We start from the raw sequence: 57,671 nt of genomic DNA, 5'->3' as shown, positions 1-57,671 counted from the left end.
CGAGTACGGCGGGCTGGGTCTGGGCCTCTCGATCGTGCAGCACCTGGTGGAGCTGCACGGGGGGACTGTGGCGGCGGCCAGCGGAGGGAAGGACCAGGGGGCGAGCTTCACGGTGACGCTGCCGCTCGGGGCCAAGCACGCCGAGGCGCTGGCCGGAGGAGAGCCGCCGTCGATGCCGCAGCGCCGGCCGTCATGGCACCGCACCGGGGAGCTCTTGAGCTTGAAGGGGGTGCGGGTGCTGGTGGTGGACGACGAGGCGGATACGCGAGAGCTGCTCCTGCGGATACTGGCGGAGTGCCAGGCGGAGGTGCGGACGGCAGGTTCGGTCGTGGAGGCTCTGGCGGAGCTGGAGCGAGACCAGCCGACGGTCCTGGTGAGCGACATCGGAATGCCGCACGAGGGCGGGTATGAGCTGATCCGGAAGGTGCGGCAACTGCCGGAAGAGCGTGGGGGGAGCGTGCCGGCGCTCGCGTTGACCGCGTTTGCGCGCGCCGAGGACCGCGCGCGGGCGCTCATGGCCGGATACCAGATGCACCTGGCCAAGCCGGTGAAGCCGCCGGATCTGGTGGCGCACGTGGCGACCTTGGCCGGGCGAATTCATGGCGGGGCGAGGTGAGGATCAGTGTCACCTGCTCCGATCCGTTCGCCGCGCACGCTGGGCGCGGCGCGCTCCGAGATCGACTTCATGCCCGCACATTGTGGACTGGCTGCACCGCGTTGGAGAGCACGGCGGCGTCGGGGCGGATTTCCCTCGAACGGCCGCGCGGACCCGCTTGATGCAGCGCATAGAAGCGCTCTACAAGTAGTCCATGATCGGTATCCCCGGGTACACCCTGACAGGCCTCATTCACGAATCCGCTGCGTCAACCGTGTACCGAGGATACCGCAACGAGGACCGAGCCCCTGTCGCGGTCAAGCGCCTCAGGAACGAGCGCCCAGCTCCGGCCGAGGTCGCGAGGCTTCGCTACGAGTACGCCATCGCCAAGGAGCTCGCGCTGCCAGGCGTGGTTCACGTCCTGGGCATCGTGAAGATCGGGGCGAGCCTGGCGCTCATCATGGAAGACGCCGGGGGCTGCACGCTCCATGAGCTCATCAGCGCACGCTCCCTCAGCCTCAAAGACGCGCTCCGGGTCGCGATATCCATCGCGAGCACGTTCGAATCCATTCATCGGGGCGGGGCCGTTCACATGGACATCAAGCCGCAGAACCTCATCGTCGATACGTCCACGTGGAACGCCAAGATCATGGACTTCGGCAGCGCCACCCGGCTCTCCCAGGAGGCACAGCGACCGAGGAGCCCCGCCGCCTTCGAGGGCACCCTGGCGTATATGTCCCCGGAGCAGACCGGGCGGATGAACCGCGTTATCGACCTGCGCACGGACCTCTACTCCCTGGGGGTCACCCTGTACGAGATGGTGACGGGCAGGCTCCCTTTCCCGACGAAGGACCTCCTGGAGCTCGTGCACTGCCACATCGCCAGGCTCCCGGCGCCGCCGGCGCGGGTCTCGCCCGACCTACCGCGCTCCGTCTCTGACATCATCATGAAGCTCCTGGCGAAGAGCCCCGATGATCGGTACCAGGGCGCCTACGGGCTCCGGATGGATCTCGCCGAGTGCCTCACGCAGCTCGAGGCGGCGTCGGCGATCGAGCCGTTCGCGCTCGGGCGCCACGATTACGTGGACGCGCTCCGGATCCCGCAGAAGGCCTACGGCCGCGAGGCGGAGCTCGCGGTCCTCGAAGGCGCGTGGCGGCGCGTCAGCCAGGGCGCGAGCGAGCTGCTCCTCGTGTCCGGCCACGCCGGCATTGGCAAGTCGCTCCTCGTCGGCGAGATCCAGAAATCCATCGCGCAGGGCAAGGGGTACATCGTCACTGGCAAGTTCGACCAGATCAACCGGACCGTCCCCTATGCGGCCGTGGCGCATGTCTTCCGGGAGCTCGTCCGAGCCCTCTTGACCGAGCCCGCGGAGGCGCTCGCGCTATGGAAGGAGAGAATCGCGAACGCCGTCGGGCACAACGGTCAGCCTCTCGTCGACCTCATCCCCGAGCTCGAGCTCCTGCTCGGCCCCCAGCCCGGCGTGGAGCCGCTCGGACCGACCGAGGCGCAGGCCCGCTTCCACCTTGCGTTCCAGAAGTTCTGCAGCGCCATTCCCGCCCAGGAGCACCCCCTCGTCGTCTTCCTCGATGACCTGCAATGGGCGGATCCGGCCTCGCTCAAGCTCCTGGAGCAGCTCCTGACCGCATCGGAGATCAAGCATCTCCTCGTGATCGGCGCGTACCGCCACAACGAGGTCGACGAGAGCCACCTGTTTTCGATCACCCTGGCGGAGCTGCGCAAGGCCGGGGTTACTGTCGGCGAGATCGACCTCAAGCCGCTCGAGCTTCCCGTCGTGACGCGGCTCCTCGCAGACACCCTCTCGTGCGACCCCGGGCGGGCCGAGGCGCTCGCGCGTCATGTGATGAGCAAGACCCACGGCAACCCGTTCTTCATGAACCAGTTCATGAGGGCGCTGCACGCCGAGAAGCTCGTCTCCTTCGATCCGGGCCGGCGCGAGTGGACCTGGGATCTGCCGCGCATCCAGCAGATGAAGGTCACGGACAACGTCGTTGACTTCATGGCGGGCAGGCTCCTGGAGCTCGATGGACGTGCGCAGCGGACCCTCACGCTCGCCGCGTGCATCGGCTATCGCTTCGACCTGAAGATGCTCGCGAGGGTGGCCGACAGGCCACGTCGCGAGGTGGCAGGCGAGCTGTCCGCGGCGCTGCGCGAGGGGCTGATCCTCGCCGTCGGCGCGGACTCCAGGTTCTTCGATGCGGCCCTGAGCGGCGCGATGACCGGCGAGGCGGACGAGCCGGAGCTTGCGCTCGACGCCTCCTACCGGTTCTTGCACGACCGGGTCCAGCAAGCGGCCTACCGGCTCCTCGACGAGCCCCGCAAGCAGGAGATCCACCTCCAGATCGGGCGGCTCCTGCTCGCGGACAGCGATCCCGACGGCATGGAGGGTGAGGTCTTCGAGGTCGCGACCCACATGAACCTCGGCATGCCGCGGATCACCGATCCGGAAGAGCGCGTCGCGCTGGCGCGCCTGAACCTCGAGGCGGGCAGGCGGGCGAAGGCCGGCGCGGCGTACGAGGCGGCAGCGAGCTACTTCGAGGCCGGCACGAGCGCGCTCGGCCCGAAGCGCTGGGACGAGCAGCACGATCTCACCTTCGCGCTGACCACCGGGCTCGCGGAGTGTCTCTGCCTGACCGGCCAGTTCGACGCCGGCGAGCGGCTGTTCGACGCGCTCCTCGAACACGCGAGATCCCCGCTGGACGGCGCGCAGGTCCGCAACCTGCGCATGTCGTTCCACCTGATGCGCGGCAACCTCTCCGAGGTCGTGCGATGCGGCCTCGAGGCCCTCGCGCTGCTCGGGGTCGACATCCCCGCGGCGGCCGAGGAGCAGCGCGCGCTGCTCGGCAGAGAGCTCGAGGCGATGCAGGCCCACCTCGCGAGCCGCCCGATCTCCGCTCTCTTGGGGCTGCCCACCGTCGCCGATCCAGAGAAGCAGACGATCCACCGTCTCCTCGCCGACATGACCCAGCCCGCCTCCGCGCTCGGGCTGCCGGTCCTCGGGCCGCTCACGCTCATCATGCAGATCAACCGCGCGATGGAGTGCGGCAACTCGAGCACCTCCGCGTATGCGTACGTGCTCTATGCGGTGCTGTTGATCGACGGCGTCTTCGCGCCGAGGACCACGGAGGACCGGTACAAGGAAGCCTACGAGTTCGCCAAGGTCGGTATCGAGCTGAACGAGCGGATCCCCAACCCGCGCATCACGTGCATGCTCCTCACGACCTTCGGGGCCATCCTCCATTTCTTCGAGCCGCTCCGGGACACGATCAAGCTCCTGGCTCGCTCGCGGCAGGCCGGCCTGGAGTCGGGAGATCTGGCGTACTCGTCTTACTGCTGCATTCACATGATCTCGGCGAGCCTGAGCCTCGGCGACGATCTCGGCGCGGTGGCCGGAGAGATCGAGCAGGATCTCGCGCTCATGCGGAAGACGAACGACAAGCTCACGACGCTCATCCTCACGTGCGCAAGGCAGGTCGTCGCGAACCTCACGGGGAGCACCGCCGGGACGCACACCCTGAGCGACGGCACCTTCGACGAGGCCGCGTTCGCCAGCATGGTCTCGGTCCCGGAGCTCACCTATGTGGCCGCCTGGTACCACACGCAAAAGGTCCAGCTGGCCTATCTCCACGGCGACCACGGCGCCGCGCGCTCGCTCATGGCCGCCGCGGAGAAGATGACCGCGGGCTGCGTGAACAACTTCTGGGCGACCGAGCTCGTCTTCTATTCATGCCTGATCCTCGCCGCCTCGTGCGACGGCGCGCCGGCCTCCGAGAAGGAGCGGCTCGTGGCGGCGCTGTCGGCGCACCGGGAGAAGCTCGCCCGCTGGGCCGAGCTCTGCCCCCGGAGCTACGCGCACAAGCATCTCCTCGCCGAGGCGGAGATCGCGCGCATTTCGGGCGACGACCGGCACGCCGTGGCGTGTCTCTATGACAGGGCGATCGAGGGCGCCGAGGAGGCCGGGTTCACGCGCGACCAGGCGCTGGCGAGCGAGCTCGCCGGGAAGTTCCACCATGCGAACGGCCTCACCCGGAGCGCGCGCGCCCACATGACCGACGCCCACCACGGCTACATGCAGTGGGGAGCGACCGCCAAGGCGGACCGCCTGGCGGCCGAGGCGCCGCAGCTCGTGCAGAAGGTCGCGCTCACGTCGGCGCCGCCTGGCATGCTGGAGCACGCCCGGGCCGCGGTCCAGACCACCTCGACGACGAGGCTCAGCACCAGCGTGCTCGACGTCGAGGCGGTCATCCGGTCCGCTCAGGCCATCGCCGGCGAGGTCGTCCTCGAAAGCGTGGTCAGCCGGCTGCTCGACATCGCGATCCAGAACGCCGGCGCGAAGAAGGGGGTCCTCGTCCTGGAGCGCGATCACCAGCTGATGGTCGAGGCGTCCATCACCGTGGATCCGAGCGCGGTGAGGGTCGGTCTGCTGCTCCCCGTCGAGGGCAGCGCCGAGGTCCCCGCCTCGATCGTGCAGTACGTCGCGAGGACGATGCAGCCGGTGGTCCTCGCGGACGCGAGCCATGAGCCTCGCTTCGCCGCGGATGCGTACGTCGCCGCGCACAACCCGAGATCGATCCTTTGCCTGGCGATGGTGCACCAGGGGCGCACGAACGGCGTTCTCTATCTGGAGAACAACACGGCGACCAACGTGTTCACGCCGGCCCGACTGGAGCTCTCGAAGCTCCTCCTGGCGCAGGCGGCGACCGCGGTGGAGAACGCCGTGCTCTACGCGAACCTGCACAGGCGCACGGAGTCGCTGCGCCTGGCCGAGGAGCAGCTCAGGGTCGAGTTCTCGGCGCGGGAGCGGAGCGAGCACGCGCGCGCCGAGCTCCAGGAGGAGATCATCCGCGTGCAGAGCGCCCGCCTGGCGGAGCTCTCCACGCCCATCATCCCGATCACCGACCGGATCATGGTCATGCCGCTCATCGGGATGATGGACCGGCAGCGGGCGGAGCAGGTCCTGAGCACGGCGCTCCAGGGCGTCGAATCGAGCGGCGCCGAGGTCGTGATCATCGATATCACCGGCGTGAGGACGGTCGACGGCGACGTCGCGAGCACCCTGATCAACGCCGCCGTCGCCCTCCGGCTGCTCGGGGCGCAGGCGGTGATCACGGGCATCCGCCCGGACGTCGCCCAGACGCTCATTCGCCTGCAGATCGACCTCGGCGCGGTGGTCACGCAGGGGACGCTCCAGAGCGGCATCGCCTACGCCTTGCAGCGGGTGGGGACCCGCGGCGCGCCCCTCGGAGCGCGCGCGCGGTGAGGAGCGGCCGGGGGGCGTAGTACCCCGTCGCTCAAGGACGAATTTGGGGGGCCGAATCCGCGCGCGAGGAGCAGCCGAACCGGCTCGGTCGGCGTGGTAAGCTGCCCGCGATCCATCTCATGATCGGAACGACCATCGGCGGCCGCTACGAGATCGTTCGCCAGCTCGGGCAGGGCGGCATGGGCGCCGTGTACGAGGCGCGCCACACCGGGATGCGCCGCCGCGTCGCGCTGAAGCTGATCAGCGCCGACATCCGCAAGAACCCCGGCCTGCTCGCGCGCTTCGAGCTCGAGGCGCGGGCGGCGGGCGGGCTCGAGTCGCAGCACGTCGCCCACGTCCTGGACGTCGGGCGCGACGATGCGCAGGGCGTGCCGTTCATGGCGATGGAGTACCTCGCCGGCGAGGACGTCCAGGAGCTCATCCATCGCCTCGGGCCGCTGCCCGTCGAGCTCGCCCTGCGCATCGCGGCGCAGACGTGCCTCGGGCTGCAGAAGGCGCACGAGGCGCGCATCGTCCACCGCGACATCAAGTCGGCGAACCTGTTCCTCGCCGAGCGCGACGGGGGTGAGCGCGTGGCGAAGATCCTCGATTTCGGGATCGCCAAGGTGAAGATGGACGAGATGCCGGCGACGGAGGGAGGCATCACGCAGACCGGCGCGATCCTCGGCTCGCCGCTGTACATGTCGCCCGAGCAGGCGCGCGGGAGGAAGTCGATCGATCACCGCTCCGACCTGTGGTCGCTGGGCGTGGTGCTCTACCAGATGCTTGCGGGCCGAGTGCCGCACGCCGGCATCGATTCGCTTGGTGAGCTGATCATCATGATCTGCTCGGAGCCCGCGCCTTCCGTGCAGGACCCCGCACCGTGGGTCGAGGCCGAGGTCGCGCGCCTCGTGGCGAAGGCGCTCGAGATCGACCCGGCCGCCCGCTACCAGAGCGCCGAGGAGATGCTGCTGGACCTCAAGGCGCTGATCCAGGGCAGCCTGGTGATCGAGGAGGCGATGGTGGCGGCGCTGTCCAGCGAGGCGCGCGCCCGCGTCGCCGCCCGCGCGCACCCGCCGGCCGCCCCGCCCGCCGGCAGGGGATCGCTGCCGTCCCTCGAGCACGCCGCGCCGAGCATGACCGAGCCCGGCGTGAGCGCGCAGGAACGCCCCCGCGGCCGCCGCTGGCCGCTGCTGCTCGGGGGCGCGGGGATCCTGGTGGCGGTCGCGGGTGTGGGGCTCGGGCTGACACGCGCGCCGCCGGCCTCCGACGCGATCGCACCGGCGGCGAGCGCGGAGAGCGCCGCGGCTTCCCTGCCCGCGCCCGCGCCGGTGCCATCGAGCACGCCCGCTGCCAGCGGCGAGGCGCCCGCGGCGCTCGCGAGCGCCGAGGCACCGGCGGCGAGCGCCGGGGCTCAGGCGCCCACGACGAGGCCCGTGGCCGGCGCCAAGGCCACCGCGAAGCCGGTCGCCAGCGCCGTCAAGAGCGCGGCGCCCGCGCCCACCGCGAAGCCGATCGCCAGCGCTGTCAAGAGCGCGGCGCCCGCGCCCACCGCCGGTCCGGCGCCCTCGTCCGCGGCGACCGTGGGCGGGCGCATCATCCGCACGACTCTGCCCTAGGAGACGGTCAGAATACGCCGGAGAGCCCCACCGCCGCGCCGGCGGGCGAGGCACCGGCGTGAAAGCGCAGCGCCGCCGCGCCAGAGTGCGGGCGGGGCACGGTGGGGCGGGTGAGGTACAGATAGGTCGTGACCCCGGCCCCCACCAGCGCGGTCGCGAACAGCACGTCGGCCGTCACGTCCAGCGCCTCGCCGGCCGCCTTGACGCTCCGTGCGCTGTCCGGCTGGCGCCCGTCGTTGACCTTGTCGAACTCTGTCCGCTTCTCGAGGGCCAGGACGCCCGTCACCGCGCCGCCCGCGGCCAGCGCCAGGCTCGCTCCCGCGGTCACCAGCACCAGCACGGGCAACGGCCGGGTCTGCTCCATCCGGGGCGCCGGCGTCTCCTTGGGCGGCGGCGGCGCGGGCTTCTTCAGCTCGACGTCGTGCGCCTGCGAGGTCCCGGGCGGCGCGTCGATCTCCCATGTGGCCGGCTCGTATCCGGCGGCCTTCACGGTGAGCGCGTGGCGGCCGGAGCGCACGCCCAGCTCGATCGTCCCCTGAACGGGGCCGTAGGTGTTGCTCACGGGCGCGCCCTGCGCCGGCGTGCGCACGTCCACGAGCACGGCGCCGGCCACGTTCACGCGCAGCGACAGGCGCACGACGCCCGTCTTCAAGGTCTGTAGATCGCTGTTGATCTGGGCGCGCTCGTCCTTCTCCAGGTCCTTCACCTCGGCGAGGTACCTCTCGTAAGCGTCGATCGCCTCCTGGTCGCGCTCGAGCTTCATCGCGCAGAGCCCCAGGTTGCCGAGAATACGAGGAGAGGGCGAAGCCGTGTAGGCGGCCTTGAACTCCAGGTAAGCGTCCTCGTAGCGGGCGCCGCCCGGGTCTTGCAGCAGGTTCACGCCCGCCGCGAAGTGCGAGCGCGCCTCCTCGGAGATGGGCACGTCGGCGCGCGCCCGCGGCGCGAAGGTGGCGAGGAGCAGCGCGAGAGCGAGGCCGAGCAGGCGGGGTCGGGCGAAGGTCATGGGGCGCTATCTCGGCGGTCGCGGGGCCGCGTCATGGGGTCTGGTTGCGGCAGCAGATGCGGCGATGTCCGACCGGCTCGACCGAGCCGGAGGGCTCGCTCACCGAGCACGCGATGCCCTCGGCCGTGCCGAGCTCGGCCTGGAAGGAGAAATCGAAGTCGGGGCTGACCAGGAAGCCCGACAGCTCCGTGCAGGCGTTGCTGTCGACCAGCTTGGTCGCCCCGGCGGCCGGGCAGTCGTGCGCAGGATACAGGGTGTAACTGCCGGCCTTGCAATGCACCGCGGAGGTGTCGCAGGTGCAAGGAGAGCACTTGCGGTTGTCTTCCCCGCCCTCGTAGACAGAGAGGTCGAGGCCCGTCCACCCGGCCGGGCAGAGCGCGCCGCCCTCCTGGGCCATGCACACCGCCGGCTCGAAGCCCTTCGGGGCCTTCGGCGCGCACACCTGGGCCGCGCCGCAGCCCGCGCCGGCAGCGGCGCACACGCGCACCTCGTCGGCCCAGGTCTCCTTGGTCGCGAGCCCGCCCCCGCCGACCTCGCACACCCCGCTCTCCACCAGGGCCGAGCCCTTCGTGAGCCGGCACCCCTTGTAGCCTCCCGGGGGAGAGCCGGCGTTGGCGCACGCGGTGTCGGTCTCCTGGAATTCATTGTGTGCGAACCCCGGGAGGCAGGCGGTGCCCGTCGAGCAGGTCATCTGCGGCGCGTTGCACTTCGCGCCCACCAGCTCGCACTGGCACGCAGCGCACTCGGGGGCGGAGGGGCCGGCATGGTAGACGGCCGGCGGCTTGCCGCCGGGGCACGGCCCGGGGGCGGTCGCGGCCGGAGAACGCACCTTCTGGACGCGTAGCGCGCCCGACCATCCGCTCACCGGCGCGTCGACACACTCGAAGTCGAGCTGGCAATCCGGATCTTCGCAGTCGACGGCGCCGTCGCCGTCGGTATCGATGCCGTCGAGGCAGTCCTCGACTGGCGTGCTGCCTCCTGCCCCGGCGCCCCCGTTGCCGCCGCCGCTGCCGGCCGCGGCGGTGCTGCTCGCCGTCGTCGAGCTCGCGGTCTCGGACGGGCCGCATGCCCCGAGCCAGACGGCCAGCAACGCCGCGCTCACCGCAGGCTTCATTCGTCACCTTCGTTCGAGGACAGGCATCGACGTGCATCCCTCACTGCGCGAGCTCCCGGCAGCAGACCTTCGCCTTGCCGACCACCTCCACGGAGCCGGCGGCCTCGCTCTTCTCGCTGCACTGGAGCCCCTCGGGCGTGCCGAGCTCCGGCTTGGCCGAGATCTGGAAGCCGCCCTTCACCCCCAGGGCGAAGGTGTCCTTGCAGGTGTCGCCGGTGATCTCCTCCGTCGTCCCCTCGCCCGGCGGGGGCAGGCAGCCGGAGCCGACGTTGAGCGTGTAGCTGCCGCCGCTGCACGACACCGCGTCGACGCTGCACGAGCAGGCCGTGCAGGTGCGGTGGTCCTCGCCGCCGTTGTAGATGTCCAGGTCCCGATCGAGCCAGCCCGGCGGGCAGGACACCTCGCCCTCCAGGGTCACGCACACGACCTCCTGGAAGCTGGGAGGCGCCTTGTGGACACAGACCTTGTCGCCGGCGCACCCGCCGCCCGCGGCCGCGGCGCAGACCTGGACTTCCGTGCTCCAGGGAAGAACGCTGGTGAGCTCGCCGCCGCTGGCGGAGCATTGGCCCTTGCTCAGCACCTTTGGGGGGTCGCTCCCCAGCTTGAAGTTGCAAGGCGCCGTGTCCGGGGAGTCGAGGTCCACGCACGCCGTGTCCTCGCTCTCGGCCATGACCTGCCAGAGCCCCGCGGGGCTATCGCAGTCGGACTTGCTGAAGAGCAGCTTCGGCGCGGCGCACGCGGCGCCCGTCCACGTGCAGTCGCACGGCGTGCATTCGGCGGGGGACGGGCCGGCGTAGTAGGTCGCCGAGAGCTTGCCGTCGGGGCAGGGCAAAGGCTGCGGCGCTCGCCCGGCGTAGGCCGCGGTGGCCATGTACAGCGGGCCCTTCCACCCAATCGCTGGGGCCACGACGCACTCGTGATCGGGCTGGCAGTCGGCGTCGGCGCAGTCGATGTCGCCGTCGCTGTCGCCGTCGAGCCCATCGAGGCAGTCATCCTCGTGCGGGCCGCCGCCGCCCGTCCCACCGCCGCCCGTGTCTGGCGAGGTCTTCACCTCGCCGAAGGGGTTGACCAGGGAGCAGGCCGCGGCGCCGGGCGCGAGCGCCGCCGCCAGCCCGAGCGCGGCGGCGGCGCGCAGCCGCTCCCCGGGGATTCGCGGCAGGGATCGACGGACGAGCTTGGTCATCATGGCTGGGCTCCCCTGCTGCACCGCTGGCAAGACACACCGGGCGTGCTCGCCGGGGGCCGAGCTTCGCCCCGTGATCATGACGAATACCTGAGAAGGGTGGCCAGGTACAGCGCGGCCGGAGCAGGGCGCGCGGGCGCAGGCGCCTGCGCCTGGCATGGCGCGCGCGGAGCGAGCGCTCGCCATGGGAGAAGCCCACGATCCACGCGCAGGAATGGAGACTACAGAATGTCGATTCTGATGCTGAGCGAGGATCGCCGACCGTTCGCCGCCGGGGGCTCGGCGCGACGGCGGTGTCGGCTAGAGCGACAAACGGGTTGAACCCGCGTGAAAAGCGCAGAATTTCGAACCGCCAAGGACGCCAAGGACGCCAAGAAAAAAATCATTCTCTTCTCTCTTGGCGCCCTTGGCGTGCTTGGCGGTTCGAAATTCCGCTCGTTTCACGCGGGTTCAACCCGTTTGTCGCTCTAGCACCTGAGCTCCGGACGGTGATTGTCTGAGATCGTCGCTGAGCTCTGAAAGCGCCAGTCGGAGCGATGCGTTGCGCTCACCAACGTCTGCCGAACCATCCGTCGATTGGTCAACCGAATCCGCAGGACCAGGTCTGGCTGGATCGTCGCCTTCGAGATACCTGCTCAGTGCGACGGCGGGCCGCTCTCGGGCGCGCTCTCCGCGCTGAGCGGCCTGGCCCTCGACCTCCGGAGCGCCCGCGCCTCCAGCGGGTCGACGAACGCGGGCCTCACCATGCCCGCGATGCGCTGCTGGATCGCGCGGGCGACGTGCGCGACGTGGGGCGGATCCATCATCGTGAAATGGTTGCCAGGCACCACCTGGAGCGCAAACTCCCCTCGTGCGAGGTCCATCCAGGCATTGACGGCGCGCGCGTCGTCCGGGCTGACCTGCTCTCGCGCGCGCAGGAACAGGATGCTGGCGTCCGTCGGCTGCGGCTCGTAGCCCGAGAGGGCCTGCCACGTGCTCATGACCTCGGCGCGGAGCCGCGCGTCATCCTCCATGGCGGCCATGAAGCTGCGGTATCTCTGCGACGCGATCGCCTCGATCTTCGCGATCTCGTGGCCCAGGGCGCTCGCCGGAGAGCGGTCGCTCGCTCCCTGTACGCTGCCCGTGTCCAGCAGCAGCAGCAAAGGCACCTTGCGCCCCTGCGCGAGCAGCTGCTGCGCCATCTCGTACGCGACGACGCCGCCGGCCGAATGCCCGCCCAGGAGGTACGGACCCTCGGGTCGAACGCTCAGGATCTCCTCCACGTACCGGGCCGCGATCGCGGGAACGGACATGGCGCTCGCGAAGCCCGGTTCGTTCGGCTCCACCCCGGTGGGTTGAATCCCGTAGACGGGCAGCTCGCCGCCCAGGCGCTGCACCAGGGGGCGATAGAGGTGGACCGTGCCGCCGAGCGGCGGGATCAGGAACAGCGGTGTGGCGTCCGGCGCCCCCGCCTGCAGCGAGACGAGGAGCTGTCCGGCAGCGCGCCTGGCCGTGAGGACCGCGGCGCTTCCGCTCCGCTGCGTCATCGCGGGGCTCAGCGGCGCCTTCGAGCTCGGAGGCAGCGCTTCCCGGACGCGCTCGGTGAGCACTGCGACCGAGGGAGGTCCGGACGACGCCGGCGGACTCCAGATCTTCGGCGGTAGGGATCGCACCGTGGCCGGGCCCACGGTGCAGGTGGTGTCGAGCACGTGAGCGGTGCGCTCGAACGGGTACGTGGGGAGCGGCACGCGCCTCCGGCGCTCGTCCCGGGAGAACGCGGCCCAGTCCACGTCGACGCCGGCACACCAGAGCCGGCCCACCGCGGCGAGCAACGCCTCCAGGTCGCCGGCGCCCTCGCCCGGGCGCGCCAGGGTGGTCGCGACCCGTCGCTCCCCGTCCGGGTGCCGCGACGCCACGGCCGCCAGGGCGGAGCCGGGCCCGACCTCGAGGAGGGCGCGATCGGTCGAGGCGAGCAGCATGGCGATGCGATCGTCGGGGCAAGCCGATCCCGCGGCCTCCTCCGCGCGCCCGCACAGTACGACCGCGTCGTCGAGCGAGAGCGCGCCGCCGACGCACGCGGCGGCGATCTCGCCCACGCCGTGGCCGAACAGCGCGGCCGGGCGGATCCCCCACGACATCAGGAGCTGCGCCAGGGCGTACTCGGTCGAGAAGAGGGCGGCCGCGCGGAGGTGCGGGGATCCGAGCTCCGCGTCGCCGCGAGCGCGCCCCTGCGCCTCGGGGAATAGCCAGTCGCGGAGATCGACCGACAGCTCGTCACGGAAGCGGTCGGCGCACTGGTCGATGTTCTCGCGGTAAACGCGCTCGTTCAGGTAGAGCTCGCGCCCCATGCCGGCATGCTCCGCGCCCGCGCCGGGGAACATGAAGACGACCTCCGGCGGCCGCTTGCCGGCGACCTGCGTGAAGACGCGGGCGGGGTCGCGCCGATCGAGGCAGGCCGCTCCCGAGGCCGGATCCGCGCACACCACCGCGCGGCGGTGGGCGAAAGGCACCCTGCCGCGCTGCAGGGTGAACGCGACGTCGGCGAGCGAGCTCTCCGGCACGCGCCGCAGGTGCTCGGCCAGCCGATCGGTGCTCCGCTCGAGCGCGGCGCTTGTCCTCGCCGAGACGACGAGCAGCTGGCAGCGCCTGGACGGGCCGGACGGCGCCCTCTCCGGGGCCTCCTCGACCACGGCGTGCGCGTTCGTGCCGCCGATACCGAAGGCGCTCACCGCGGCGCGGCGCGGGGCTCCGCCGCGCTTCCACGCGCGCGGCGCGGCGTTGACGAAGAACGGGCTGCTCGCGAGATCGATCTCGGGGCTGGGGCGACGGAAATGGAGCGTCGCGGGGATGAGCTCGTGCTCCAGCGACAGCGCCGCCTTGATGAGTCCGGTCACCCCGGAGGCCGCGCGCAGGTGCCCGAGGTTGCTCTTCACCGAGCCGAGCGCGCAGAAGCCGACCTGGTCGGTCGCCTTCCGGAACACCCGCGACAGCGCGGCCACCTCGATCGAGTCGCCGAGCCGCGTGCCCACGGCGTGCGCCTCCACGTACGTGATGCTCTCCGGGCTCACGCCGGCAGCGGCGTGGGCCCGGGTGATGGTCTCGATCTGCCCCTCCAGGCTCGGCGCCGTGTAACCCACCTTGAGCGCGCCGTCGTTGGTGACGGCGGAGCCGCGGATCACGGCGTGGATCGTGTCGCCGTCGTCCAGCGCGTCCTTCAGCCGCTTGAGGACGACGAGGCCAACACCGTTGCTGGCCACGATGCCGCTCGGCTCGGCGTCGAAAGGCCTGCAGTGGCCGTCGGGCGACGTGACCGAGCCTTCCTCGTGGAGATAACCGATCCTCCGCGGCGAGAGGAGGCCGACTCCCCCCGCGAGGACCATGTCGCTCTCCCTGGTGAGGAGGCTCTGGCAGCCGAGGTGCACCGCGACGAGCGACGTCGAGCACGCCGTCATGACGCTCACGGCGGGCCCCCGGAGCCCCAGCTTGTAGGCCACGCGTGTGGTCAGGGAATCGGTGATGTTCCCGGTGTAGATCCGGTAGTGCTCCGAGTTCGGCGCGGCCGGAGGCGGCCCGACGCGCTCGATCCAGTAGCTCGGGGCGTCGCTCCCGGCGAACACGCCGATCGGCTTCGGGTAGGCGAGCGGGTTGTACCCGGCGCTCTCCATGGCCTCCCAGGCGCACTCGAGGAAGATCCGCTGCTGCGGGTCCATGAGCACGGCCTCCTGCGGGCTGTAGCCGAAGAACGCCGCGTCGAAGCACATGACGTCCTCGAGCAGGCCGGCCGCCGGGATGAACTTGGGCGACCAGATGAGCTCCGACTCCACGCCGAGCGCCTTCAGCTCGTCGGACGAATAGAAGTCGATCCCCTCGCCCCCGTCCCTGAGCATCGACCACAGCGCCTCGACGCTGCGCGCCTTCGGGAAGCGACCGGCCATCCCGATGATGGCGATGGCGTTCTCGGGGATCGCCTCCCGCGCTGGAGCCTCGGTCGCGGGGGCCGCGGCGCCCCGTCCACGCGTCGAGACGGCGCTCTCTCCCGGGGCCGCCGCCAGAGGGCTCCTCCGTAGATGGGCAGAGAGGGCGCGGATCGTCGGGTACTGGAACAGATCCATGATGGGCACGTCCTCGCCGAGCCGCGCCCGGATGCCGGCGCGGACCCGGGTGAGGAGCAGCGAGTGGCCGCCGAGCTCGAAGAACGGGTCATCGAGGCCGACCTCGTCGATCCCGAGCACCTCGCGCCAGATCTCGCCCAGGATCACCTCGATGGCCCCGGCGGGGGCCGGCGCCGCCCGCGGCTCGGCCGCCCGTGGCTCGGGCTTCGCGCGGTCGTCGGCGCGGTCGTCGGCCGGAAGAGCCGCCATGTCGACCTTCCCGTTCGCGGTGAGCGGCAGCGCGTCGAGCTTCACGAAGGCGGCCGGAACCATGTAGTCGGGGAGCTTGGCCGCCGCGAGATCGCGCAGGCCTGCGGGCATCGCGCGCGTCTTCTCCCGCCGGAGAGGGCTGTTCGCGAGCGGCCGGGCCGGCGACGTCTCCCCGGGTCGCGCCTGGATCCAGGCGCGCGGTCGCGGCGCGCCGCCCGAGCGCTCGAACAGCACGTCCATGCAGCCCGGGCCCGAGGTCCTCGACCCGGTGATCCGGACCGAGCAGCCGAGGCGCGCGCCGAGCGCCCACAGCGCCTCTGGCTCGATCGCCGCCATCGCGGCGCGGTCCAGCTCGGCGCCGCTTCCTTCCCGCAGCCGGCTCGCGGCGATCTCGTCGGCGACCACGCGCGCGTTCGGGATCCCCAGGACCTCCAGCGCGCCGGATCCCTCCTCGCGCAGCGCTCGCTCGACGCCCGCGAGGCCCTTCGAGGCAGCCCAGTCCAGGGATCGGCCGATGGCGACGGGCTCGGGCGCGACGCCCACGTGCAGGACCACGTCATAACGGAAGCGCGTCATCTCGTCGGAGCCTGAACCCCGCTTGAGCCAGCACTCCACGTGCTCCACGCCCGGGACCTGGCCGCGCAGCGCGTGAAAGAACCCGGGCGCGAGGACGAGCTCTTTCTCGGCGAGGGCCGCCCGCCGCACCCGGGCCTCCAGCTCGCCCGAGGTCACATCCGCGGGCGCGCGGTGAAGCTGCACCGAGGTGTGAAACGCCTCGAGCAGCGGGAGGCTCCTGATATCGCCCAGGAACACGACGCCACCAGGCGCCACCGCGCGCACGGCGCCCTCGATCACCGAGCGCAGGTAATCGGCGCTGGGGAAGTACTGCACGATCGAGTTCAGGAGGATCACATCGAAGCTGCCCGGAGCGACCCCGCTGAAGTCGTTCGCCTCCCGGCGCTGCAGCGACACATGCGAGAGCGTGCCGCGCGCGAGCTCGGGGCGGAGGAGCGAGATCGCCCTCTCCGAGAAATCCGTCCCGAGGTAGGCGGCGCACTGCGGGGCCAGCTGCAAGAGCAAGAGTCCGGTCCCACAGCCGATCTCCCACGCCCGGCGCGGCTGGAACGAGAGGATCCGCTCGACCGTGTGGTCCCGCCAGGCGCGCATCGCCCCGGCGTCGATGGGATCTCCGGTGTAGCTGCTGTTCCAGCCCGTGATGTTGAAGCCCGGATCCACGCCGGCGCCGCCCTTCCCGTAGGTGCCGTCGTACAGCGCCTGCCACGCCGAGACGTGCTCCGCTTGCACGGCCGGGGTCTGCTCCGCGGCGCCGCCGTTCTCGAGGCGAGGGATGACGTAAGCGACCAGCCGCTTGTTGCCTTTCGTGTCTTCCCGCGCCACCACGACGGCCTCTTCCACGGCGGGGTGCTCTCGCAGCACGGCCTCGATCTCGCCGAGCTCGATGCGATAACCACGGATCTTCACCTGGTTATCGATCCGCCCCAGGAACTCGATGTTCCCGTCGGGGAGCCACCGGGCGCGATCGCCGGTGCGGTACATGCGCGCGCCCGGCTCGTCCGAGAACCGATCGGGCAGAAACCGTGCGGCGTCGAGCTCGGGCCGGCGCAGGTACCCGCGGGCGACACCGGCGCCCCCCAGGTAGACCTCGCCCGGGACGCCCACCGGGACGAGCTCCCCGCGCGCATCGAGGAGGTAGACCCGCATGTTGTCGATGGGGCGGCCGATCGAGGGGTCGACCGTCGCTGTCCAGCCGTCCGGCCGCGCCTTCGGCACCGGGCACGAGGTGGCGACGACGGTCCCCTCGGTCGGTCCATAGTTGTTCACGACGTCGAAGGCGAGCGCCGCGGCAGGCCAGACGCGGAGCTTGTCTCCTCCGGTGAGCAGGCACCGGAGCGCCGCGGAAGCAGGCCAGTCGAGGCGCAGGAGCTCCTCCGCCATCGGCGTGGGCAAGAACGAGACGGTGATTTTTCGCGCGAGGAGCCACGCTTGAAGCTCTTCCGGGGAACGGCGGAGCGGCTCCCCGGGGATGAACAGGCACGCTCCCGCGCACAGGTACGGCCAGAGCTCCCATACCGACGCATCGAAGCCGGGGCTCGCGACGAGGGTCGCGCGATCCACGCTGGAGACGGCGAAGCGCCGCGTGTGCCACGCCGCCAGGTTCATGAGGCTCCGGTGCTCCACGAGCACGCCCTTCGGGCGGCCTGTCGAGCCCGAGGTGTAGATGGCATAGGCCAGGTCCCGGGGGCCTGCGCACACCGGAGGGGGCGACCCGTCCCGCGCCGTCAGCGCCGGCCCGTCGGCGTCGAGGTGGATCACCGCGCCCGCGAACGGCGGGAGGCGATCGGCGAGGTGCGCCTGCGTGAGGAGCACCGGCGCCCCGGAGTCCTCGAGGATGAACGCCAGCCGCTCTCTCGCGATCTCCGCGTCCACCGGGAGATACGCCGCGCCCGCCTTGAGGACTCCGATGATCCCGACCACCAGCTCCAGCGAGCGCTCCGCGCAGATGGCGACCAGGGTATCGGCCTCGACGCCCAGCGCGCGCAGGCGGTGCGCGAGCCGGTTCGCCCGGCGATCGAGCTCCCCGTACGTGAGCGCTCCGCGATCGGACACGACCGCGGCGGCGCGCGGCGCGCGCGCCGCCTGCTCCTCGAACCGGTCCAGGACGCTCCTGTCGCGGGGGAAATCAGCGCCTGTGTCGTTCCATTCGACGAGCAGCTGGCGCCGCTCGCGCTCCGGGAGCAGCGGCATCGACGCGACGGAGCGCGCAGGATCCGAGGTGGCTGCGGCGAGGAGCGTGAAGAGGTGCTCCAGCATCCGCGCCATCGTCGCCCGCTCGAAGAGGTCTGTGCTGTACTCCAGCATCCCGGCCACGCCGCCGGCGGTCTCCCAGGCATAGAGCGACACGTCGAAGATCGTCTTCTGCGTGTCCGTGTCGACGGCGCGCGCCTCGACCCCGGTGAGGTGGAGATCGCGCTCCGCAGGCGGCTGCGGCGCGAACACGATCTGCACCAGCGGGCTGTAGCTCGGGTCGCGCACCGGCTGGAGCTCCTGGACGAGCCGCTCGAACGGGAGCCTGTCGTGCGCATAGGCGTTCACGCAGACGTCCCTCACGCGGCGGAGCAGCTCCTCGAACGACGGCTCGCCGGAGACGTCGATCCGGATGGGGACCACGTTGACGAAGAAGCCGATCGCCGCCTCGAGATCGGCGTGATCCCGGCCCGCGCTCGGCAGGCCGATCAGGAGGTCGTCGCGCTGCGTGGTGCGGTGGAGCAGGGCGGCGAACACGGCCAGGAGGACCATGTTCACGGTCACGTCGTTTCGCGCGCCGAGGTCCCGGACGGCCCTTCCCACCTCTGGATCGAGCTGGAACGGCAGGGTCGCGCCGCGGAAGGTCTGGACCGGCGGCCGGACGTGATCGCTCGGAAGCTCGAGCAAGGGCGGCACATCGAGGAGCCTCTGCTTCCAGCCGGCGAGCAGCTCCGACAGCGTCTCTTCGGTCATCTGCTCGCGCTGCCACGAGGCGAAATCGGCGTACTGGAGCGGCGCCTGCGGCAAGGGAGGGGGAGCGTCCCGACAGAAGGCCTCGTAGAGCGCCGCGATCTCGCGGTAGGCCACCTCGAGCGACCAGCCGTCGATGGCGATGTGATGGATGTGCAGCCAGAGGAGGTGATCGCGTGGCCCGAGCCGGAGCAGCCCTGCCCGGAAGACGGGGCCGCGCTTCAGATCGAAGATCCTCTGGGCCTCCGCGGCGATGAGCTGCTCCGCCTCGGCCTCGCGCTCGTCCTCGGAGAGGTGCTGGAGGTCCGCGACGTCGAGCCGGAAAGAGGCGTCCTCGACGACGATCTGGACGGGCAGGCCGTCGATCTCCGTGTAGACGGTGCGCAGGATCTCATGACGGCGGACGAGCTCACGCAGGCTCCTGTCGAGCGCCGCGATGTGGATCTCGCCGGTGAGGCGGAAGGGACAGAGGCAGTTGTAGGCCCTGCTCTCCGGCGCTAGCCGGTAGAGGAACCACATGCGCTCCTGTGCGAACGACAGGGGGACTGGCCCTGTTCGGGCGCCTCTTGGAATGGCATGCTCCCTCCGGGGGGCCGCGCGGTCGCCCCCCATCGCCAGCGCGGCGAGCCCGGCGACGGTCGGATGCTCGAAGAGCTCCTGGAACCCGATGTCGATCCCGAAGGCCCCGCGGAGGCGGGAGAACAGCTGGACGGCGTGCAGCGAGCTGCCGCCCAGCTCGAAGAAGCTGTCGTGCACGCCCACGCGCTCCACGCGCAGGAGCTCCTTCCAGAGGCCGGCGAGCGCCTCCTCCAGCTCGGAGCGCGGCGCCACAAAGGCGTGTGCGAGCTCCTGGCGTGCGCCTCCGGGCGCAGGGAGCGCTCTGCGGTCGACCTTGCCGTTCGGCGACGTGGGGAGCGCGTCGAGCGCCACGAAGGCGGACGGGACCATGAAGCCTGGCAGTTGGCCCTGCGCGAGGGCGCGCAGCGCGGGGAGGAGCGCCTGCTCGTCGCTGGCAGAGGCGCCCTGGATCGCGCGGGGGACGACGTACGCCACGAGCCGCTTGTCGCCCGGCGCGTCCTCGCGCACCACCACCGCGACCTCGCGCACCCCAGGGTGCTGGCACAGCGCCGCCGCGATCTCGCCGAGCTCGATGCGGTGGCCGTGGATCTTCACCTGATCGTCGATGCGGCCGAGGAACTCGATCTCGCCCGAGGCGAGGTAACGCGCGAGATCGCCAGTCCTGTACAGGCGTGAATCCGGCGAGTCGCCGAACGGATCCTGGACGAAGCGCTCCTGCGTGAGCTCGGGGCGGTTCAGGTAACCGCGCGCCACGCCGGGGCCGCCGATGTAGATCTCGCCGGCGACGCCGACGGGGACGGGCGCGCGGTTGCGATCGAGGAGGAGCACCCGGACGTCGGGGAATGCGACGCCGATCGAGCTCGACCACGGCCGCTCCAGATCCGGCTTTCCCATCGCGCGGTGGGTGGCGATCACGGTCGTCTCGGTGGGGCCATAGACGTGGACGAGCCTGGGGTGCTCGTCCCCGTGGCGGTCCCACCACGGCTTGAGCGCGGCCACGTCGGACGCCTCGCCGCCGTACATCACGAGACGCAGCCGCAGGCGGTCGCGGAGCGCTGGCTCGGCCGCCGCGTCGGCGTGGATGAGCTGGCGGAGCGCCGAGGGCGTCTGGCAGACGACGGTCACCCCTTCATCGCCGAGGAGCCTGTAGAACGCGTCCGGCGTTCGGCTGGTGACGAACGGGACCACGACCAGCCGTCCGCCGTGGCAGAGCGCGCCGAAGATCTCCAGGACGGAGAAATCGAAGGCATACGAGTGGAACAGCGTCCAGACGTCGCGGTCGCTGTAGTGATACGCGCTGGCGGTGTGGTCGAAGAGGCGAACCACGTTGGCGTGGGAAACCATCACCCCCTTGGGCTTCCCGGTCGATCCCGAGGTGTAGATGATGTACGCGAGGTCGCCCGGGCCCTCGTTCGGCGCGGGCCCTACCTTGTCCTCGGGCTGTCGCTCGATGATGGCCTGATCCGCGTCGAGGCACACCACCCTCGCGCTCCCGCTCCGCAGCCGGGAGGCGAAGCGCTCCTCGGTGAGGATCACGGGGACGCCGGCGTCTTCCAGCAGGAAGGCGAGCCGGTCCGCCGGGTAAGAGGGGTCGAGCGGGACATAGGCGCCGCCGGACTTGAGGACGCCGAGCAGCGCCACGATCATCTCGAGCGATCGTTCCAGGCAGACGCCGATCGGGACCTCGGGCCCCGCGCCGCTCTCCCGGAGGAGGTGGGCAATCTGGTTGCTCCTTCGATCCAGCTCGGCATAGGTGAGACGCTGTCCCTCGAACACCACCGCCACCGCGGACGGGGTGCGCCGGGCGTGCGCCTCGACCCGCTCATGCAGCCTGTCGCGCGGCGGATCGAACACCTCGCCGCGGTTCCACGCGAGCAGCGTGCGGCGCTCCTCCTCGGTCAGGATCGGCAGCTCCGAGACGCGCTGCTCCGGGCCGCCCGCCGCCCCGCGGAGCAGCACCGCCCAGTGCCCGAGCAGCCGCTCGACCGTCACGCGATCGAAGAGGTCTCGATTGTAGTCGACCCGCGCGAAGAGGCCCGCGTCGGCCTCCTCGACACGGACGGCGAGCTCGAAGGCCACCTCGGTCGCCTCGAGCGCCACCTCCGTCAGCGTGAGCAGAGCGCCTCGCTTCGGCTCCGGCGTGCTCGGCTCGCTGGAGAAGGTGGCCTGGACGAGCGGTGGGCGGCTTGGATCCCGCGGCAGCGAGAGCTGCTCGACCAGAGAGGTGAAGGAGAGGTCCCCATTCTCGCTCCCCTCCTGCAGGGAGCGGCGCACTTGACGCAGGAGCGCGCGAAAGCTCGGATCCGCGCCCGGCCTGCCCCGTACGGTCACGAGATTGCCGAATGCCCCGATGAGGCCTTGGGTCTCCTCGTCTCGTCCGGACAGCGGAACGCCGATGAGGACGTCGTCCTGGCCGGTATGGCGGTGGAGCACGGCGTGCATTCCCGCCAGCAGGACCGTGGACAGCGCCACGTCCTCCTCCCGGGCCAGCGCGCGGAGCCCTCGCACGAGCTCCTGATCGAGCGCGCACTCCACCGAACCTCCGGCGAAGGTCCGCACCGCGGGCCGCGGCCGATCCGTCCGGATCTCCAGCGCTTCCGGTGCCCCCGAGAGCTCGCGACGCCAGTGCGCGAGCTGCTGGTCGAGGAGCTCGGCGGTCCTGTGCTCCCGCTGCCGCCGTGCGTGGTCCTGGTAGCCTATCGGCGGCGCCTGCCGCTCGATGCCATGATAGCCGTCGAACAGCTCCGAAAAGAACAGCGCCACGCTCGGTTTGCCATCCGAGAGGAGGGGGTGCATGGAGAGCGCGATGAGGTGGCGCCTTGGATGCACCCGGATGAGGCTCACTCGCCAGAGGGGACCGCGCTCCAGATCGAGGGGCCGAGAGAGCTCCCGGCGAGCCATCGCGAGCGCGGCTCCATCCGAGGAGGGCTGCCCCGCGGCGCCGAGATCCACCTCGACGAAGGCGATGTCTGCCCGCGGCGAGACGACCTGCACCGGCTGCCCCTCGTGCTCTGCGAAGGATGTCCTCAGGATCGCCTGACGCGCCGTGAGCCTCTCGATGGCATGGACCAGCCTGGGCACATCCAGCTCGCCGTCCAGCCACGCCGCGCCCCCTTCGTGCAAGCCCGGCGCGGCGCCTCCGCTACGGGCTTGTACCCAAGCACGTTCTTGCTCCAGAGAGAGCGGGGAATAGCAAATTTCGTCCATCGCGGATGACCTCCTTGTTGATGATAGGGGTCGGTGCATCGGTGGGCGTGGAGTAACCGCGCGTCGCGTCGACACGTTCGACGCGCGCACACCTGCACGCACACCGTGCTTGCTGATCTGTCGTACGCTCCTCAGACATCAGGGCCGCCTGTCACCTGGGCAGGAGAAGCAGGCGCCAAGCTGGGCCAGGGCTGGCAAAAACTTGCTAAATCGATATCGGCCGCATCGCGAGGGGGCGCGATGCACACGCTACGCAGTATGAAGTATGGACACCACGACGCCAGTGTGTATTTGGGAGGATGCGGGTGTTGGCGATTGATGGACCTTGTCTGAATTCGGGGACCCCGACCTCACGCCTGCTCTTGTGGGCCGATAGACAAATCCGGCTTCCGCCTCACCCTGAGTTGGTCCCCCTCCCCACCTTCGGGGTAGCTTCCAGCGCATCACGTCAGAATCGTGCTCGCGGCAGCCGTCGACACGTCCCCGGCGGCGTGATGCTGTGCGTCGACGAGCTTCCACCCATGAGCACCATGGAAGATAGGCGTTAACCAAGCTCGTTCGGTCACCGAAGCCCGCACCCCACCATCAGTCACCAACGTGAACGTTTACGTGGACGTGGACGTGGACGTGGTCGTGGTCGTGGTCGTCAACGGTCGGCCGTGAACGACCACGACCACGACCACGTAAACGTTTACGTCTACGTTTACGTTTACGTTTACGTTTACGTTTACGTTCGGATGTAGGAGAACGCTGCGCGAGGCGTGGTTAACGTCAGGTCTTCCCCCTCAAGGGTAGCGGAACGCCTTGCCCGCCTTGAACAGGTTCACGCTCCACGCGCCGATGCCCGTGAAGCCGTAGCTCGTGGCCGTGTTCCACTCGGTATAGGCCCACGGATCGAAGGCGCTGAAATTCGCCCAGCCCAGCGGATCGATCGAGTTGTGACCGCCCGTGTTGGTGCCGGTATCGTCGTTGTTCGCCTGGAAGTTCATGTGATAACCGAGCTCGGGCGCGGCGGCCGTGTGCGCGTTCGTGTTGCTCAGGCGAAACACGCCGGTGTGCAGGTGGCCGAACCCGCCCGTGCAGCCGCCCGCCCCGACATAGCCGAGGATCTGGCCCGATTTCACGGTCTGCCCGTCGACGACGAGCCGCTTGCGCACGTGCGCGTAATACACGACGAAGGATTCGCGGTACGTCGCGCTCGAGCCGACGCTGTATTTCACATAGAGCTCGCCCTGGTTCGGCGTGCCTCCGCAGCCAAACTGGCTGACGTCGCGGACGCGCGAGCCGTTCGTGATCACGACGCCGTTCGCGGGCGCGTACAGCGGGCGGCCCTCGTCGAGCGGGTTATCGTACGCGGGCTCGCGCGGTCCGCCCATCTTGGCGCCGAAGCGGTCGACGAACCCCGTGCCGGTGTCACCGTTGCCGAACTGCGCGAGCGGCACCGCCGTGCGGTTGTGCACGAACGGATTCGCCAGGCGTGGCAGCGGCAGCTCGTGGATGAACATCCTGTCGAACAACGGCAGCGCACCGGCCGACACCTGGAAGATGCACGCGTTCGTCGTCTTGCCGACCGCGTTGTACACAGCCTGGAGCGGCGCCACGCCCGCGGATCCCGACGGACCGACCCAGCCGTCGTTGCACGCCGCGAACACGTGGTTTGCCGCGTTCGTCGAGTACAGGCCCGCGCGCACGATCTTGCCGTTCGGCTTCTGGTTCAGGAGGGTCGTGCACGGCGTCGAGCCGGTCCAGTTGAAGCCCCACGAGCCATCCGGCCAGTGCACGTTGCAGTAACGGCCGGTGTTCGGCGGGTCCGCCGGTGTCAGCGAATCGAGCGACGGCAGGCTGTCCGCGTTCGTGATGGACGTGTTGGGATTGCGCGCGCACACGCCCGGCGTGATCGACGTGGCGACGCCGCCCGAGCAGTGGACGAGCGACGCGTTCTGGTTCGACTGATCGAGGAAGGTGCTCGGCTGGAAGCGATCCGCGCAGTAGTCGCCGGCGGAGCGCGTCGAGCAGAAGGTGTTCGCCACGGTCTGGACGCACGCCGGATCCTCGCCGTCCGTGAGCCCGTTCCGATCGTTGTCCACGCCGTCGGAGCAGCTCGTCTCGTCGATGCGAATGCGGTTGATCTGCTTCACGCCGTTCCTGTCCTGGATGCCGAACAGGATGTTCGGCGCCGCGGCCGTCAGCGTCAGGTAGCGCTCCGACCCGGTGTTCATCCCGGTCCACAGGTTCTGGCCGTCCAGCAGCGTCGGGTTGGTGCTGATCGTACCGTTCGTCTCGAGCGCGAACGCGCGTCGCGACCACGCGAGCGTGTTCCCGATCGCCCAATCATCGGTGCCCGAGCGCGTCAGGCCGGTGCCTGTCACCTGCGTCGCGCCGATGTTCGCGATCGGCGACCCCCAATCGAGGGCCGCGTTGATCGACTTCGCCGACGCCACATAAACATCCTTGCCCGACGCCACGACCTTCACGCCGTAGATCGAGCCGTCGCCGCCCTGGATGCGATCGACCTTCACGCTCGTCGGCGCTTGCGACCACGCGCCGATCACGCCGTTCGCCTGCAGCGGCGCGACCCACAGGTTCTTGCTCGCATCGAGCGTCGCGAGCTGCGCGTGGTCGCACGCGATCTCCTTGCTTTTGCCCGCCGTCGTCTGCTTCTTCCAGCTCTGACCGCTGTCGTTGCTGAACCACAGCGCGTAGGTAGGGCCGGCGTTCTGCTCCACGGCGTACAGCGCCTTCGGGTCGCACGCGGTCAACCCGACGATCTTCGTCATGTCGATGCCGGTGATGTTCGTGATGTTCTCGAACGAGACCAGCGTGCCGTTCTGAAAGATGTTGCCGAGCAACACGACCGAGCGCTGCCTCGCCTCCGACGTGGTCTCCTCGCCCGTGTCGTCGCTCTCGGCCACGCAGCCGCTCGCCACGATCGTACCCAGGACGAGAGTCATCAGCAGGCCATCACGGCCTTGTCTTCGCGTCGTCATCGATGTTCTCCTTGACCATTGCGCTCCGGCGAGTTCGCGGCCTGCGCGTCGCCAGTGCGCTGGGGTGACGGGCGCCACAGCAATGCGTGTGCCGGAGCAATGGATCGCGAGAGCCGCGCTCCTTCAACGCTCGTCGCAGAAACGCTCGTTTCTCGAGGAGAGTTCGCTGTTTGCTCAGGGGGCCTGGCGCGGCCCGCACGCACATCTATTCTACTGGGGATAAATTGGTGTCGTCCAACGCGAATCAGGGCATGGTCAACCTGCGGCCGGCACAGAGAGGTCACCAACCTCGCCGGCGATCGAGCCCGCCGTTCGCTCCGATCTGCCAGGCTGGCGTCACCGATTCGTACCGCGCAATCCCATGGAGGCGGCAACCTCCGGCAGCTGGAGGCTGCAACCTCCGGCAGGTGGAGGCTGCAGCCACCACCACGCATTGCAGTGGTGCCGGATTCGCGTGCGCTGACGCGCTCCGTGGAACCGCTCCGCCGGGATCCGCGTACCAAGCCCAGACGAGGAGGTCCACGAGGCGCCGACCTCCCCTCCGCGTCCGTCCGCAGGCCTCCGGCCTTTTGCTCGGAGGACGCGCGGCCGGTCACCCGCTCGCGTCGCTGCGCACGTGCCGGTCAGAGCGCTCCGCTGCGATGCGGTCTGCGCCCCCTTTGCCTCGAGGAGATGGATGGAATGAAGCCCACGGTCCGTTTGGCGCTCGCGCTGGGGTTGGCCCTGTCGTCTCTGACGACAGCATGTATCCAGCAACAGACTCCGCTGGAGGAACACGACGAGGACGTCGGCGAGGTGCGCGCGGCGCTCGGGCCCACCCTGCTGGAGTGCGACGAGAACTACCAGGACTACGAGGCGAGCTGTCACGACCTGCCGGACCGGAGCGATTTCCGGATCTGTGTCTGGTTTGCCAAGGAAGCGTACAAGAACTGTTGTCGCGAGGCGGGCGGGGACTGCGATGACGGCCTGCCCGTGGGGCCGATCGACAGCCGCGTGAAAAACGACGGGGGCGGTTTCCACGCTGGCTTCGGCGGCGACGAGGAGACCCTCTTCGACCCGCTCGTCCCGGATCCCTGATCGCGCCGGCAGGGGTCTCCACGCCTGCGCGCCCGGCAAGCAGGGCTCTTTCACGTGCGCTGACGGCTCGCCGGGCGTGCAGGTGCGCAACGAGAGCGGCACCGCGTGGGGCCGCTGCATGTGCACGGGATCCTACTTCTTCATGGCTGGCTGGACCCAGAGCGTTTCCGGACCATTCACCCTCACCTTCACGCTGCCATGACGCGCATGACGAGATGCCTCACGGCCGGAAGCTGTAGGTGCCGTCGTCGCCCGTGAAGGATCCGGCGATGTCGAGGTCCGCGACCTCGGCGCAGCCTGTCGTCACATCTGCGTTGTAGATGGTAAAAGCGCTCGATTCTACGCAAAATTTCGCGACGCTGCCCCAGCGCCTGCTGCTCGACGTACTACGTGCATGAACCCACAGGGGTTGAAGCCAAACGCTCCCGACAACGGCGACGGCGCACTCGCCGGGCGCGAGGTTCCACCAACCCCTCGAGACGGGTCCTTGTCCGGGCTGGTCGCCGGCATGCACTACTGCGGTGGAGATTTGTTCGTGGGAGCCGTGCGCGCAGCCTGCGTGATCGAGCAAGCCGTTGCGCGCAGCCGTCTGCCGGGTTCGTCAGGCGCCGATGCCAGGAGCTCGCCACCTCCGGCGGCGAGGTGGCGCGACTGGCGTTCCAGCGCGCTCACCCGACCGAGGGCCGCCGTGCTGGAAGAACACCATCCTTCGTCGTAAGACGCTCGGGGAGGCCACGCAGCCTGCCGCAAGAGCACGGCGGGCCAGAGGGGTGCATGTCAAGGGTGAAGTGTGCCTGCGGCGCGCCGATGCGCCGCGTTTTGCGCGCTGCGTCGCGCCCGAATGCGCTCCACAGTCCCCACGACCTCGCCCTCTGACGCCCGCGATGCCGCCCGAGTCGCTTGTCGCGCACACCTCATCGCGCAGCGAGCCGGCTTCTTCTACTTACGCGTTACGCGCTGCGCCGCGCCGCGCTTCGGCAGCGGCTCTGCCACGACGCGCCGCTCGTGCATCCGGCGGGCCAGGTCGGCGGCCACTCGGCCCGGAGCCAGGGGCTTGCGCAAATTTCGGTGCCAGGCATTGTGCCGGTGCGACGGGCCCTTGGCACCGGGCGAAACCTTTCCAACAATCCCGACCCCGTTCAACCCTCGAGAAAACAGTGGAAACGCAAAATTCTACCATTATTTACACGAAGACGGACGAGGCGCCGGCCTTGGCCACCTATTCGCTCCTCCCGATCGTCGAGGCGTTCACGAAGGCCGCCGGGGTCCGGGTCGAGACGCGCGACATCTCCCTGGCGGGCCGCATCCTCGCCAACTTCCCCGAGCGCCTGACGGACAGCCAGAAGCTAGGCGACCACCTGGCGGAGCTCGGCGAGCTGGCCAAGACGCCCAACGCCAACATCATCAAGCTACCCAACATCAGCGCCTCCATCCCGCAGCTCGTGGCCGCCATCAAGGAGCTGCAGCAGCAGGGCTACGCCGTGCCGGACTATCCCTCCGAGGCGAAGACGGAGGAGGAGAAGGCGATCAAGGCGCGTTACGCCAAGGTGCTTGGCAGCGCCGTGAACCCCGTCCTGCGCGAGGGCAACAGCGATCGCCGCGCCTCGCCCGCCGTCAAGGATTACGCCAAGAAGCACCCGCACTCGATGGGCGCGTGGGGCCGTGACTCGAAGAGCCACGTCGCGCACATGTCGGGCGGCGACTTCTACGGCAGCGAGAAGTCGGTCGTTGTGGACAAGGCGCAAGAGCTGAAGATCGAGCTCGTCGCTGGCGGCAAGACGACCGTGCTCAAGCCGAGCGTCAAGGTGCAGGCGGGCGAGGTCGTCGACGCCAGCGTGATGAGCGCCAAGGCCCTGCGCGCGTTCTACGCCGAGCAGGTGGAGGACGCGAAGAAGCAGGGTGTGCTGTTCTCCCTGCATCTCAAGGCCACGATGATGAAGGTCAGCGACCCGATCCTCTTCGGGCACGCCGTCAGCGTGTTTTATGCCGAGGCGCTCGAGAAGAACGCGGCCGCGCTGGCCAAGGTCGGCTTCGACCCGAACAACGGCATCGGCGACCTGTACACCAAGATCCAGAGCTTGCCGGCAGACGAGAAGGCGAAGATCGAGGCGGACATCAAGGCCGTTTACGAGCAACGCCCGACGCTGGCCATGGTCGACTCCGACCGCGGCGTCACCAACCTGCACGTGCCCTCGGACGTGATCATCGACGCCTCGATGCCGGCGGCTATCCGCTCCAGCGGCAAGATGTACGGCACGGATGGCAAGCTCTATGACACCAAGTTCACGATCCCCGATCGCTCTTACGCTGGCATCTACCAGGCCACGGTCGAGTTCCACAAGCAGCACGGGGCGTTCGATCCGCGCACGATGGGCACCTCGCCGAACGTGGGGCTGATGGCGCAGGCCGCGGAGGAGTACGGCTCACACGACAAGACCTTCAAGATCGCCGAGAGCGGCACGGTGCGTATCGTCGACGCCTCCGGCAACGCCCTGCTGGAGCAGAAGGTCGAAGCCGGCGACATCTTCCGCGCTTGCCAGACGAAGGACATCGCGGTCAAGGATTGGGTCAAGCTGGCCGTCTCCCGCGCGCGCGCCACGGGCGCCCCGGCGGTGTTCTGGCTCGACGAGAACCGCGCCCACGACAAGAACCTGATCGCCAAGGTCAAGACCTACCTGTCCGAGCACGACACCAAGGGCCTGGAGCTCCCGATCAAGAGCCCGGTGGAGGCGATCAAGTTCACGCTCGGCCGCATGAAGGAGGGCAACGACACCATCAGCGTCACCGGCAACGTGCTGCGCGACTACCTGACGGACCTGTTCCCGATCCTGGAGCTGGGCACCAGCGCCAAGATGCTCTCCATCGTGCCGCTGCTGGCCGGTGGCGGCCTCTACGAGACCGGCGCTGGCGGCTCGGCGCCGAAGCACGTCCAGCAGCTGCAGAAAGAGAACTACCTGCGCTGGGACTCGCTCGGTGAGTTCCTGGCGCTGCAGGTCTCGATCGAGGACCTCGCCAACAAGACCAACAACGCCAAGGCCAAGGTGCTCGCCAAGGCGCTGGACACGGCGATCGGCCTGTTCCTCGAGAACAACAAGAGCCCGGCGCGCAAGGTCGGCGAGATCGACAACCGCGGCAGCCACTTCTACCTCGCGCTCTACTGGGCGCAGTCCCTCGCCAAGCAGACCGAGGACAAGGAGCTGGCGGCCAAGTTCGGCAAGCTCGCTCAGACCCTGACAGACAACGAGTCCAAGATCGACGGCGAGCTGATCGGGGCGCAGGGGAAGCCCGTCGACCTCGGCGGCTACTACCACTTCGACGACAAGAAGACGTTCGCCGCGCTGCGGCCCAGCGCCACGCTGAACGCGGCCATCGACGGCTTCTCCTGAGCCACGCGGCATCCCCGCCGAGCGCGCGCGTGCTCACAGGCGACGCGCTCGGCGGCCACGGCCATTCAACCACCGCGTGACCGAGTCACGCGCCGGGTGAGCGCCTTGACGCCCACCACCAGGCGATGACACCATGTCTAAAATCGTTGGGTGGACTGGAGCAGGGAATGGCCGGACGAGGACGATCGATCAGCGGAGATAAGCCCAAGCCCGGCGCCGGCGGCGGTGGAGAAATCTCCCCAGGGAAGCTGGATCCGTTCGAAGGGAAGGACTCCTTCGACGGTGAGACGTTCGATGGGCTCACGCTGGAACGAGCGGACCTGAGCGGCCGAGATTTCTGCGGCTGTGTGTTCCGGCGTTCGAAGCTCGGCGAGAGCCGCTGGACGCGCGTTCGGCTCGAGAACTGCGTCTTCGAGAGCTGTGATTTGACCAAGGCCGACCTCACCATGCTCTCGCTGCGCGGCGTGGCGTTCAACTCCTGCAAGCTGATGGGCGTCGACTGGACGAACATCGCGAAATTCCCCGACGTGTCGTTCGAGGAGTGCGACTTGCGGTATGTCATCATGGATTCTCTCGCGCTGCGCAAGACGCGCTTCGAGCGGTGCGCGATCACCGAGTCGGTCTTCGCCGCGACAGACCTCGCCGGGGCGGTGTTCGAGGAGTGCCGCTTCGCGGGGACGCGCTTCGAGGACTGCGACCTTCGAAACGCGCAGTTCCCTCGAGCCCAGGATCTGTTCATCGATCCGGCGAAGAACAACGTGAAGGGCGCCCGCATCCCGCTCGAGGCGGCGATCCTCCTCGCGGCCTCGTTCGGCATGCACGTGCTCGGCTTCACGGAGAAGGAAGGCAGATAACGGCCCGGGTGGCCGTGCGCCGCGGCCTCGAAATACCTGCAGCCTTCACGGCTTCGCGGCGGTCCCCAGCTCTGCCGGGAGCGCCGCGTCGAGCCAGGCCTCGAATGTGCTCGACAGCGCGCAGGTCGCCGCGCCGCCGCAGAGGTCTGCGCGCTTTGCCGTGAGCTCGCCCTCGATCGCCTCCCGCGTGGCTCCCAGCACGCGCGCGCAGACGAGGTTCTTCGCCGTCTGAGCGACGTTCACGCCGCTGCCGGCCGTCACGACGATCGCCGCCGGCTTCTTGCCGCACGCGCGGCCGAGCGCCCCGGTCGCGCTGGCGTCGGTCGCTGAAAACGAGCCGTCCTGCACCGAGTGGAAATAGAACTTCGGTCCGGTCACACGCGACGGGCAGCTCTTCACGCCGCAGTCCGCCCCGAGCCACGCGACGAAGGGACCATAGGTCCCGATGTCCGGCCGCATGTCATGGTCGAGGTGCTCGATGCCGAGGCCGCCGGAGACGCTCGGTGCCTTCGAATAGGCGGACACCGCTCCGTTCGAGAACGTCCAGACCGGGCTTGGCGCCGCCGGCTTCGCGCCCGCGGCAAGCGCGTTGAGCTCGTAGGGGACGATGAGCTCGTCGTTGCCGTCGTCGTCGAAGTCATAGACGTTCAACGCGGAGATCGCGAGTCCACCGGGCGCGACCTCGATCGTGCCCAGCGGCGCCGCGAAGCGCTTGCCATCGAGGTCGATCCGTACAACCTCGATGTCGAAGGCGAGCGCCCGCGCCGCGCCCTCGCCGGTGCCCGCGAATCGCGTCAGCGACAGCGCCCAGGAGCCGAGCCCCGCCGGCTGGCAGACTCCAAACTTCGGCAGGCGCGTCGCCTCGGCCGCCGAGACCTTCTCGGGTCCTTCGAGCTTCTGCGCGTCGGAGATGCGCGCTCGGTTCTGATCGAGGAGCTCCTGGCAAGCGCGCCGGTGCGACACCACGGAGCCGGCCCAGTCGAGCTTCGCGCTCGTCCCGTCGATCTGGAGCTCGTAGCGCGTGTCGGTCCACTCCAGCGTGACGCTCTGCTTCGCTTCGGCCCGGAACGGTGCGACGAGCCGGAGCTCGCCGCGCTCGTCGGCGACGACCTCGTTCGAGGGGCCCGCGTCGGGCCCCTCGCCGGCGCCGTCGGCCGCCACAGGCTCGCTCGGCTTTTCGGCTGCGGCCTCCGCGCTCGGATCGTGGATCACCGCGCGAACGGGGTGCCCTCCGGTCCCGTTCTTCTTCCGGCAAAGCAGCTCGAGCCAGCCGTCGAGGCTCTTCGCTTCGCAACCGAGGCCGACGGCCGCTGCGATCGACTCGCTCCGGCCTTCCTTGAAGGACGCCGGCGCACCAGAAGACGCCGGCGCGGTCGACGACGGAGCCGGCTCGGTGGGCGCCGCAGCCGCGGGCGCGGGGGCCGACGAGGCCGCCTCCGCAGCGGCCGGCGACGCTGTCTCCGCGGCGGTTGCCGCCGGTGCGCTCGAGCCGGCGCTCGGTCCCGAGCTCGCCGCCGGCAGGCCGGCCTCCTCGGATTTCTGACAGCCAACGAGAATCCCCAGCAGAAAGCAAGCGCTCAATATCTTCATGGTCGTGTCCCCTGGATCTAGCAGCCTGCGTACCAGCTCGGAGGCGCGGGCGAAATGCCGCTGCCGGCCGCTGCCGGCCCAAGGAGCGGCCGCGGCGCGTGTCGGGGCGGCCACGGTGTCGTGTTCCGGGCGCGCCGGGCGGACCGAGCTCGATCCTCGCCGGCCAGATCGGATAGGGTGAGCGTCCCATTCCATCGCGGCGTCAGGCGCCTGGAGAGAGCACATGAGCAAGTCCAGCATTCACGGGGGTTGCCTTTGCGGAGCGGTGACATTCGAGGTCGACCCGCCGTTCCAGTTGATGATCCATTGCCACTGCTCGCGGTGTCGCAAAGGCACGGGCACGGGCCACGCCACGAATCTGGCCGTGGATCCCAGCCAGCTCCGATGGCTGTCAGGGGAAGAGGCCATCACGCGCTATGAGCTGCCCACGGCGCAGCGCTTCGGAAAGTGGTTTTGCAGTCATTGCGGGTGTCCCGTCCCGCGTGTGAGGCGCGACGGCAAGATCATTGTCGTTCCGGCCGGTTCGCTGGATACAGCGCCGCCCATCTCTCCGACGGATCACATCTTCTGGGGTTCCAGAGCGCCGTGGGGGTGCGCCAGCGGAGGGCTTCCAACCCACGACGAGCTTCCAGCGTCGTGGTAGGACGACCTGTCGTGTCGTCCCCTTGATCGTCGTGCAGGGTCAGCGGGTCACGCTGGTGTCCGGCCCGGCGCCCTTGGGGGGCTCGTAAGGCTCGGGGCTCTTGCCGACGGTCCTGAGGTTCACGAGCTTGTTGAGCAGGTCGAACCAGAACGGCGCGCCGAGGGAGGCGGCGGCCGCGGTGATGAGGATGCCGGGGGTCAGGAGCCTGTCGAGCACCCCGCGGATCCAGCCGACGATGCTCTGGCCGAGGATCGCCGCGATCGCGTTCCAGAGCTTCGGAACGCTCGTGTGCTCGGGGGCCTTCACGCCCCAGGTGATCTCGATGTCGAGCCCGGTGAGCCGGGAGCGAGCGCCGCTTCCCTCGGCGATCGCGGCCATGATGTCCTCGTTCTGGTCGATGCTGCCGGCCTGGGGCGCAGCGCGGGGCGGCGACTTCGCGATCTCCTGCGCCGCCGCGATCAGCCGCGCGCGCACCACCGCGTCACGCGAGAGGGCGCCCGCGAGGCGGATGCTGTCGGCGTTGAACCCGACGCAGAGGACGAGCGCCGTCGCGCTGATGATCAGCTGCGCGCGGCGCTTGTACCGGCCGGCGGCCCGGTCCATGGCGTCATTGAACCAGCGCTCCAGCCGGATGTTGGCCTCGCGCATGTCCTTGACCGTGGAGTCGACGATCGTGGTGAGGGCGCGCCGGAGATCGCTCTTCGGCGGCATGCTCCGGATGATCTGCTTGAGCTCATCGAGCGGGTCCTCGTCGCGGCTCGGCGCCGCCGCGATCTCGCCCGGCGCAGGCGCGGCGCCGCTCGCCTGCGGCGGAGGGACGCCGTCGCTGGCCTGCAGCAGAGGCGCGGAAGCGGCGTCGCCCGTCGGCACAGGCGCGGCGCCGGCGCCGGCGCCGGTCTGCGGAGGTGTGGCGCCGCCCTGCGGGGCCAGCGCCGCGGCGCTGTCGGGCCAGGGGACGTGCCGCAAGGTGTCGATGAGCGCGGCCACGAACGCGTGTGACGGGATGTAGGACGGCCCTACCCAGCCGTACTTGAGATCCTTGATCAGCGGGTGCTCGCGGAGCTTCGCCGCGAGCGGGCTCGGGAGCGGTCCTGGCATCACCCGGGTGCGCACGAGCTCGACAGCGCGCCGCGCCACGCGCTTCATGACCTGCTCCAGCGGAGGGCTCTTGGGGGCGGCGGTATCGGCGGCGCCGGGCGATTGCTTCACGTGCGCGTCGAGCTCGCTGTCGGCCAGCATGATCTCGATGCTCTGCGCGAGGTTGAGCGCGCGCAGCCGGAGCACGCCGGCGAGCGCCTCGTGGATGGCCGAGCAGAGGACGCTGAGCAGGAAGAAGACGCTGACGAGGCCGATCGCGATGTCGAGGGTCGTTCCCATGGGCATCCGGAAGGGCAGGGCGCGCGGGGCGGCGCGAGGCGCAGGCCGGCGCGCGTCGCGCGCTCCCCCGGCCAGCAGGGACAGGGAGGAAGAGGCGGCCCTGCGAGCGCCCGCTCCCCGCCGCGGCCCGACCAGCAACTCCCTGCCGCGGCCTGATCAGCATACGCCACCCGGCGCCGCGGAGCGAGCGGGAGAGCGCGCTCGCTCCCGCGCGTCATCCCGCGCATCATCCCGCGCTCGATGCCACGGGATCTTGGTCTACCATCACGCCCCCGTGACGAGCACCACGCTACCCCCCGAGTCGCGGCGCAGCAGCGCGCCGCAGCAGCGCGCCTCCTGGGTCCAGGAGAGGGGCGACCTCGACCGGACGACGCTGCGGCCCAGGCGCGACCGGCTCGTGCACGAGCCGCCGCCCGCGTCGCCGCCCGGGACGCTCGTCATCGAGGACACGCGGCGGCCGAAGATCTTCGTCATCGACTACGACGCCGAGGTCGTGTCCGAGAAGGAGATCCAGACCGTCGACGAGTGCATCCCCTACCTCACGGACGAGCGGCCCTCCATCACGTGGGTCGATGTCCGGGGGCTCGGGCACAAGGCGACCTTCGAGCGGCTGGGCGAGATCTTCCATGTCCACCCGCTCGCGCTGGAGGACATGGTCAACGTGCCCCAGCGGCCGAAGGCGGACGTCTACGGCGGCGAGCACGTCCTCATCATCGCGCGGATGGCGCAGGTCAACGCGCCCTGCGTGCTGCGCACCGAGCAGCTGGCCATCCTGGTCGGCAAGGGCTTCGTCCTGACGGTGCAGGAAGAGGCCGACTGGGATGTCATGGAGGCCGTGCGGGAGCGCATTCGCGTCGGGCGGGGCACGATCCGGGAGCGCGGCGCCGACTACCTGGCGTACGCGCTGCTCGACGCGGTGGTCGACGGCTTCTTCCCGGTGCTCGAGCGGATGGGTGAGCACATCGAGGACCTGGAGATCGAGGTCCTCGACGCGAAGCGCCCGATGTCGAAGCCGATCCACGATCTGAAGCGGGATCTGCTCACGCTCCGCCGCGCCATCTGGCCGCAGCGCGATCTCGTCAACGCGCTGCTCCGCGAGGACAACCTGCTCATCTCCAAGGACACGCGGCTCTACCTGCGCGACACGTACGATCACGCGGTGCAGCTGATGGACATGGTCGAGACCTACCGCGAGCTGAGCTCGGGCCTCATGGATCTCCACCTCTCCGGGATATCGAACAAGATGAACGAGATCATGAAGGTGCTCACGATCATCTCGACGATCTTCCTCCCGGTCACCGCCATTGCAGGCATCTACGGGATGAACTTCCACCACGAGACCTCGCCGTACAACATGCCGGAGCTCGACTGGTATTACGGCTATCCGTTCGTATGGCTCCTGATGCTGGCGAGCGTCGTCGGGCTGCTCACGTACTATCGCCGCAAGGGCTGGCTCAGGAAGGACGACGACGGCAGCTGAGCGGCTGCGAGCGCGTGCGTCAGCGCTTCTTCGCGGGCGCGTAGAACGCGAGGTTCCCGAGCAGGCGCGGATCGCCGGGGCGGCGCGCGAGGGCCTCGCGCAGCGCCGCCTCGCCGGCGGCGAGCTCGCCGACGTGGAACGCGCTGGTGGCGACGAGGTCGAGCAGCTTGTGCTCGTAGACGTCGGCGTCCACGAAGAGGGTGGCCTGGGCGGGGAAGGGGAGGGCGGCGCCGCGGGAGGCGAAGAGGTAGGTGAGCGGCCAGCACCGCTGTCCGTACCAGTGCCAGGCGACGGCGAAGAGCGGCTCGGCGCGGTGCGGGCTGTGGGCGTGGGCGTCGAGGTAGCGCTGCTGCACCTCGGGCCAGGGGCGCCCGAGCGCGGCGGCGGTGCGCGCCATGCGGAACAGCGATTCGTAGACCTCCTCCTTCCAGCCGCCGAGCGCGGCGCGCCGCTCGTAGGCCTCGAACGCCTCCGCGTGCTGGCCGAGGCACTCCAGCGTCTGCGCGAGGTAAAAGGCGGTGCGGCCGTCGCGGGGGGATCGGGCGAGCGCGGTGGAGAGCAGCTCCAGGTCGCGCTGCCACCTCCGGGTCTGGGCGGCGGCGTCGCGGCGAGAGAGGTCGTGGACGATGTGGGCGTCGGGGACGCGGATCGAGGGGGGCAGCTCACCCTCCTTGGAGAGCACCTCGTGGGTGGCGCCGGCGTAGCGCCACCCGGCCGAGGCGCGGGCGAGCCGGGCGGAGTCGTAGACGGAATCGCCGTAGCGCACGCGGAGGTGGTAGGCGCCGTGCCCCGGGCCCGACGCGTCGCGGCGCTCCTCGCAGAAGCGACGGAGCGCATCGCCCGCGACGAGGCGCTCGTCGCCGCTCAGCATGAGGGTGAACACGGCCGCGTCGCCGGCCAGATCGAGGGCGCGGCTGCGCGTCGCGCCGAAGTCGACGAAGGGCTCCTCGACGAGATCGCCGGGGACGCCCGCCATGGCGGAGCGCGCGAGGGCCTGTGTGCCGTCGGTGGAACCGGTGTCGAGGAGGGTGAATCGGTCGACGTGGGGCCTGGCCGAGGCGAGGGTCTCGCGGATGGAGGGGGCCTCGTCCTTGACGATCATGACGAGCGCGAGCAGGGGGGGCGTCACGGGAGCAGTATGCCGCCGGACGCCGGTGGACCGGGGTAATTAAAAATTGAAGAGGAGACGGGCGCGCGCACGCGCGCACCACCTCGCGCGCGCCGGAGAGCGGGAGAGGTAACGCGCGGCGGCGGGGGTGTGGGCGCGCTCTCTGTGAATTGGTCGCGGCCCTGGCGTTCTGTATACTCTCCTCCTCATCGCAATGAACATGCGCGGACGCTGGAGTGCTCTCCTGTTCATCGGCGCAGCGGCGCTCCTCGCGCTCGCCGGCAGGGCGGAGCGCGCCTCGCCCGATTCGGGCTCTGCCCCCGGAGGGCATGGACCGCCGGGCCGCCCGCGCTTCGAGAAGGCGCTCGACGTGGAGGTGTTCCAGCGCGGGAACATCCACACGCACACGTCCCTGAGCGATGGGGACAGCGAGCCGCGCGACGTCGTCCGCTGGTACCGTGAGAACGGGTATTCCTTCGTGGCGCTGACAGACCACAACCAGCGCGTCGATCCTGCGATGTTCCAGGATCCCTCGTCGACGTCGAATTTCGCCGTGATCCCCGGCGAAGAGGTCACGATGTGGGCAGAGGGGAAGCCCGTGCACGTGAACGCGCTCTGCACGCGGGCGACGATCGGCGGGGGCGCCTTCCTGACCAAGGGGGAGGCGCTGAAGTGGGCGATCGGGCGTGTGTGGGCGGAGGGGGGCGTGGCGCTCATCAACCATCCGAATTTCGACGGGTCGCTATCCGCCGGCGACCTCCTGGCGGCGCCTGCGGCGGAGCTCCTGGAGATCCACAGCGGGCACCCGTACGTGTACACGGACGGCGACGCGACGCGCCCGTCGCACGAGGCGCTATGGGATGCGGTGCTGACGGTGCGCGGCGCCGCGGGAGGGGGGATCGTCGGCGTCGCGGTGGACGATCTGCACCAGCTCATGGCCGGGTCGGGCGCGCCGCCCGCGGGGCCCGGCCGCGGGTTCATCGAGGTGTTCTCGCGGGAGGCGTCGCGCGCCGCGATCTGCAGCGCGCTCGCCGGGGGACGGCTCTACGCGTCGTCCGGGGCGAGGCTGCGGAGGATCGCGATCGCCGGGGACGCGTTCTCGGTCTGGCCGGTGGCGGCGGGCGCGGTCGTCGAGTTCGTCGGGCGGGGCGGGCTCGTGCTGGAGCGGCAGCAGCCCACGGAGGGGCGGGCGACGTACCGGCTCCGCGGCGGGGAGCGGTACGTGCGGGCGCGGATCACGCGGCCCGACGGCAAGCGGGCGTGGACGCCGGCGTACGCGACCGTGGAGCCGTGAGCGCCGCGGGCGTCGTCGACGCCAGATTGCCCTCCGCAGCGGCTCACGCCCCCCCGCGCTTCCCGTCCAGCCGCGCCAGCACCGCCCGCGGCGACATCGTCGCCCGGTAGACATAGATCTCCCCGGCTTCGTCGTCGCCCAGCACCTCCTCGCTCACGCGGAGCTGCTTGCCGACCGCGAGCAGGATCCTCGCCGGAAACCCCTTCCGGATCAGCTCGACGCGCCGCCACACCGCGTCCCGGCTCCAGAACCCGAACGCCTCAAGGTACACCTCTTCCCCGGTCTCCGCGTTCAGGAACACCAGGTCAGGGACGCACACCACCTCTCCGGGCAGCGCGAACAGCCGCTCGTTCGGCGACACGGTCCAGGGCGACCCGAGCTTCCTGAACCCCTCGCAGAACGCCTCCAGCTCGGGCGTCGTCTCCGCGAGCTCGCGCCCGTGGTACAGGAGGCCGTCCGCCGGGCCGATCTCGACAGCGAGCGGCTCCTTGTCGCGCCCCCAGCGCAGGTCGGCGCGCAGCCGGAACGAGGCGCACGAGAGCACCGACGGCAGGAACATCGCGAGCCGCAAGCCATACCGCTGCACCGCATCGAACAGGCTGAACGGGCCGTCGAGCGCGATCGTGTAGCCGGAGACCGGATCGCCTTGGACCACGTGGATGAGCCCGTGAAAGCGCGCCGCCCGGAAGATCCGCCGGTAGCGCTGGGCGCTCTCCCCCTCGACGCGGATCGTCACCTGGGTCGCCCGGAGGAGGATCGACTGCGCCAGCGCCAGGTTGTACCGATCCAGCAGGATCTCGGGCGCGTCCGAGGCCGCGCGCCGGAGGATCTCGGCGCCCCGCAGGTCGGCGTAGAGGCCCGCCTCGATCGCGGCGGGCGTCGTGCCGAGCCGGGCGGCCACCTCGTCGAGCACGGCGGCTCGGTCGAAGCGGGCGCGGACGTCGAGGGCGCGGTGCGCCGCCGCCGCCGCGTGGAACAGCTCGCGCCGGAGCGCCTCGGGATCGACGCCCTCCTGCACCTCGTACTCGCAGGCGTCCTCGAGCACCTTCCTCAGGCCGAGCGAGGCCACGCGATCCCGCGCGGGCACCTCGATGGCGTCGAGCGCGGCCTCGACCTCGTCGCGGCGCTCGCCGACGCGCTGCGAGAGGATGTCGAGGTACGCCCGCGCGACCGGCAGCAGGCGCTCGGCGGCCGCCCCGCGGAGGTACTGCGGCACGACAAGCCCGCCCCGGCGGCGGACGCGGACGAGGTCACTGGTAAGCAATGTGCTCCCGGCGCTTGTCGCTCACCCGCTGCTCGCTCGTGCCGAGGGCCACGAGCTCGTAGAGGATCGCCGTCTTGTTCTCGCTCCGGCGCAGGATGCGGCCGAGCCGCTGGACGTGCTCCCGCACCGAGCCGCTGCCTGACAGGACGATCGCCACGTTGGCCTCGGGCACGTTGACCCCCTCGTTCAGCACCTTCGAGGTGACCACCGCCGACAGCGCGCCGCGGTTGAAGGCGTCGAGGATGGCGCTGCGCTCCTTCACCTTGGTCTGGTGGGTGATGGCCGGCAGCAGGAACTGCCGCGAGATCTGGTAGACCGTGGCGTTGTCCTCGGTGAAGACGAGGGTGCGATCGGCGCGGTGGGCGTGGAGCAGCCGGGCGAGGACGTCGATCTTGCCGGGCGCGCACAGGGCGAGGCTGCGCTGGCGGCGGTACGCCTCGAAGGCGCGGCGGCCGGCGTCGGACTGCGAGCTCAGCAGGATGAACTGGCCCCACCCCTCGGGCATTCGGATGCCGTTCGCGCGCAGAAAGCCGATGTACACGGCGCGCGCCGCCTCGTACGCGGCGCGCTCGTCGTCCGAGAGCGGCACCTCGAGCCGGACGACGTCGTAGGCCGCGAGGTACTGCCCGGAGAGCTCGGTGATCTCCCGGCGGAAGACGATCGGGCCGATGAGGTCGTCGTAGCCCCGGCCGTCGGCGCGCTCGGGCGTGGCGGTGAGGCCGAGGCGGAAGGGCGCGAGGCACATCTTTGCGGCGAGCGCGTACGACGGGCTCGGCAGGTGGTGGCACTCGTCGAAGATCACGAGGCCGAAGCGGGCGCCGAGCCGGTCCATGTGGGCGTGCGCGGAGTCGTAGGTGGTCACCGTCAGGTCGAGGACGTCGTGGTAACCGCCGCCGAGCAGGCCGATCGGGACGCCGAACGCGGCGGAGAGCCCGTCGTACCACTGGTTCAGGAGGTCCAGCGTGGGGACGACCACGAGCGCGCTGCGCTGCCGCGCGGCGATCGCGAGCGTCGCGACGAACGTCTTGCCCGCGCCCGTCGGGAGCACGACAACGCCCCGGCTGCGCCGCCCGGCCCAGGCGTCGAGCGCCTCGCGCTGGTAGGGGAACGGGTCGTGCTTGGCGAGCGGCGCGAGCGGGAGCGCCTCGTACTTGCGGGCGGCGTCGGTGAACGGGACGCCGCGGGCGCGGAGCCTCAGGACGAGCTCGGCGTAGTCGATCGCCGGCACGCGGTAGACGCGCTCGCGCGCGTCCCAGCGGCAGGACGCGGGCAGGCACGCGGGGTCGAGCGGCGCGCCCTCGGCGGGATCGCCGGCGTCGCCGCCGTCGGGCTCGCCCGCGCTCGATGGCAGCGCGCTGCTGTCGAGCGCAGGCGCCGCCTCGAGCGCCGGGCGCGGGGCGAGGCCTTCAATGCGGAGGGTGCCGCCCTGGAAGCTCAGGACGATCGGCGCTGTGCGGACCGGCTCGGTCATCGGCGCGCTCTTTTGCCGCGGGCAGGGCCGCGTGCCAAGCGGAGACGGCCGGCGATCAGGCCAGCTCGGTCGGCATGACCGAGGCGCCCCGGAGCGGCGCGCGGTAGCGCACCCAGACGAGGGGGGACTCGTGCAGCGTGATCGTGAGGGCGCTGCCGGCGCTCACCGGGAGCTTGCGGCCGAGCTCGCGGTGGATGTAGCGCGCGATGAGCTCCGGCGTCGAGCGTTTGCCCTCGAACGCGGGGTGCTCGTCGAGGTTCCGGTAGTCGATCTCGGCGAGCACGGCGCGCAGGCTGTCCCGCAGCGCGCTCGTTTCGACCACCTGGCCGAGGGGAGAGAGCTCCTCGCGCTCCACCTCCACGCTGACCGTGTACGTCGCGCCGTGCAGGCGCTGCGCAGGGCCGAACTGCACGCCCTTGAGGCTGTGGGCCACCATGATGTGATCGCGGACGCCGACGGTGTACATGGATCCACTATACCCGCCGCGCCGGCGCTGGAGGGAGATCCCAATCGCCTGTCACGGCACACCGGAGTAAGGTGGGGGCGACTCCCCGTCCAGCCCCCGCCGCGGCGGACGGGTTCGTGCGGGACGCAGTGACCGGTTGACCGTTGCCAGGGAGGATCGCCGATGAACAGCGAAGCGAGCGTGCTGGCCCCAGGGTTCCTCATCGCGTCGCCGCCGCTCGGCGATCCGAACTTCGACCGGACGGTCGTGCTCCTCGCTGTGCACAGCGAGGGCGGTGCGCTGGGGTTCGTTGTGAACCGGCCGGCGCCGATGACGCTGGGGGAGCTCCTGTCGTTCGCGGGTTATGGCAACGACCTGAAGGACCCGGCGCCGGTTTACCTTGGCGGCCCGGTCCAGCCGAGCTCAGGGTGGATCCTGTGCCTCGATCCGGCGCTCGGGGCCGAGGAGACGGGCGTGATCCCGGTGGGCTCCCGGGTGCGGGTCACGTCGTCCCGCAGCGCGTTCGACACGCTCGCGGCCGATGCGGTGCGCGGCACGGCCGCCGCGGACCCGCGGCGCAGGACGGTGCTCCTCGGCTACAGCGGCTGGGGGCCCGGCCAGCTCGAGCGAGAGATCGCCGCGGGCGCGTGGCTGCCCGTGGCCCTCGACGAACGGATCCTGTTCGACATCGCGGCGGACCAGCGCTGGGAGCAGGCCTATGCGCTGCTCGGTCTGCGCCCCATCGAGGTAATGTCCATGCGCAGCATCGGCGAGGCGTGAGGGGCAGACCCGCTTCGGATACGGGCCCATCTCGACGTTTTCGGTGCTCGGCGTACAGGAGTACGCCTGCGCGCCGAAAACGCCGATCTGGGCCCGTCTCCTGTGCGGGTCTGCCCCGCTGGCGTCCTCCTCTGGGAAGAGATGGGAAGACCCGCTGGCGTCCTCCTCTGGGAAGAGATGGGAAGAGAGCAAGGGGACGACTGGGAAGAGAGAAGGGGACGACCCGATTGACGCGGCGACGGCGAGGACGAACGTTGGCGGCCCGTCACGACTGGGCACGGAGGGCGCCGCGCGGGGGGCTCTCCCGGCGCCGGATTCGGCCCAGCGAGCGAAGAGCACACGATCTACGAGAGGAGCGATGATGGAGATCAATATCGGAATCGATGTCAAGAACCGCGAGCTGATCGGCGCCGGGCTGGGACGCGTCCTCGCGGACACGTACACGCTCTATCTGAAGACCCACAACTTCCACTGGAACGTCACGGGGCCCATGTTCCAGACGCTCCACCTCATGTTCGAGCAGCAGTACAATGAGCTGGCGCTCGCCGTGGACCTGGTCGCCGAGCGCATCCGGGCCCTCGGCCTCCCCGCGCCGGGGACCTACAAGCAGTTCGTCGCCCTGTCGTCCATCAAGGAGGACGACGGCGTCCCCAAGGCCACGGACATGATCAAGCGCCTCGTTGAAGGCCACGAGACGGTCGCGCGCACGGCGCGTGAGCTCTTCCCCGTGGCCGAGAAGGCCAACGATCAGCCCACCTGCGATCTGATCACCCAGCGCCTGCAAGTCCACGAGAAGACCGCCTGGATGCTGCGCAGCCTGCTCGAGTAGCGCCCAGATTGCGTCCGCCGGCCGAGCTGCGGAGAGGGGAGCCCTCGATGCAGCCGGCCGGCCGGGAGCGGCTTGACAGCGGTGAACGAAGGGGGTGACGCTGTCGGGTCATGGGTGGAACCTGGGCGAAAGCTGGTTGGATCGGCGGGGTGGGAACGCTCGTCGTCGCCGGGTGCTCGGACCTCATCGGTGCGGACTGGGGACGATACTCGCCTGGCGGTGGAGAGGGCGCAGCGGGGAGCGGTGGAGGGGGCGCGGCGGCGGGGAGCGGCGGCGCCGGGGCAGGAGGCGGCGCGCAGAACGACGGCGGCGGGGCCGGCGCGGGCGCGGGAGGAGCAGGGGTGGCCGGCGCGGGCGCCGGAGGAGCAGGCGTCGGGGGCGGAGGGGGCGAGGGCGGCTCGTCCATCCCCCGGAGCTGCGCTGAACTCGACGGGCGGTGCGGGCCGCACAACATCAGCTGCTGCGATAGCAAGCTCGTGGACGGGGGGTCCTACGACCGGAGCTACAGGAACGTGACCGAGCCCCGCGACGCGCGCCGGGCGACGGTGAGCCGCTTCCGGCTGGATACGTACGAGATCACAGTCGGCCGGTTCATCGAGTTCGTCAAGGCGGGCAAAGGGACCCAGGCGGACCCACCAGAAGAAAACGTAGGAGAGCACCCGGAGCTGCCGGGAAGTGGATGGATCGCCGCGTTCAATCGATTCCTCGCGGCAGACACCGAGACGCTGAGGGGTGAGCTGAAGGCCTGCAACCCCGACAACTGCGGCGACATCAGCCCCCGTTGCGCGACGTGGAACGGTGACGATGCGTCGGCTGACGACGACGCGCTGCCGATGAACTGCATCACATGGTACGAGGCATTGGCCTTCTGCGCGTGGGATGGCGGGCGCCTGCCCACCGAGGCCGAATGGAACTACGCGGCGGCAGGCGGCGCGGAGGCGCGGACGTTCCCGTGGGGCAGCTCATTCGACCAGAGCCGGGTGGTCAGCAACTGCCTTGGCGATGGGGATGAGGGCCGCTGTACCACAGAGGATTTCCTGGAGGTCGGATCGAGGTCGACCGACGACGAGCAGACAACCGGAGATGGCCGGTGGGGGCAGGCCGACCTGGCGGGGAGCCTCCTTGAATGGACGCTGGACGGGTTCAGCACCAGATTCCAGACCTCGTGCGACGGCTGCACGTCGTGCGACGATTGCGCGAACCTGAGCGACACCACGGACCGGGTCATGCGCGGTGGGTCCTTTGAAGATCCGGAAGAACAGCTGGTCACGAACCATCGCCTCCCCGGCGACCCCGCGGCCCGCTACTACGGCATCGGCGCCCGGTGCGCGAGGGACAGGTAGCCGTCGCCCGCGCGACGCTCCGGACGCGGCGTCCGCCGCGGGGCGTCGCGTTTCCTTCCGGCCATTTCGCCCGTTCCGCCCGGCTCAGCGCGCGTTTTTGAGGAGGAACCCCTCGCCGTCGATCGCCACCGCGCGCTCCTTCAGCAGGCGGCCGACGGCCCGCTTGAACGCCTTCTTGCTCAGGCCGAAGAGCGCCCGGATCTCCTCCGGGCTCGAGCGATCGCCGACCCTCGGCGCGCCCGGGCGCGAGAGCCGCGCGAGGATCTTCTGCGCGTCGCTCTCGACCTCCTCATGCGCGTGACCGCGGAGCGAGAGCTCGATCCTCCCGTCGGGCAGCACGCTCGCCACGCGGAACCGCGCCGCCTGGCCGCGGGGAAGCGTGTGCGGCTCGTCGGCGGGGAGCAGGCCGACGAACCTGCGCTCGATGATGACGAAGAGGCCGATCCCCGGCTCATTGCGCCACGCCTCACCCTCGACCCACTCGTCGAGATCGAACTCGCCCTGGTCGCGCAGCATCTCGCTCACGCGCATCGTCCCCGCGAGGCGGCCGGTCCTGTCCACGAGCAGCCCCACCGGGTGCCGCTGGCCGATCTGCGGATCGCGGGTCTGCTCCGCGCGGGGGACGAGCAGCTCCTTGGGCAGGCCCCAGTCGACAAAGGCGCCGAAGGGCGCGACGTCGGTGACCGCCAGAAAGGCGACCTCTCCGAGCGTGACCTTCGGCCGGCGCGTCGTGGCGATGGGGCGATCCTCCGAGTCGAGGTACACGAAGACCTCGAGCTCGTCTCCCTCCCTGGCGCCCTCTGGCACCTCGCCGCCCGGCAAGAGGAGCACCGGCGCCTCCGGGCGAAGGTCGTCTGGATCGGCCGAGAGGAAGGCGCCCGGCGGGCCGAACCGCCGCACCGGCAGGGTCACCACGCGCCCGAGGAGATGGTCGTACGGCATCGGCGCGCAGTCTTGCACAGGGCGGGGGCGCGCGGTCGGTCGGTCGCGTCGCTTTTGGGCGCGATGGCCTCTCGAACCCACAAATGAGTTGAAACTGCCTGAAAGACGCCGAATGGTGAGCTGCCGAGGCGCCAGCAACGCCAGGAGCGAGCACTCCTCTTGGCGCGCTTGAGGGTTCGTTTCTCGCTTGAACAACGTGATCGATCTTCCAGGAAGCCGAGCGGGGTGAAGCTCCTCCAGGTCCTCCGGGGCGCGCCGCCCGCTGTGGCTCCGCGAGCGACGAACGCGTCTCGTCGGGCGTGGAAGCGACTCGCGGTCGCCGCCGGTCTCCTGCTCGTGGCGCCCGTCGTCGTGGCGCACGGCCGCGTCTGGCTCGACGGCGCGGGGCTGTCCGAGAGCGTTGGCAGTCCCGCGCGCGGCCGGCTGCTGCACGGGCACCCGCTCCGCCCCTCGGGGCCCGGCCATGTGACGTACTCCTACCTGGGCGCCAGCCTCGGGCGCCAGTACGTGCACGGCGCGGTTCGCGACGCGCTGGAGGACGCGTTCGCCGCGTGCGCGGCCTCGAAGCCAGGGCGGCGCTTCGTCGTGGGGGAGACGGGCCACCGCGATGGCGGCCCGTTCTGGCCGCACCGCACGCACCAGAACGGGCTCAGCGTCGATGTCTTCGTTCCGCTGCGCGACGGCGCGGGGCGGCCCGCGGAGGTGTCGACCTATCCCTGGAACAAGCTCGGTTATGGCCTGGAGCTCGACGCGCAGGGCCGGTGGGGCGACCTGACGATCGATTTTGACGATCTCGCGCGGCTCCTGACGGTGCTGGACGAGAAGGCCAGGGCAAGGAAGCTCCGGATCCAGCGGATCATCCTCGCGCCGGAGTACGTGCCGCTGCTGCTCGCCAGCCCCGCGGGCCGCAAGCTGGGCTCCCTCGCAGGGGCGATCCCCCGCGGCCCGGTGTGGTGGCGGCACGACGAGCACGTGCACATCGATTTCGCGGCCGTGGCCGGCGGCCCGCGCTGAGCGAAGCCATCGACGGGGGGCGAGGGCGCGGTCGACCTCCGGGCCATCGCGGCCGGCAGCCGCTCGAAAAATAGATGCAGGCGTTGTCGAACCGCGGCGCGCTCGCCCGTCATTGGGCTGAAGCGAACGGAAGGAGCCTCGAGATGTGTCCTGCCTGCATCGCGGCCGCCGCGGTCACCGCGGCGAAGGTCGCCTCCGCCGGTGGGCTCGTTGCCTACGGCATCAAGAAACTGCTGACGACGGCCGGGTCGCCAGCGCTTGCCCTCCCACCCTCAAGCTCAGGAAACTCCAATGAACCAACCGAAGATCGTATCCCCCGCTGAGTGGCTCGCCGCGCGCCGGCAGCTGCTCGACAAAGAGAAGGAGCTCACGCGCCGCCAGGACGAGCTCGCCGCCGAGCGGCAGGCGCTGCCCTGGGTGCGGCTGGACAAGACCTACCAGTTCGACGGCCCGAGCGGACAGCAGAGCCTCGGCGATCTGTTCTCCGGGCGCAGCCAGCTCATCGTCTATCACTTCATGCTGGGCCCCGGCTGGAAAGAGGGCTGCCCGAGCTGCTCGCTGCTCACCGACCACCTCGACGGCGCGCGCGTGCACCTCGCCGCTCGCGACGTCGCGCTGACGCTGGTGTCACGCGCCCCCTACACCGAGATCGCACGCTTCCGCGAGCGCATGGGCTGGGGGCTCCCCTGGGTGTCCTCCCACGGCAGCGACTTCAATCGCGACTTCCACGTGTCCTTCTCGAAGGATGAGGTCGCTGCCGGCTCGTTCTACTACAACTACGCCGATTCCGCCTTTCCGAGCGAGGAAGCGCCGGGAATCAGCGTCTTCGCCAGGGACGCGAGCGGCGCGATATTCCACACCTACTCCACCTACGCGCGGGGCGCCGAGCCGCTGGTCGGCGCCTACTACCTGCTCGACATGGTGCCCAAGGGGCGCGATGAAAAGGAGCTGCCCTGGCCCATGGCGTGGGTGCGGCACCACGATCGGTACGGGGTGACGGCGACCTGAACGCCCAGCCCCCCATCGGAGCCCAGACAGGCGCGCTGCCTGGGCTCCCCTGGAGCGAGCCCATGCACTTCATGATGCTGATTTACGAGCCTTCCGAGCAGTTCGACGAGCGGCGCCGGCCGACCGAAGACACCGCGCACTGGGGCGCGTGGCGGGCCTACCACCAGTCGCTCCTGGACGCCGGCATCTATCAGGGCGGCGGCCCCCTCGAGCGTCCCGACACGACGGCGACGACGATCCGCGTGCGCGGGGGCGAGCGGCAAGTGCAAGACGGGCCGTACGCTGACACGAAGGAGCAGCTCGGTGGCTTCATCCTCCTCGAACTGCCGACGCTCGACGCGGCGCTGGAGTGGGCATCGCGCTGCCCAGCCGCCGAGTACGGCGCCGTCGAGGTGCGGCCGCTGGCGGACTTGACGCGCATCTTCGGCCCGCGCCACGGGGGGCCCGTGCGTGGATGAAGCGGGCGTCGCCGTCGAGGCGGTGGCTCGCGCCTCCTACGCGCGGCTCATCTCGTTCCTCTCGGCGCGCTCGGGTGACGTTGCCGGCGCCGAGGACGCGCTCGCCGATGCCTTCGTGGCCGCGCTGCGGACATGGCCAGCGGGCGGCATCCCGAGCAAGCCTGAGGCCTGGCTGCTGCACGCAGCGCGCCGCAAGCTGATCGATCGGCGACGCCGGGAGCGGACGCGGGACGGCGGCGCGCCCGTGCTCATGAGCCTTTTGGCGGAGGCCGAAGATCTATCGCAGGCGCTCGCGTTTCCCGACGAGCGGCTGAAGCTGCTCTTCGTGTGCGCGCACCCGGCGATCGACCCGCGCGTGCACACGCCGCTGATGTTGCAGGTGGTGCTGGGGCTCGACGCGGCCGCGATCGCCTCCGCGTTCGTCACGCCCGCGACCACCATGGGGCAGCGCCTGTCGCGCGCGAAGGCCAAGATCCGCGACACGCGGATCGCGTTCGAGGTACCGGCGGGGGTGGAGCTCGAGCGGCGGCTGCCGGCGGTGCTGGAGGCGATCTACGCCGCCTACGGCTACGGCTGGGAGGGCGCCGACGGCATGGACGCCGAGCGGCTCGGGCTCGCCGAGGAGGCGCTCTTTCTCGCGCGTCTGCTCGTCGAGCATCTGCCGGAGCAGCCCGAGGGGCTCGGGCTGCTCGCGCTGCTCGAGTACTGCGAGGCGCGGCGGCCCGCGCGGCGCTCCGCCACCTGCGAGTACGTGCCCATGTCGGAGCAAGACACGAGCCTGTGGGACGCGCGGCGGCTCGGGGAGGCGGAGCGCCTGCTGGCAACGGCGGCGCGCTTCGGAAAGCCTGGGCGCTTCCAGCTGGAGGCCGCCGTGCAGTCGGCGCATGTAGCGCGCCGTCGCGATCGGCGCGCCGACTGGGCCGCGATCGCGGTGCTGTATGAAGGTCTCGTGCGCCTGGCGCCCACCTTCGGCGCGCTCGTCGGGCGCGCCGCGGCCGTGGCCGAAGCGCGCGGGCCCGCGGCGGGTCTGGCGCTGCTCGACGCAATCCCCGCGGACGCCGTGGAGAGCTATCAGCCCTACTGGGCGACACGCGCCCACGTCGAGCGCCGGCTCGGGCGCGAGCGTGAGGCACGGGCTGCGCTCGACGTCGCCGTGCGGCTGACGCGCGACCCGGCGGTGCGCAGGTTTCTTGAGCGCACCGCGGCAGCGACCGACACACGCGGCTGAACGACCGATCCAGGCAGCGTCGCTGCCGTCCACCCACGAGGCCGACGGCTTGACGAACCGGTCCCTTGTGCGTTACCGCTGTGAAAGTCCGTCTGTGGCGGTTGCTGCGTCGGTGCAAGGGGGGAGAGCCATGGGGGGAGACGCGACGGCGCCCGAGATCGTCGAGCTGGAGATCTGTTCCATCCCAATCACGTGGGCCGCCTCGCTCGTCGATGCCGTGCAACACGGCATCTTCGAGGAGCACGGCCTGCGCGTGACCCTGGATCGCTGGCAGGGACACCCTTGCTGTGCGCTCGCGGTGACCTGGCATTTCCAGGAGATCTGGCCGCGCGCTGCCGCCGCCCTCCTCCGGCGCGTCGCGCAGCGGTGAAACGTGGAGCCCGTCATGGCCGACAGCTCCGGATACCGCATGTACGTGTTCCGCAGCGGCCGCCGCGACGTCCCGGGGCGGCGGCTCGTCGACGAGCTCGCGGTCGACCTCCGGGCGATCGCCGGCCTCGAAGGCGCGGGGCGCCCGCGCGACGTCGTGCTCCGCGCCTTGATCCGCGCTGGTGAGCTCGAGTCCATCCTCGCCGACGCCGGCGCGGAGAGCGCCTCGGCGCTGGCGCAGCTCACCGGCGATCTCGCCGCCGCGCTGATCGGCAGTGACGACGCGGGCGCGCTCGCGAGCGCGGACGGCCAGACCTCTGGCCACGGACAGCCAGACCTCTGGCCACGGACGGCCCGACGTCTGGCCACGCCCGAGGCCCCCACGGCCATCGAGGTCCCGGCGATCGTCTCGACATCGCCGCCCGAAGGGTTCTCGTTCTACGCGCTCCACCCGCTCGATTTCGCCCGGCTGGCCGAGCGGCTCGCGTCTCCGCCGGCGCCGGTCCGGGTCGTCGGCATCCGCAGCATCGGCACGACGCTGAGCGCGGTGACGGCTGCGGCGCTCCGCCGGCACGGGATCCGGGCCGGGCGCACCACCGTGCGTCCATCAGGTCACCCCTATGACCGCCGCGTCGAGCTCGACGCCGGGCAGATCCGCTGGGTCGCGGACGGCATCGCCGAGGGAGCGCGGTTCTGGGTCGTCGATGAGGGGCCGGGCCTCAGCGGCTCCTCGTTCCTCGCCGCCGGCGACGCCCTGGTCCGCGCCGGCGTCCCGCGCGCCAGCATCGTTTTCCTCGGCTCCCGCGCGCCCGACCCCGACGCGCTCCTCGCGCCGGACGGCGCCAGCCGCTGGCGGTCCTTCCGATCGGAGCGCGCCGACGGCGGGGCGCAGCTCCCCGGCGACGCGGGCGAGCCCATCGGCGCCGGAGCGTGGCGCCGCCGCTGCTATGAGGACGAAGCGCGCTGGCCGCCCTCCTGGACGTCCATGGAGCGCCTCAAATACCTTTCCCGGGACGAACGCCGGATCCTCAAGTTCGAAGGGATGGGCCGCTATGGAGCGGAGTGTCTGGAGCGGGCTCACGGCGTCTTCCGGGCCGGCTTTGGGCCGGAGCCGCGCGACGAGGGCCAGGGATTCTTCTCGTATCCATGGCTCCCTGGCCGGCCGCTCCAGGCCGATGACCTGTCCGCCGCGGAGCTCGATCGCCTCGCCGACTACTGCGCCTTTCGCGGCTCGGCCTTCCCTGTGCCGAGCCCTGCGGCCGACGAGCTCATCGCGATGGCACGCACCAATTTCGCGCTGGAGATGCGGAGGGAGCTCCCCGGTGAGCTTCACCTGGAGCTCGCGTGTCCGGTGATCGTCGATGGCAGGATGGATCCCCACGAGTGGCGCAGGTCCGCCTCGGGCGAGCTGGTCAAGGTGGACGCCTGCGGGCACGGCGACGATCACTTCCTCCCTGGCCCCACGGACATCGCCTGGGATCTCGCCGGCGCCATCGTCGAGTGGCGGATGCCGCGAGGCGCCCGGCGCGCCTTCCTGGAGCGGTATCGGCGCCGCTCCGGCGATGATCCCGAGCGGCGCCTGCCGGCGTATCTCCTCGCCTATCCGCTCCTGCGTCTGGGTCACGCCGCGATGGCCGCGGCGTCGCTCGCGGACGAGGGCGAGGCGCTGCGCCTCTCCGCGGCGCGGCACCGCTATCGCGCGGCCCTGATCGAGGGCCTCCGCCCGGCGGCCGCCTCGGGGGCGCTCGGCTAGGGCCGCGTGTCAGAAATCCCGCCAGAGAAACCGGTCGATGACGAGCGGTCGCCGAAAATGGCAGCGATTTTCATGGCTTCCGCCTGTCTCCCCGCCGACGGCGGCTCCGATGTGGCCCAACGGGGCGCCCTCCGCCGCCGCATCGTCAAAGGGGCCGCGTTCACTCCGCAGTTTGCGGCGGCAGGAACAGGGTGAACTGCCGGTGCCAGCGCTCGATCAGCGCGAGGCCTCGCTCCGCTCGATGCTCAGCTCAGGATGGTTCGCCTGGATCCATGCGAGCGCCTGCTCGATCACCGCAAGTTCGTCCGCGTAGAGGATGCAGGGGGACACGCAGAACTCGAGGTAGGCGGGCGTCGACCAGATCACCAGGTCGGCGCTCGTCCAGAACGACTGCGTCCGGTCGCTGAGCTCGGGCGCGCGCGGGACGCCGAGGGCCCGCGCCAGCGCCTCGCCCACGTCCTCGGAGAGGCTCGCGCGATGGCGGGCCGGCCACCCCGGGATCACGTCCGGAGCCTCGTGCCCCAGGGCGAACCGCTCCAGGAAGATGCGCCACGAATCCGCGAAGACGAAGCGCTCCACCACCCCGTCGTCGGCGAGGATCGCGCCGTCGGCGGCCATGAAGTACAGGCCCCTGGAGAAGGCGCCGATCGGCACCAACCCGTTGCGGGGCAGGACGCCGCCCTCAAGCTCGAGCGCAGGGCCCAGCCAGTAGAGCTCGCCCTGGTCGCGGGAGACACAGAGGCCGCCCGCGTGCTGCTCGAACGCGAGCAGCGGGTCGCTGGCCGCGACGCCGTGAGGCGCAAGCATCTCCTCGAGGCGGGCGCGCGAGGCGGTGCGCTGCGGATCCCGGAGCACCCCCCGCGCGCGCAGGGCGTTTACCGCGCGGTCCGTGAGCACGCCTCGGAACCCCTCGGCGGCGAGCATCCATCGCGTGTGCGCGAGCCGGTCGCCCGCCGGCGGGAGCTCGTGACGCTCGAGCACACGCCCGCCGAAGTCGCGCTCCTGGACGAGGGAGACGCCTGATGCGGTGCGCTCGATGCGCAGCGCTCCCCGTTGCTCGGGCCGCTCCAGGCCGATGGGCACGAGCCCGCGGCCCACCGGCGCGGGGGCTTCGCCCGGAGCGCGGAGATCCATGGTGACCTCGTCGCAGGCGATTGCCGCGACCGCCGGCGAGCCCGCAAGCGCTTCGACCGCCTGGGTGAGCCGCTCGACCGACCTGGCGAAGACGAGCGTCCGGTCCGGCGCGGCGCCCGAGGGGTGCCCGTCGAGGATGACGAGATCCTCGGCGTCCCATACCGTGTGGTAGGCATCGCTCGCGGCCGCCATGGGCCGGGCGCCGAGCGCCTCCGCGAGCCAGGCGCCAGCGCGGGGGCGGGCTTCGAGGCGCAGGTGGTGGAGGCCGCGCTGCGCGATGTTGAGGAAGCGCGCGAGCTTCTCGACCAGGATCACGGGGGACGCCGCGTAGGGCACCAGCGCGTTTCCCGTCGAAGAGCCTTCCACGGAGACGGTGCCGTCCTCGGCTAGCAGGAAATCGACCATTCCCTGGGAGCGTTCCGCACGGTCGTGAGAGACGTGGAGGTACGGGTCGAGCCCCGCGAACGCCGCGAAAGGTGCGCCGATCCCGATGGGCCAAAAGCCGGCGCGGGACAGCGCCCTCGTGATGTTGCGTCCCAGCAGTGCGCCTGGACCCAGGAGAATCTCCCACCAGTCTCGCGAGGGGGGGCCGAAGGAACCGCGGAGCGGGAGCTCCAGCGGGTCCCGTGCGCGGTCCGAGCCGGCGAAGCCGCCAATCGCAGCCTCGGCGGCGAACAGAGCTTCATGGGCGGGAAGCCCGTAAAGATGCAGCAATTTTTCCAGCCGCTCGCGGCCGGCACGATGCGCCTCGCTGCGGACGATGCCGCGACTGGCGAGGGTTTCGATGGCAAAACGGGAGATTACCATGACGGTCCTCAGCGCGGCATCTGCACCCGCAGGCTAGCCGCATTACGCGGGTTCATAATGCTCCTCGCGCTCCTCGTCGGCGCGCCCTGGTTCATGGCTTCCTGCCAGCGCTGGTTCGGTTTATCGATATCCGGTTTGGTGACGCCGACCAGGTCCACCACCTCGTCTGGTGGCGCCCCCTGTTGCGCCTGGCTCTGAAGGTTGCCGATGAGCACGCCGCAGTTTGGACAAGCGTTGCGCGGTCCGCCTCCCTGCTGGATGGAGCTGATCTCCGTAATTTCTCGGAGCGCGCTGCGGAGGTGCTGGTTGTTCGGGTCGCTGGCCGAGCCGCAGGTCCCGCGCGGCAAGTTGTTCCGTCGCTCGTAGTCATAGAGATGCTCGCTCAGCGCCGCGGGCTCTGAGCAGTTCGCCGGAGGCCGCGTCGCCTGAGGGAATTGCCAGTTGGTGTTGCCATTGTCGCTCTGTATCGGTACCTGCGGCGCCATGTTGTTCCAGACCGTCGGGTGGATGTCGACCGGGTTGTCGGGATCGCGCAGCCCCATGCTCACGCCGCTCGCGTTCGGCAGCGGCGTGCGGCTGCCGTCCGGGTTGATCTGGGAGCGCCGGATGGTCGTGGTCATCGGTTGCAGACCGTCGAGGTCCACCGTGTTGAGCGGCGAGTTGTCGGCGAAGCCGTAGCGGCGGACGATTTCGACGGGATCCGGGCTGATGTAGCGGCCAATGTCGGGGTCGTAATAGCGATGCCTGTTGTAACAAAGGCCGGTCTCCTCGTCCGCGTACTGGCCAGGAAACCGCAGCGGCGTGAAGGCCTCTCCCTGCACCGCGCCGAACGCGCGCGCCCGCTGCTCGGCCGCGATCTGCCCCGAGGACGTCACGAGAAGATCGGGGAATCCGTTCGGCGCGCTCACGTAGAACCGGGGCGCGCCACCGTCATCGATGTGCGCCAGCGGGGCGAAGCTCCCATCCGGGAAAACGTACGTTCGCGTCTCGGTCACCGGGACGTCCAGGGACACGTCGCGCACACGCACCTCGTGAAGCAGGCGCTGATCGTCCCAGACGAAGCGAGTCAAGGCAAGGAGCTGTCCTTGGTTCGAGCGAACCCGCTTTGCCAGCCGCCGGCAGAACGCGTCGTATATGAACTCCACGAGGCGCCCATCAGGCGCGACGACCGAGGCCAGGCGCCCGCGTCCATCCCAGGTGTACTTCCAGCGGCTCCCGTCGGAGAGGCGCTTTTCCACGAGGCGCGCGCGCTCGTCGTAGGTGTAGGCCGTTGCCCCTCGCCGCAACAGGGCACCGCCGCGATCGTACGCGTGCTCGCCGGCCTCGGTGGCGTAAAGGTTGCCGACCTCGTCGAAGCCGAAGAGCTCCGCCCTCCCGTGGGCAGGGATCTTGGCGAGGAGTTGTCCCATAGGATCGTACCGGTATCCCGTCGCGCCGAGGCGCGCGTCGAGCTCCTCTTCGAGAAGACCTACAGGGGAGTAGCGATACTGCGTGTCCGAGACGACCCCGTGCGCGATGGGCCCAACCCACTCCGGCTCGGCCGGTCCAACCGCGGTGCGCGCTGTCGCAGAGAAGACGCGCCGTTGGGCGAGGCGACCGGCCGGATCGAAGTCGTACTGAATGCGCCCGCCGCCCGGAAGAACGGCCTGCCGCTCGCGGCCGAGCGCGTCGTAGTGGAAGTCCACAACCTCCCGGCCGAGCGCCATCCGCGCGATCTTGCCCATGATGTCTCGATGCATGTGCTCGACGTACCCGAGCGAGCTGACGCGCCGCGTCCTCCGCCCCATGGAGTCGTAGACCGCTTCAATCGTGTGGCGGACGCCGAGCGTGATCTGCTCCTCCTTCACGAGGCAGCCCCGTTCATCGTATGTCAGGTAGCACTCCGTGTCAGGCGTTCGTGCATCGGTCAGCCGCCCCACTTCGTCATAGGCAAACTCCTCCACCCCACCGTCGTAGATCCGCTTGATCAACTGCCCGGCTGCGTCGTACTCGTATTCGACCAGCTCGCCGGTGCTGCTCCGCCACTGCGTCAGCCGGCCGAACAGATCGCGCCGGAAGTCGTGCGTGCGTCCGTCCATCAGCTCCTCGCGGATCACGTGCCCTGCGAGGCTCCGCACGAAGCGATGAACCTGCCCGCGCTCGTTGTGCACCTCGATGAGGTGGCCTTCGCGGTTGTAGCGGTACCGGATGGGCCCCGCACCGTCGTGCTGCACCTCGCAGAGCACGTTGAGCCCGCCCCAGGTGAGCCTGTCGACGCGCCTGGCCGCATCGACAATCCGCGCCAGCCGTCCCTCGGCGTCGAACTCGAACGTGGTGACCCCGCCCGCTGGATCGGAAACGGTGCGCAGCAGGCCGCGCGCGTCATACGCGTAGCGCGTCACGGCGCCGAGCGCGTCGATGTATCCCACGACGCGGCCGAGGTCGTCGTAATAGATCGTCTTCTTCGCGCCGTTCGGCTCGATCACGGCGGTGCGGTTGCCGTGCGCGTCGTGGTCGAAGCGGGTCACTCCCCCGTTCGGAAGCGTTGCCACGCTCACGAGCCCACGCTCGTCGTAATCGTACATGACGATGGCGCCGCGCCGGTCCTCGACCGCGAGAAGATTGCCCAGATCGTCGCGTGTATACCGGAGCGCGCTCCCATCCGCGCGCAGGAGCTCGGTCAGCGCGCCGCGATCATCGAAGGCATACTGCGTCCGGCGGCCGAGCGGATCGACGACCGCTGTGACGCGCCCTGCCGCGTCGCGCTCGAAGCGCGTCGTCGCGCCCATGGCGTCCCGAAAAGCGACGATGTTCCCGAGGGAGTCATACTCGTGCGAGAGCACGCCCGCGCCCCATGTCGACCGGTCCACCTTGCCGTGCTTGTTGCCGAAGAAGCGCCGGACACGGAGCGAGTCCGCGACTTCGGAGTAGCCGTCTCCCGAGAACTCCAGCTTGCAATGGAATATGCCACGCGCTCGCGTCACGCCGTCCGCGAGGAACACAGGCACCCCGGCCACAAGGCTTGGGTCCTCCTGAGCGGGGTATTCACCCCAGGTCTCGATGCAGCGTCCCTCACGGTCGTACCGGTACTGGACCGCGAGCCCGCTGCGGTATGCGTGGGTGACGAGGCGGTGCTCCTCGTCATAGGCGTACCGGCACACATGTCCCTCGGCGTCCGTAGCCTCGACAAGATCCCCGCGCTCGTCATAGCGGTACGTGAAGAAGGCGTGCCAGCCGGAGGGGCTCGTGGCCGTGCGCACCTCAAAGGCGGCGATTCGGCCCGAGCGCTCCCGCCGGACGCGCACGAAGCGCTGAACGCAATCGCGGATCCACGCGAGGCCGGAGACATCGTAACCCAGCTCGATGCAGTTCCCGTTGCGGTCGAGGAGCGCGGTCAGGCGGTAGCGCGACCCCAGCTGATGGCGCTCGTTGAACAACAGCGTGAGCCCGTCCTCGGTCGTGAGCGCGAATCCCCAGGCCGCGCGGCGCAGCACGATCTGCCCCACCAGCGGGCGCGTCTCGCCCTCTTCCAGCAGCGGGGCCGTCACCACGGTGCCGTCGTCCTGCACGATCCGCACGGCGCGCCTGGAGAGCTCGATTTCCCAGGCAAGCGAGTGGCTCCACCCGAAGCCAAGGCCCATGTCGCGATCGCGCGCAGAGGACGAGTAGCGCCGCTGCACTACGAACGGCAGCGGACCGGGCAGGCCGAGGTCGAGCGTCGGCAGCGTGAAGACGCGGCCGGTGACCACGTCGACCGGATCGCCGGCGGAGGTGCCGCCGGAGCCGCCGTGGACCGGGTTGGAGCAAGCACCGGCCCCCTGCCCATTTCCGCAACCGTTGGCCCCCTTGCCGCCGCCGTCAGGGTTGTTGCCGCCATGGTTAGCGCTCCCGCCCTGACCGTCTCCATTCCCGCTGTCTCCCCTGCCGCCCTTGCCACCACCGCCGCCTCCACCGCCCATGATCCAGACGCCAGGGTTCATTCCAGGGATCGCAGGGATGTTCGGGACCGGAGCCGTGCGCGCCATTCAGGCATGCTCCCCAGCGATTCTCACCCCTGTCAAGATGAGAGCTTGGGTGCCCAGACGCGACCCAGGAAGCCCGCGCGAGACGCTGGAGCATCATCGAACGGGACTCCTTTCATAATGGATTTTTCCAGGCACAACGCGCGTTGTCGCGGGAGACTCAGGCGATGACGTGCTACCCGCCCCGGCGGCGGGGGGTTCGATGTCGGCGCGCGGGTGGTCGCCGGCGCCGGCGCCGGCGCAAGATGCACCGCACCCCGTCCAGCCTAGTACAGCGTTCCCGAAGTTCGTACCTGGATCTGCGGTACACCAGGCCAGGCCCTCGCGATGGCTCGCAGCCCGAGCGTGGCGAGCCTACACGCGACGCATTCCGGTCTACGGGGCGGGTTTGCCGGTTCATCCACGATCGCCTGCGCTTTTGAATCCATCAGCACGGGGCAGGTCCCACGCGCGTAAGTGCCCCGAGCTCGCGCAAAAGCCGTTCTGTTGCCCGCGTCGCTGCGCCAGAAGCTGCAGCACGCGGCGCGCTCGCCCAAGACCCCGCAGCGCGATGCGCAGCGTGCCCGGATCGCGCTCTTGGCCGACGAGGGCTGGAGCAACGAGCGGATCCAGCTTG

35 protein-coding genes (2 of these 35 cut by a window edge) are annotated in these 57,671 nt (G+C 70.3%); 20 read left to right on the top strand and 15 right to left on the bottom strand.

Going from position 1 to position 57,671, the window contains the following annotated elements:
- The 3 genes from WME79_RS37305 to WME79_RS37295 all read left to right on the top strand — a co-directional run.
- Positions 1–616: the final stretch of a response regulator gene (locus tag WME79_RS37305; protein WP_437524985.1), read on the top strand. 1,529 nt of this gene lie to the left of the window's left edge; only the last 616 of its 2,145 coding nucleotides appear in the window; the start codon falls outside the window, past its left edge; its stop codon occupies positions 614–616.
- Between the two features lie 193 nt (positions 617–809).
- Positions 810–5,873 (top strand): AAA family ATPase, encoded by a 5,064-nt coding sequence (locus WME79_RS37300; RefSeq protein ID WP_437524983.1) that lies wholly within the window; start codon positions 810–812, stop codon positions 5,871–5,873.
- A gap of 119 nt (positions 5,874–5,992) precedes the next feature.
- Positions 5,993–7,471, top strand: a complete 1,479-nt coding sequence (locus WME79_RS37295; protein WP_437524981.1) for a serine/threonine-protein kinase — start codon at positions 5,993–5,995, stop codon at positions 7,469–7,471.
- Between the two features lie 7 nt (positions 7,472–7,478).
- On the opposite strand, the gene WME79_RS37290 is transcribed toward WME79_RS37295, so the two are convergent.
- The 3 genes from WME79_RS37290 to WME79_RS37280 are packed head-to-tail and all read right to left on the bottom strand — an operon-like array spanning position 7,479 to position 10,774.
- Positions 7,479–8,474, bottom strand: a complete 996-nt coding sequence (locus WME79_RS37290) for a tetratricopeptide repeat protein (protein WP_437524979.1) — start codon at positions 8,472–8,474, stop codon at positions 7,479–7,481.
- Positions 8,475–8,505: 31 nt separating this feature from the next.
- Positions 8,506–9,588 (bottom strand): hypothetical protein, encoded by a 1,083-nt coding sequence (locus WME79_RS37285; RefSeq protein ID WP_437524977.1) that lies wholly within the window; start codon positions 9,586–9,588, stop codon positions 8,506–8,508.
- Between the two features lie 40 nt (positions 9,589–9,628).
- Positions 9,629–10,774, bottom strand: coding sequence for a hypothetical protein (locus WME79_RS37280; protein ID WP_437524976.1), 1,146 nt, complete (start codon positions 10,772–10,774; stop codon positions 9,629–9,631).
- A 324-nt stretch (positions 10,775–11,098) separates the two neighbouring features.
- Between WME79_RS37280 and WME79_RS37275 the strand changes: the two genes are divergently transcribed.
- Complete coding sequence (locus tag WME79_RS37275) at positions 11,099–11,242, top strand: hypothetical protein (protein ID WP_437524974.1); 144 nt, start codon at positions 11,099–11,101, stop codon at positions 11,240–11,242.
- Between the two features lie 164 nt (positions 11,243–11,406).
- On the opposite strand, the gene WME79_RS37270 is transcribed toward WME79_RS37275, so the two are convergent.
- Together WME79_RS37270 and WME79_RS37265 are read right to left on the bottom strand one after the other, a co-directional pair.
- The gene (locus WME79_RS37270; RefSeq protein WP_437524973.1) at positions 11,407–22,413 is read right to left on the bottom strand and encodes an amino acid adenylation domain-containing protein; all 11,007 of its coding nucleotides are present in this window, start codon (positions 22,411–22,413) and stop codon (positions 11,407–11,409) included.
- 785 nt (positions 22,414–23,198) lie between these two features.
- On the bottom strand, positions 23,199–25,400 hold the full coding sequence (locus WME79_RS37265) for a peptidoglycan DD-metalloendopeptidase family protein (RefSeq protein WP_437524971.1): 2,202 nt from the start codon (positions 25,398–25,400) through the stop codon (positions 23,199–23,201).
- A 681-nt stretch (positions 25,401–26,081) separates the two neighbouring features.
- On the opposite strand from WME79_RS37265, the gene WME79_RS37260 reads away from it, so the two are divergent.
- Complete coding sequence (locus tag WME79_RS37260) at positions 26,082–26,477, top strand: hypothetical protein (protein ID WP_437524969.1); 396 nt, start codon at positions 26,082–26,084, stop codon at positions 26,475–26,477.
- A gap of 220 nt (positions 26,478–26,697) precedes the next feature.
- Here WME79_RS37260 and WME79_RS37255 read toward each other — a convergent pair whose 3' ends face one another.
- Complete coding sequence (locus WME79_RS37255; RefSeq protein ID WP_437524966.1) at positions 26,698–27,048, bottom strand: DUF1036 domain-containing protein; 351 nt, start codon at positions 27,046–27,048, stop codon at positions 26,698–26,700.
- A gap of 640 nt (positions 27,049–27,688) precedes the next feature.
- Between WME79_RS37255 and WME79_RS37250 the strand changes: the two genes are divergently transcribed.
- Together WME79_RS37250 and WME79_RS37245 are read left to right on the top strand one after the other, a co-directional pair.
- On the top strand, positions 27,689–29,863 hold the full coding sequence (locus WME79_RS37250; RefSeq protein WP_437524963.1) for an NADP-dependent isocitrate dehydrogenase: 2,175 nt from the start codon (positions 27,689–27,691) through the stop codon (positions 29,861–29,863).
- A 167-nt stretch (positions 29,864–30,030) separates the two neighbouring features.
- Complete coding sequence (locus WME79_RS37245; protein ID WP_437524960.1) at positions 30,031–30,717, top strand: pentapeptide repeat-containing protein; 687 nt, start codon at positions 30,031–30,033, stop codon at positions 30,715–30,717.
- A gap of 45 nt (positions 30,718–30,762) precedes the next feature.
- Here the strand turns inward: WME79_RS37245 and WME79_RS37240 are convergent, their stop codons facing one another.
- On the bottom strand, positions 30,763–32,307 hold the full coding sequence (locus tag WME79_RS37240) for a hypothetical protein (protein WP_437524957.1): 1,545 nt from the start codon (positions 32,305–32,307) through the stop codon (positions 30,763–30,765).
- Positions 32,308–32,530: 223 nt separating this feature from the next.
- On the opposite strand from WME79_RS37240, the gene WME79_RS37235 reads away from it, so the two are divergent.
- Positions 32,531–32,950 carry a GFA family protein gene (locus tag WME79_RS37235; RefSeq protein WP_437524954.1) on the top strand — a complete coding sequence of 140 codons (420 nt, stop codon included), beginning with the start codon at positions 32,531–32,533 and terminating at the stop codon, positions 32,948–32,950.
- A 39-nt stretch (positions 32,951–32,989) separates the two neighbouring features.
- On the opposite strand, the gene WME79_RS37230 is transcribed toward WME79_RS37235, so the two are convergent.
- On the bottom strand, positions 32,990–34,327 hold the full coding sequence (locus tag WME79_RS37230; RefSeq protein ID WP_437524952.1) for a hypothetical protein: 1,338 nt from the start codon (positions 34,325–34,327) through the stop codon (positions 32,990–32,992).
- A 274-nt stretch (positions 34,328–34,601) separates the two neighbouring features.
- Here WME79_RS37230 and corA point away from each other — a divergent pair, with 274 nt between their 5' ends.
- Positions 34,602–35,807 (top strand): magnesium/cobalt transporter CorA, encoded by a 1,206-nt coding sequence (gene corA, locus WME79_RS37225; RefSeq protein WP_437524949.1) that lies wholly within the window; start codon positions 34,602–34,604, stop codon positions 35,805–35,807.
- Between the two features lie 19 nt (positions 35,808–35,826).
- Here the strand turns inward: corA and WME79_RS37220 are convergent, their stop codons facing one another.
- Positions 35,827–36,936 (bottom strand): hypothetical protein, encoded by a 1,110-nt coding sequence (locus WME79_RS37220; protein ID WP_437524947.1) that lies wholly within the window; start codon positions 36,934–36,936, stop codon positions 35,827–35,829.
- A gap of 199 nt (positions 36,937–37,135) precedes the next feature.
- Here WME79_RS37220 and WME79_RS37215 point away from each other — a divergent pair, with 199 nt between their 5' ends.
- Entirely contained in the window at positions 37,136–38,209 is a 1,074-nt protein-coding gene (locus WME79_RS37215; RefSeq protein WP_437524945.1) for a PHP domain-containing protein, read from the top strand.
- A 43-nt stretch (positions 38,210–38,252) separates the two neighbouring features.
- Here the strand turns inward: WME79_RS37215 and WME79_RS37210 are convergent, their stop codons facing one another.
- The 3 genes from WME79_RS37210 to WME79_RS37200 are packed head-to-tail and all read right to left on the bottom strand — an operon-like array spanning position 38,253 to position 41,410.
- Positions 38,253–39,473: a DUF790 family protein gene (locus WME79_RS37210; RefSeq protein WP_437524942.1), complete on the bottom strand. Its 1,221-nt coding sequence runs from the start codon at positions 39,471–39,473 to the stop codon at positions 38,253–38,255.
- Positions 39,460–40,944 carry a DEAD/DEAH box helicase gene (locus WME79_RS37205; protein ID WP_437524939.1) on the bottom strand — a complete coding sequence of 495 codons (1,485 nt, stop codon included), beginning with the start codon at positions 40,942–40,944 and terminating at the stop codon, positions 39,460–39,462. Before WME79_RS37205 ends, WME79_RS37210 begins: the two co-directional genes overlap by 14 nt.
- A 55-nt stretch (positions 40,945–40,999) precedes the next feature.
- Positions 41,000–41,410 carry a 6-pyruvoyl trahydropterin synthase family protein gene (locus tag WME79_RS37200; RefSeq protein WP_437524937.1) on the bottom strand — a complete coding sequence of 137 codons (411 nt, stop codon included), beginning with the start codon at positions 41,408–41,410 and terminating at the stop codon, positions 41,000–41,002.
- A gap of 162 nt (positions 41,411–41,572) precedes the next feature.
- On the opposite strand from WME79_RS37200, the gene WME79_RS37195 reads away from it, so the two are divergent.
- The 3 genes from WME79_RS37195 to WME79_RS37185 all read left to right on the top strand — a co-directional run bounded on the left by WME79_RS37195 (position 41,573) and on the right by WME79_RS37185 (position 44,341).
- Positions 41,573–42,169, top strand: a complete 597-nt coding sequence (locus tag WME79_RS37195) for a YqgE/AlgH family protein (RefSeq protein ID WP_437524935.1) — start codon at positions 41,573–41,575, stop codon at positions 42,167–42,169.
- Between the two features lie 361 nt (positions 42,170–42,530).
- The gene (locus WME79_RS37190) at positions 42,531–42,998 is read left to right on the top strand and encodes a Dps family protein (RefSeq protein WP_437540015.1); all 468 of its coding nucleotides are present in this window, start codon (positions 42,531–42,533) and stop codon (positions 42,996–42,998) included.
- A 149-nt stretch (positions 42,999–43,147) separates the two neighbouring features.
- Positions 43,148–44,341, top strand: a complete 1,194-nt coding sequence (locus tag WME79_RS37185; RefSeq protein WP_437524933.1) for a formylglycine-generating enzyme family protein — start codon at positions 43,148–43,150, stop codon at positions 44,339–44,341.
- A gap of 84 nt (positions 44,342–44,425) precedes the next feature.
- Here the strand turns inward: WME79_RS37185 and WME79_RS37180 are convergent, their stop codons facing one another.
- Positions 44,426–45,283 (bottom strand): CvfB family protein, encoded by an 858-nt coding sequence (locus WME79_RS37180; RefSeq protein ID WP_437524930.1) that lies wholly within the window; start codon positions 45,281–45,283, stop codon positions 44,426–44,428.
- A gap of 225 nt (positions 45,284–45,508) precedes the next feature.
- Here WME79_RS37180 and WME79_RS37175 point away from each other — a divergent pair, with 225 nt between their 5' ends.
- The 6 genes from WME79_RS37175 to WME79_RS37150 all read left to right on the top strand — a co-directional run bounded on the left by WME79_RS37175 (position 45,509) and on the right by WME79_RS37150 (position 51,113).
- The gene (locus tag WME79_RS37175; RefSeq protein WP_437524928.1) at positions 45,509–46,297 is read left to right on the top strand and encodes a penicillin-insensitive murein endopeptidase; all 789 of its coding nucleotides are present in this window, start codon (positions 45,509–45,511) and stop codon (positions 46,295–46,297) included.
- A gap of 291 nt (positions 46,298–46,588) precedes the next feature.
- The gene (locus WME79_RS37170; protein WP_437524925.1) at positions 46,589–47,305 is read left to right on the top strand and encodes a DUF899 domain-containing protein; all 717 of its coding nucleotides are present in this window, start codon (positions 46,589–46,591) and stop codon (positions 47,303–47,305) included.
- A 62-nt stretch (positions 47,306–47,367) separates the two neighbouring features.
- Positions 47,368–47,763, top strand: coding sequence for a YciI family protein (locus tag WME79_RS37165; protein ID WP_437524923.1), 396 nt, complete (start codon positions 47,368–47,370; stop codon positions 47,761–47,763).
- Positions 47,756–48,991 (top strand): RNA polymerase sigma factor, encoded by a 1,236-nt coding sequence (locus WME79_RS37160; protein WP_437524920.1) that lies wholly within the window; start codon positions 47,756–47,758, stop codon positions 48,989–48,991. Before WME79_RS37165 ends, WME79_RS37160 begins: the two co-directional genes overlap by 8 nt.
- A 130-nt stretch (positions 48,992–49,121) precedes the next feature.
- Positions 49,122–49,361 carry a hypothetical protein gene (locus WME79_RS37155; RefSeq protein WP_437524917.1) on the top strand — a complete coding sequence of 80 codons (240 nt, stop codon included), beginning with the start codon at positions 49,122–49,124 and terminating at the stop codon, positions 49,359–49,361.
- Positions 49,362–49,376: 15 nt separating this feature from the next.
- Positions 49,377–51,113, top strand: a complete 1,737-nt coding sequence (locus WME79_RS37150) for a hypothetical protein (protein WP_437524914.1) — start codon at positions 49,377–49,379, stop codon at positions 51,111–51,113.
- Between the two features lie 216 nt (positions 51,114–51,329).
- On the opposite strand, the gene WME79_RS37145 is transcribed toward WME79_RS37150, so the two are convergent.
- Both WME79_RS37145 and WME79_RS37140 read right to left on the bottom strand, forming a co-directional pair.
- Entirely contained in the window at positions 51,330–52,652 is a 1,323-nt protein-coding gene (locus WME79_RS37145) for a hypothetical protein (protein ID WP_437524911.1), read from the bottom strand.
- A 410-nt stretch (positions 52,653–53,062) separates the two neighbouring features.
- Positions 53,063–57,013: an RHS repeat-associated core domain-containing protein gene (locus WME79_RS37140; RefSeq protein WP_437524908.1), complete on the bottom strand. Its 3,951-nt coding sequence runs from the start codon at positions 57,011–57,013 to the stop codon at positions 53,063–53,065.
- A gap of 528 nt (positions 57,014–57,541) precedes the next feature.
- Here WME79_RS37140 and WME79_RS37135 point away from each other — a divergent pair.
- A protein-coding gene (locus WME79_RS37135; protein WP_437523247.1) for an IS630 family transposase crosses the window boundary here: on the top strand, positions 57,542–57,671 show its start. The gene runs 938 nt beyond the window's last position; 130 of the gene's 1,068 nt are visible here — the first part of the coding sequence; it begins with the start codon at positions 57,542–57,544; its stop codon lies off the right edge, out of view.

The organism is Sorangium sp. So ce726, from assembly GCF_051521405.1.
GTDB lineage: Bacteria > Myxococcota_A > Polyangia > Polyangiales > Polyangiaceae > Sorangium.
This window is presented reverse-complemented; position numbering and strand designations above follow the sequence as displayed.

Coding starts and splice junctions, on each gene's coding strand:
- WME79_RS37170 (WP_437524925.1), top strand. CDS start 46,589: ATGAACCAACCGAAGATCGTATCCCCCGCTGAGTGGCTCGCCGCGCGC.
- WME79_RS37190 (WP_437540015.1), top strand. CDS start 42,531: ATGGAGATCAATATCGGAATCGATGTCAAGAACCGCGAGCTGATCGGC.
- WME79_RS37280 (WP_437524976.1), bottom strand. CDS start 10,774: ATGATGACCAAGCTCGTCCGTCGATCCCTGCCGCGAATCCCCGGGGAG.
- WME79_RS37230 (WP_437524952.1), bottom strand. CDS start 34,327: ATGGGAACGACCCTCGACATCGCGATCGGCCTCGTCAGCGTCTTCTTC.
- WME79_RS37235 (WP_437524954.1), top strand. CDS start 32,531: ATGAGCAAGTCCAGCATTCACGGGGGTTGCCTTTGCGGAGCGGTGACA.
- WME79_RS37200 (WP_437524937.1), bottom strand. CDS start 41,410: ATGTACACCGTCGGCGTCCGCGATCACATCATGGTGGCCCACAGCCTC.
- WME79_RS37205 (WP_437524939.1), bottom strand. CDS start 40,944: ATGACCGAGCCGGTCCGCACAGCGCCGATCGTCCTGAGCTTCCAGGGC.
- WME79_RS37165 (WP_437524923.1), top strand. CDS start 47,368: ATGCACTTCATGATGCTGATTTACGAGCCTTCCGAGCAGTTCGACGAG.
- WME79_RS37140 (WP_437524908.1), bottom strand. CDS start 57,013: ATGAACCCTGGCGTCTGGATCATGGGCGGTGGAGGCGGCGGTGGTGGC.
- WME79_RS37245 (WP_437524960.1), top strand. CDS start 30,031: ATGGCCGGACGAGGACGATCGATCAGCGGAGATAAGCCCAAGCCCGGC.
- WME79_RS37270 (WP_437524973.1), bottom strand. CDS start 22,413: ATGGACGAAATTTGCTATTCCCCGCTCTCTCTGGAGCAAGAACGTGCT.
- WME79_RS37155 (WP_437524917.1), top strand. CDS start 49,122: ATGGGGGGAGACGCGACGGCGCCCGAGATCGTCGAGCTGGAGATCTGT.
- WME79_RS37195 (WP_437524935.1), top strand. CDS start 41,573: ATGAACAGCGAAGCGAGCGTGCTGGCCCCAGGGTTCCTCATCGCGTCG.
- WME79_RS37295 (WP_437524981.1), top strand. CDS start 5,993: ATGATCGGAACGACCATCGGCGGCCGCTACGAGATCGTTCGCCAGCTC.
- WME79_RS37145 (WP_437524911.1), bottom strand. CDS start 52,652: ATGGTCGATTTCCTGCTAGCCGAGGACGGCACCGTCTCCGTGGAAGGC.
- WME79_RS37290 (WP_437524979.1), bottom strand. CDS start 8,474: ATGACCTTCGCCCGACCCCGCCTGCTCGGCCTCGCTCTCGCGCTGCTC.
- WME79_RS37300 (WP_437524983.1), top strand. CDS start 810: ATGATCGGTATCCCCGGGTACACCCTGACAGGCCTCATTCACGAATCC.
- WME79_RS37265 (WP_437524971.1), bottom strand. CDS start 25,400: ATGACGACGCGAAGACAAGGCCGTGATGGCCTGCTGATGACTCTCGTC.
- WME79_RS37240 (WP_437524957.1), bottom strand. CDS start 32,307: ATGAAGATATTGAGCGCTTGCTTTCTGCTGGGGATTCTCGTTGGCTGT.
- WME79_RS37180 (WP_437524930.1), bottom strand. CDS start 45,283: ATGCCGTACGACCATCTCCTCGGGCGCGTGGTGACCCTGCCGGTGCGG.
- WME79_RS37150 (WP_437524914.1), top strand. CDS start 49,377: ATGGCCGACAGCTCCGGATACCGCATGTACGTGTTCCGCAGCGGCCGC.
- WME79_RS37215 (WP_437524945.1), top strand. CDS start 37,136: ATGCGCGGACGCTGGAGTGCTCTCCTGTTCATCGGCGCAGCGGCGCTC.
- WME79_RS37285 (WP_437524977.1), bottom strand. CDS start 9,588: ATGAAGCCTGCGGTGAGCGCGGCGTTGCTGGCCGTCTGGCTCGGGGCA.
- WME79_RS37260 (WP_437524969.1), top strand. CDS start 26,082: ATGAAGCCCACGGTCCGTTTGGCGCTCGCGCTGGGGTTGGCCCTGTCG.